The sequence below is a fragment of the Bradyrhizobium sp. CCBAU 51745 genome, from assembly GCF_028128715.1.
GTDB classification, from domain to species: Bacteria; Pseudomonadota; Alphaproteobacteria; order Rhizobiales; family Xanthobacteraceae; genus Bradyrhizobium; species Bradyrhizobium manausense.
Genome location: NZ_LBJP01000003.1, coordinates 1 through 55,188 on the forward strand (window position 1 = coordinate 1; position 55,188 = coordinate 55,188).

Below are 55,188 nucleotides of genomic sequence, written 5' to 3' on the forward strand. Positions count from 1 at the left end.
CGCGCTGCGCGGCCTCGGATTCGACCTTGCGGACGGCCTCTTCCAGCGACAGGCGTTCGCGGGTGATCTCGGATTCGGACAGCGGCGGCTGCACGCTGCGCAGCTGCGCGATCAGCGCCGTGCGCGCCCGTTCATACAGCGCGCGCCGGCTTTCGCCGGGAGCGTTGGGGTCCAGGGCGGCAATAGCGCGGGCGATCAGCGGATAGTAATCAGCCATTTCAACTCAACTATACCCGCGTCCTGGTAAGAGATCGTTAAGCCTCAAACGGGTTTTGCACGAGGATAGTATCCTCGCGTTCGGGGCTGGTGGAAAGCAGTGCGACCGGGCACCCCACCAATTCCTCGATCCGGCGGACATATTTGATGGCCTGGGCCGGCAGGTCGGCCCAGGACCGCGCATTGGCGGTCGGCTCCTTCCAGCCCTCGATGGTCTCATAGATCGGCTCGACCCGGGCCTGCGCGCCTTCACCGGCCGGAAAATAGTCGATCTCCTTGCCGTCGAGCTTGTAACCGACGCAGACATCGATCGTGTCGAAGCCGTCGAGAATGTCGAGTTTTGTGAGCGCCAGCCCGTTGATGCCGCAGGTGCGGACGGCTTGACGGACGAGGACCGCGTCGAACCAGCCGCAGCGGCGCGGACGGCCGGTGTTGGTGCCGAACTCGCGGCCGCGCTCGCCGATCTTGCGGCCGATCGCGTTGTCCTGCTCGGTCGGGAACGGGCCCTGACCGACGCGGGTCGTGTAGGCCTTGCAGAGACCCAGCACATAGCCGACCGCGCCCGGTCCAAGGCCAGCGCCGGTCGCGGCCTGCGCTGCGACGGTGTTGGACGAGGTGACATAAGGATACGTGCCGTGGTCGACGTCGAGCAACGCGCCTTGCGCGCCCTCGAACAGCATGCGCTTGCCGGCGCGCCGCTCGATGTCGAGCAGGCGCCACACCGTCTCTGCATAGGGCAGCAGTTGCGGCGCCAGCGCGCTCAGCTCTTTCAGGATCTCCTTGCCGTCGAACTCAGGCAGGTTGAGCCCTCGGCGCAAGGCATTGTGGTGCGCCAGCAGCCGGTCAATCTTGTGCGGCAGGGTGTTGAGGTCGGCAAGATCCATCAGGCGGATGGCGCGACGGCCGACCTTGTCCTCGTAGGCCGGGCCGATGCCACGGCGCGTGGTGCCGATCGCGGTCGCCGCGTTGGAGGATTCGCGCAGCGCATCGAGCTCGCGATGCAGCGGCAGGATCAGGGTGACGTTCTCGGCGACGCGCAGATTGTCCGGGCTGACAGCCACGCCCTGCGCCCTGAGCTTGGTGATCTCGTCGAGGAAGGCGGCGGGATCGAACACCACGCCGTTGCCGATGACCGACAGCTTGCCCTCTCGCAGCACGCCGGAGGGCAGCAGCGCGAGCTTGTAGGTCGCGCCGTTGATGACCAGCGTATGCCCGGCGTTATGGCCGCCCTGGAAGCGGACGACGATATCCGCCTGCTCCGACAACCAGTCGACGATCTTGCCCTTTCCTTCGTCGCCCCACTGGGCGCCGACGACGACAACATTGGCCATTCGCGGGTAATCCTTCGAGAATTTTAGATGCGCCCAGCCCAATTCCCGGCCGAAGGCCGTTCGCACGCGAGGCAGCTCCACCGGATAAAGGAAGCGGCCCCTCTAGGCAAGCAAGAACGGGGCTTTTTTCGGGCCCAAGGCGTGTCCCAAGCCTTTGATATCCCCTTAAAATCCAGCAACCTTCACGGCCGTATCGGGCGGCCCGCGCGGGCGACGGATTGACCGGTATCAATCATGCCGGCGCCTGGTCGTGCCAAGGGGACTGATGTCACCTCCGCAGCTTACCTTCCCCGGTCAGCAGGCCCCTTTTTCAGACACGCCGTGACCCAGCCATCAAGCAACCAGGCCAGCCATTTCTGGCGCCTCTCGGCCGAGGCGCTCAGCGCGCAGCTCGGCTGCTCCTTGCACGGTCTGTCCGCGGCGGCGGCCGACGAACGCCTCGACCGTTTCGGACCGAACACCGACGCACCGCCGCGGATCGAGGGCGCGGCGCGCGCGATCCTGCGCCGGTTGCTCGAACCGTTGTCGCTGATCCTTCTGGTGGCCGGCATCATCTCGATGCTGACCGGCGACGAGATCGGCGGGCTCATCATCGTCCTGATCCTCGCGCTCTCGATCGGCCTCGATACCATCCAGGAGGGACACGCGGTCCGCGCCGCCGAGATTCTCCGGCGCTCGGTGGCCCTGAAGGCCGAGGTCAGCCGCGACGGCGCATTTGTCGATATCGATGTCGAGCGCCTCGTGCCCGGCGATCTGCTGCGCGTCCGCGCCGGCGACATCATCCCGGCTGACGCGCTGATCCTTGAGAGCACCGCCTTCACCGCGGGTGAAGCCGCGCTCACCGGCGAGCCCTATCCGGTGCAGAAACGCGCCGGGCCATGCGCCGGCCCCGACGACACCTCGAACGCGCTGTTCCGCGGCGCCGTCGCCCAAACCGGCGAGGCGATCGCGCTCGTGGTCAGGACCGGCCGCGACACCGTGTTCGGCGCGGCGGCCTCCGCGCTCGCCGAGGCGCAGGCGCCCTCTCCCTTCGAACGGGACTTGCGCGAATTCGGCCTCGTGATCGCGCGCGCCACGCTGGCGCTGGTGCTGGTCGTGCTCACCATCCGCGTCGTGTTCGGCCGTCCCGTGCTCGATTCGCTGCTGTTCGCCGTCGCGCTTGCGGTCGGGCTGACGCCGGAACTGCTGCCGATGATCACGACGGTGACGCTGTCGCGCGGTGCGCTGCGCATGGCCGGCCGCAAGGTGATCGTGAAGCGGCTCGCCGCCATTCACGACCTCGGCGCCATGACCGTGCTGTGCACGGACAAGACGGGCACGCTGACATCGGCCGAGATCACGCTCGCCAGAAGCCTCGATGCCGCCGGCAAGGACGATGCGCGCGCCGCGCGGCTCGGCGCCATTGCGGCCTCGCTCGGCGGCGACCGTGGCGCGCTCGATGCCGCCCTCGTCGCCGGCCGGCCGGAGCCTTGCCAAGGCTGGACACTCGCCGGACGGCAGGCTTTCGATTTCTCGCGCCGGCTGGGATCGGTGCTCGCCACCGGCCCCGAAGGCGCGCGACTGATCGTCAAAGGCGCGCCGGAGGCCGTGCTGGAATTGTGCGCGATGGACCAACATGCGCGCGAGGCGGCAATGGCCCATGTCCACGCGCTTGCCACCGAGGGCCTGCGCACCGTGGCCATCGCGTCGCGGGCGTGGAGCGGCGCGCTGCGTGAGGTCGAGACCGACGACGAGACCGACCTCGTCTTCGAAGGTCTCTGCGCCTTCGCCGATCCGCCGAAGCCGACGGCCGCGGCCGCGATCGCCCGGCTCGCAGCGGGCGGCGTGAGGCTGAAGATCCTGTCGGGGGACGATCCCGTTGTGGTGAAGCGGCTCGCCGCCCTGGTCGGGCTCAACGCCGAGCGCGTGCTGTCGGGAGCCGACATCGCCGAGCTCAGCGACGAGGCGCTTGCCGTGCAGGTGCGCTCGGCCGATGCGTTCGGCCGGCTCGCACCGGACCAGAAATCGCGCATCGTGAAGGCGCTCCAGGCCGGCCGCGAGGTGGTCGGCTTCCTTGGCGACGGCATCAACGACGCACCGGCCCTGAAGGTTGCCGATGTCGGCCTGTCGGTCGACGGCGCCACCGGAGTGGCGCAGGCCGCTGCCGACATGATCCTGCTGGCGTCGGATCTCGAAGTCGTCGCCGACGGCGTCGAGGAAGGCCGGCGCACCTTCGCCAACATCCTCAAGTATGTCCGCATGGGCGCGAGCTCGAACTTCGGCAACATGCTGTCGATGGCGGCGGCCTCGATCGCACTGCCGTTCCTGCCGATGCTGCCGACGCAGATCCTGCTCAACAACCTGCTCTACGATCTCTCCGAGCTCGGCATTCCCTTCGACCGCGTCTCGGCGCAGGCAACCGCGAAGCCGCAGGTGTGGAGCATGTCGCGCTTGGTGCGCTTTGCCGCGATCATGGGGCCGCTGTCGTCGGTGTTCGACTTTCTCACCTTTGGCGCGCTGCTTTATTTGTTCAAGGCCTCGCCGGACGAGTTCCGCACAGCCTGGTTCGTCGAATCCATGGCGACGCAGATCCTGGTGATCTTCGTTATCCGCACCTATGGACGGCCCTGGCACAACTGGCCCGATCCGGTGCTTGCGGCCTCCTCGCTGATCGCCCTGTTCGCCGCGATAGCCCTGCCGTTCACGCCGCTCGGGACCTGGTTCGGCTTCGTCGCGCCGCCGCCGATCATGATGGCCGGCATCGCGTTTCTCGTCGTCGTCTATCTCGCCTGCGCCGAACTTTTGAAGCCATTCGCGATCCGCACGGGACCGACCGGCTGAGGTTCCTGTTGCACCGCCCTGCGCATGATGGCGATGCGCCGCGCGGCATTGATATCGGGCGCATTTCCGTGTCTTTGAGAGGTGCCGGGCGATCAGCCGGCCCGAACGCCGGGCCGGAAGCCTCGGTGCATGACGCGGGGCCATAACAATTACAATGACCGCCACCGGCCAGACCACCAGCGCCGAATCATCGGGCCATAGCTGGATCGCCAATCAGCCTTATCTCCTGCTCAGCATCACCGCGATGTGCTGGGCCGGCAATGCGGTGGTGGGGCGGCTCGCCGCCGGCCACATCCCGCCGGTGACGCTGTCGTTCCTGCGCTGGCTGTTCGCCTTCCTGCTGGTGCTGCCGTTCGCCTGGAAGCACCTCGCCCGGGATTGGCCGGCCATCCGCAGCAAGCTCGGCCTGATGATCACGTTGTCGATCACCGGCATCGGCGCCTTCAATACCCTGCAATATTGGGCGCTGGAGCATACCCAGGCGCTCAATACACTTCTGCTGCAGTCGGCCGCGCCCCTGATCGTGGCGCTGTGGTCGCTGGTCATCCTCGGAATCAGGCTCACGGGCGCGCAGGCCTTCGGCGTAGCTCTCTCGATGTGCGGCGTGCTGATCATCCTGCTGCACGGCGATCTCACCACGCTGTCGAACATCGCCTTCAACAAGGGCGACCTGATCTTCATCGTCGCGCTGATCATCTTCGCGCTCTATTCGGTGCTGACGTTGAAGCGACCGCCGATCCACGGCCTGTCGTTCCTCGCCTTCACCTTCGGGGCCGGTGCCGCGTGTCTCATTCCGCTGGAGATCTGGGAAATATCGGCGCGCCCGGTCATGAAGCTCGACGGGCCGAACCTGCTCACCCTGTTCTACGTCTCGGTGTTTCCCTCGACACTCGCCTATCTCTGCTTCAACCGCGGCGTCCGCCTGATCGGCGCCAATCGCGCCGCACCGTTCTTCCATGTCGTGCCGGTGTTCGGCTCGATCATGGCCATGGTCTTCCTCGGCGAACTGCCGCAGGCCTTTCACTTCATCGGCTTCGCGCTGGTGCTGTCGGGCGTTTTCGTGGCATCGCGGAAGCAAGCGAGCTAGCTTGCCCTGAACTTGCTGTAGGCCTCGCTGGTCGCGATGATGACGTGCTCGGCGCAGCCGTTGAGGCGATGCGGGTCGGCATCGAGCTCGTAAGCCTCCGACGTCATCATGTCGAGGAAGGCTGCGACCGACGGATAGAACACCAGCGCGACGAAATCCCACGCATTGCCCTGGTGCGGGCCGAGCGCGATCGCCCTGGCCTCGCCGGTCCACAGCAGCGTGCCGCCGCGCGCCTTGATCATCGGCACGGTGATCGCGCTGTAGCGCAAATACGCATCCCAGCCGGATCCGTCGCCGTCGCGCGAACGGGCGTGGAAACGCATCAAGTTCAGCATCACCACCGGCGCATGCCGGTCGAGCCGTTCCAGGCCCTCGATGTTCAACATATTAACCGCCAATGGCACCTCCGTAAGGTTTGCCTGCATTGTAGCATTGCGGCGACGGGACTTGTGTCATGACGACCATCCGGCGCAAGGTCGTACGCAACGCCAATGACGATTGCATCGCCCGCGCCAGCGGCCTCGAATCCGGCCAGCTGGCTCAACAACCAGCCTTATCTGCTGCTCAGCCTGAGCTCGCTGTTCTGGGCCGGCAACATCGTGATCGCGCGCCATGTCGGCGCGCATGTGCCGCCACTGACGGTGACGACGATCCGCTGGTTCGGCGTGTTCCTGATCCTGCTGCCGTTCTCCTGGCCGCATCTGAAGCGCGACTGGCCGGCGTTGCGCAAAAGCCTGCCGCTGATGCTGTTCCTGTCGCTGGTGGGCTTTGCCTTCAACAACGCGATCTCGTACTGGGCGCTGCAATATACCGAGGCGCTGAACGCGCTGCTGATCCAGTCGGCGGGTCCCCTGTTCGTGGCGCTGTGGTCGCTGGTGTTGTTTGGCGTGCGGCTGACGGCCGGGCAGTTCGCCGGCATCGCGATCTCGCTGGCCGGCGTCCTCATCATCATCCTGCGCGGCGACCTGGCGGCGCTGGCGAGCATCTCGTTCAACCGGGGCGACATCATGTTCGCCTCCTCGCTGGTGGCGTTCGGACTCTACTCCGCCTTCATCCCGCGACGGCCGAAGGTTCATCAACTCTCCTTCCTGTCCTTCACCACCTGCTGCGGCGCCTTCATGCTGCTGCCGACGGCGATCTGGGAGGGATGGAGCGGCAGGGTGCTGCAGTTCGACACCGTGACGCTGCTGACGCTCGGCTGGATCCTGATCTTCCCCTCGACGCTCGCCTATCTCTTCTTCAACCGCGGCGTCGCATTGATCGGACCGAATCGCGCCGCGCCGTTCTTCCATCTGGTGCCGGTATTCGGCTCGGCGATGGCGATCCTGCTGCTCGGCGAAAGGCTCCAGCCATTTCACCTGATCGGCTACGCACTGGTGCTCGCCGGCGTCGTCATCGCCTCACGGCGGTGAAGTAATTCCGCGCCAAGAGAAGGCTCTCGCAGGGTGGGCAAAGCGACTTGTCCACCGTAGCTCGCAGAGCGAAGGCGGAAGCGTGCCCACCTGAACATCATCGTGAACTCAAAAAGAAAAGGTGGGCACGACGCTTTCGCGTCTTTGCCCACCCTACGAATTCAGCGCAAGATCTTATGCCGCGCGGACCTTGGCGAGGAAGCCGTCCACCGCGCCGCGCAGCGCGCCGGACTGGTGATCCAGCTCGCGGGCGTTGGTCAGTACGTCGCCGGCGGCGGTGCCGGTCGCTTCCGCGGCGGAAGTGACGCTGCCGATATGGGCGTTGATCTCGGCCGAGCCGGCCGCGACCGACTGGATGTTGCGGGCGATCTCGCGGGTCGCCTCGCCCTGCTGCTCGATCGAGGCCGAGATGCCGGCGGTGATCTCGCTCATCTCGGCAATCGTCTGCGTGATGCCGCCGATGGCCGCGACCGCATCGCTGGTCGAGGTCTGCATCGCCGCGACCTGGGCGGAGATTTCCTCGGTCGCCTTGGCGGTCTGGTTGGCCAGGGCCTTGACCTCGGAGGCGACGACGGCGAAGCCGCGGCCGGACTCGCCGGCACGCGCCGCCTCGATGGTGGCGTTGAGCGCGAGCAGATTGGTCTGCGCCGCGATCGAATGGATGAGCTTGACCACCTCGCCGATCTTCTCGGCGCCGGTCGATAGCTCCTGCACCGTGGCGTTGGTGCGCTCGGCATCGCTGACGGCGCGGCTCGCAACTTCGGTCGAGCGCGTCACCTGGCGGGAGATCTCCGTCACCGAGCTCGACAGCTCCTCGGCAGCCGCGGCGACCGTGCCGACATTGCCGGAGGCTTTTTGCGAGGCGGCGCCGACGGTCGCTGCGCGCGAAGAGGCGTCGCTGGCGGTCGCAGTCATCGACTGCGCCGTCGACTGCATGCCGGCCGCGGCCGAGGAGACCGAGCGGACGATGCCGTTGACGCTGCGCTCGAAGTCGTTGGCGATATCTTCCATCGCGCGGCGACGATCCACCGCGGCGCGCTCCTTGGCGTCCGCTTCGCTCTTCTCAATCTCGCGGATGCGGACCGCGTTGTCCTTGAAGATCTGGACGGTCGAGGCCATCGCGCCGACCTCATCGCCGCGACCAACGCCGGGGATGTCGCCGTCAAGTTTGCCGTCGGCGAGATCCTTCATGCGGGCACCGAGCAGCGCGAGCGGGCGGCTGATGCTGCGGCCGAGCAGCCAGGCGACGCTGCCGGCGACGATGAGGATGCCAAGCATGGCAAGGCCGAGCATCCAGTAGACCGGGCCCATCTTGGCGTCGATGTCGTCGAGATAGGCGCCGGTGCCGAGATACATGTCGAAGCCGGGAATGGCGACCGCATAACCGATCTTGCGGATCGGCGTTTCCTGACCGGGCTTCACATATTCATAGTAGAGCAGGATCGAGCCGTTGGCCTTGACGCCATCCATCAACTCCTGCGACAGCCTGCGGCCTTCACGACGTCCATGCGGTTCAGCCCGATCTGCTTCGGATCGGGCGCGAGCTGGGTGATGCCGTCATAGGTCGTGCCGAACAGATAGCCCGCACCGTTGTCGTAGGTCATCGCATTGCCGTAGCGGCGAAGCTCGGCCATGGCGGCATCCTTCGTCAGCTCGCCGGCATCGACGCGCTTCTTCAGCGCGGCTGCATAGTTGCGCCCCAAATCGACGATCGCCTTGGCCTGGTCGATGCGCGCATTCACCATCTCGTACTTCATCAGATAGCCGGCGAGAAACCCGGCGATGCAAAGGCCGAACAAGGTGACGCCGACAAGGATGCCAAGCTTGGGGGCGATCTTCAGATTGCTTAACTTCACGGGATAGGCTCCGGAAAAAGGGATGCACGCGAGTCGATCGTTCGAAATTGAATTAACTGTTAGTGGGGGACCCCTTAGCAAGTTCCTTACAGGTCTCCGTAGAAGCCCGGACGCTGCCGCGGAAAACGCCAAATAATCGCCGCAGCGACAACCGGGAATTGTACGCACTCACGCCGATTTCGCGTAAAAGACGTAAAGGCCCGTCCGACGGCGGGTCGCAACAAGAACCGACAAACAAAATCGGAGCTGGAAATGCCGAAATACAGGGTGGTGACGCCGAAGGGCGCGAGCTTCACGGTCGCCGGCAGCGACTATTCGTACGAGCGCGAGGCGCTCGATCCGATCGATGCCGAGATCGTCGAGGCGCCGGCCAATGAGGCCGAGTTCATCGCCGCCGCGAAGAATGCCGACGCGATCTACGCCAAGGGCATCCCGATCACCAAAAACATCATCGACAGCTTGCAGAACTGCAAGGTCATCACGCTCGGCTCGGTCGGCGTCGACAGCGTCGATGTGAAGGCAGCAACTGCACGCGGCATTCCCGTCACCAACATTCCCGACACCTTCATCGAGGAAGTCGCCGACCACGCCATGATGCTATTGCTGTCAGGCTTCCGCCGCCTGGTCGAGCAGGACAAGATGGTGCGCTCAGGGCGATGGACCGAGGGGCGGCCGGCGCTGCTGAAGATTCCGCGGCTGATGGGCCAGACGCTCGGCTTCATCTCGTTCGGACGCGTCGCGCGTGCGGTCGCCAAGCGCGCAGCTCCATTCGGCCTGCGCATGATGGCCTACGATCCCTTCATCCAGGAAACCCTGATGTGGGACCACGGCGTCATCCCGGCGACGCTGAACGAGGTGCTGTCGCAATCCGACTTCGTCTCGATGCACGCCCCCGCCCGGCCCGAAGTGCATCACATGCTGACCGAGAAGCATTTTCGGCAGATGAAGAAGAGCGCGATCTTCATCAACACCGGGCGCGGTGCCACAGTCGACGAGGAAAGCCTGATCAAGGCGCTGCAGGAGGGCTGGATCGCCCATGCCGCGCTCGACGTGCTGGAGAAGGAACCGCCCTCGCACAACAACCCGATCCTGGGCATGGAGAACGTGACGCTGACCGCCCATGTCGCCTCGGCCTCGGCACGGTTCGACGAGGCGCGCAAGCGCCGGGTGGGCTACGAATTGTCACTGGTGCTGCAGGGCATGTGGCCGGTAAGCTGTGTCAACCCGTCGGTGCTGCAAGACACCGCGCTCCGCCGCTGGCAGCCCGTCAGCATGGACCGCGGCCCGAACAGCTAAGGCGGTCCCGCGCGGCAAACGCGCAGGGAAACCGAACGGCCCTTCACCGGCGATCAACGCCGGGAAGGGAGACATCATAGGGAGGAACTGATGAGGAACGACATCACACGTCGTGATGCCTTGGCGCTGGGCCTGTCCGCTGCGACGTTCGCCGCCACCGGTGCTGCGGCGCAAACGTCAAATATCAAGGCCGCCGACGTTGCGGCGCCCAAGCGCGAGATCGAGAAGGGCGCAAGCTTGCGCATGCTGCGGCCGGTGCGTTTCGTGCAGGCCGACGAGGACGTGTTCCGCGCCAATGCGGCCAAGTTCACCAAGGACACCGGGGTCGAGGTCAAGGTCGATTTCGTCGGCTGGGAGGACATCAACCAGCAGACCGCGGTCACGGCCAATTCCGGCGCCGGCCCCGACGTCATCATGGGCTTCTCCGATGCACCGCACATCTATATCGACAAGCTGATCGAACTGACCGACGTCGCCGATTATCTCGGCAAGAAGTATGGCGGCTGGCAGAACCTGGCGAAGATCTACGGCAAGAAGGCCAAGAGCGATTCCTGGATTGGACTCCCCTTTGGAGCCTCCGGCGGGCCGCTGATCTATCGCAAGTCCGTTCTCAAATCCGTCGGATTCGACAAGGCACCGGACGACCTTCCCGGATTCCTGGACCTCTGCAAGAAGCTGCAGAAGGCCGGCAAGCCCGCCGGCTTTGCGCTGGGCAATGCCGTCGGCGACGGCAACGGTTTTGCGGACTGGATGATGTGGGCGCACAACGCCGCACTGCTGGACGAAGAGGGCAACGTCACCATCAACAGCAAGGAAACCATCGCGGCGCTGAACTACGTGAAGGAGCTCTATTCAACCTTCATCGCGGGCACATCGTCCTGGAATGACGTCAGTAACAACCGCGCGTATTCTTCGCAGGAAATCGCGCTGACTTCCAACGGCGTCTCGCTGTACTTCTCGCTGAAGAACGATCCGGCGACCGCGGCCATCGCCGAGGACTCCGAACATCAGCCGCTGCCGAAGGGGCTTGCACCGGTCTCGCCGATGTCCGGACTGACGCTGAATGCCATGGTGTTCAAGCACAGCCCGTATCCCAACGCCGCCAAGGCCTTCCTGCAATACATGCTGGAAAAGGACCAGTACGAACCGTGGCTCAACGCCAACAGCGGCTACTGGTCGCAGCCGCTGGCAGCCTATGCCGATGCGGCGGTGTGGAAGGGCGACCCCAAGGTCGCGATCTTCAAGGAGACGATGAACAGCAACTATTACGCCGGCTATAAGGGTCCGATTTCGACCGCCACCGGTGCTGTTCGCGCGGACTATGTCACAGTGCAGATGTTCGCCTCGGTCGCAACCGGCGCTGCGACGCCTGAAGCCGCGGCTGCGGAGGCGGAGCAGCGTTGCAAGCGCTACTTCCGGCGGCAGAAATGACGGCCGATAGGCCGTCATTGCGAGGAGCACTTGCGACGATGCAAGTCAGACTTCACCGCAGCGATAGACTGGATTGCTTCGCTTCGCTCGCAATGACGGATGTGGTGACCTTCACAGACAGGACAACACACTGATGTCCGTGACCACCCTCTCCTCTCCCGCGCTGGTGCACCGGCAGCCGAACTGGCTCGTCCGGCTGTTCGACTACAAGCCGTTCCTGATCGTGATGTGCCTCGCGCCCGCGATCGGGCTGCTTGCGGTGTTCCTGACCTATCCGCTTGGGCTCGGCATCTGGCTCGCCTTTACCGACACCACGATCGGCCGCAAGGGCGAGTTCATCGGCCTGGAGAACTTCCAGTATCTGTTCACCGATCCCCTGTGGTGGAACGCGGTGTTCTACAGCGTGCTCTATACGGGGATAGCGACATTCGGGAAGTTCGCGCTCGGCTTCTGGCTCGCGCTGCTGCTCAACAATCATTTTCCGTTTAAGAGCCTGTTGCGCGCCATCGTGCTACTGCCCTGGATCGTGCCGACAGTGCTCTCGGCGCTGGCGTTCTGGTGGATCTACGATCCGCAATTCTCGATCATCTCCTATCTGCTGGTCGACGTGCTGCACTGGCGCACGAGCAATGTCGACTTCCTCGGCTCGCCCTGGCCGGCGCGGTTCTCGCTGATCGCCGCCAATATCTGGCGCGGCATTCCCTTTGTCGCGATCTCGCTGCTGGCGGGCCTGCAGACCATCTCGCCATCGCTCTATGAGGCCGCGATGCTCGACGGCGCCAGTTCATGGCAGCGCTTCCGCTACATCACCTTCCCGATGATGATGCCGATTCTCGCCATCGTCATGACCTTCTCGATCATCTTCACCTTTACGGATTTCCAGCTGGTCTACGCCATCACCCGCGGCGGACCGGTCAACTCGACCCACCTGCTGGCGACGCTGGCGTTCCAGCGCGGCATCGCCGGCGGCGAGCTCGGCGAAGGAGCGGCGATCGCGGTGTCGATGATCCCGTTCCTGGTGTTCGCGACGCTGTTTTCCTATTTCGGCCTGGCGCGGCGCAAATGGCAGCAGGGAGAGGCCAATGACTGACGCTGTCGCACAAGCCTCCGTCGCCCAAACAGCGCCCGACACCATGGCCTGGGATTCCGGGCTGCGGCGGCTGATGATGATCTATCTGCCGCTCGGCTGCTTCGTGCTGATCCTGCTGTTTCCGTTCTACTGGATGGCGATCACCTCGTTCAAGCCGAACGCGGAGCTGATGAACTACCGGGAGCACAACCCGTTCTGGATCTCCTCGCCGACATTGGCGCACATCAAGCATCTTTTGTTCGACACCGCCTATCCGCGCTGGCTGTGGACGACGATGCTGGTCGCGATCGGCTCGACCACGCTGTCGCTGGTCGCGAGCACACTTGCCGCCTACGCGATCGAGCGCCTGCGCTTCCGCGGCAGCCCCTATGTCGGCCTTGGCATTTACCTCGCCTATCTCGTCCCGCCGTCGATCCTGTTCATCCCGCTCGCAACCGTGGTGGTGCAATTCGGTCTGTTCGATTCCCCGCTCGCGCTGATCCTGGTCTATCCGACCTTCCTGGTGCCGTTCTGCACCTGGCTTTTGATCGGCTATTTCAAGTCGATCCCGTACGAGCTCGAGGAGTGCGCGCTGGTCGACGGTGCGACGCGGCTGCAGATCCTGCGCCGGATCACGCTGCCGCTCGCGGTGCCCGGCCTGATCTCGGCCGGCATCTTCTCCTTCACGCTGTCCTGGAACGAGTTCATCTACGCGCTTGCCTTCATCCAGAGCGGAGCCAACAAGACCGTGCCGGTCGCGATCCTGACCGAGCTCGTCACCGGCGACGTCTATCAATGGGGCGCGCTGATGGCGGGCTCGCTGCTCGGCTCGCTGCCGGTTGCGATCTTCTACTCGCTGTTCGTGGATTATTACGTCTCGTCGCTGACCGGCGCGGTGAAGGAATAATTTTTCCTCTCCTCGGTCCTCTCCCTCCCCCGCAAGCGGGAGAGGGAGCACATCTCCTTCGTGGCGCGGCCGCTAGCCCGACGGCACGATCACCATGGTCTTGTCCTTCGGCCAGCGGACGCGCCAGGCGAAGTTGATGTCCCTGATCTCGCCGGACTTGGCGTCGAACGACCATTCCAACACGCCGCGCTTGTCACGGATGTCTTTCGCGGTGGGCGGCGTGGTCGTGGGCAGCATCTCGACCAAGATCTCGTCATTCTCGCTGACCGGCAGCTGATCCTCGATCGCGACATGGATCGGGAAGTCGTGACCGTTGCGGATGGTGGTCTTGAAGGCGCGCTCGTCGGTCTTCGAGGTCGTCACGATCAAGCCGGCTGAGCCTTCGTTGCGCTTGAGCACGGCGCGCTCGATCTTGACCTTGTCGTCCGCGCCGAAGCCGAGCCGGACGATGTCGTCCTTGGCCGAGGCTGCGAGCTTGCCGCGGCCGACGAAGATGCCGTCACGGTAGATCGCAACCTTGCCAGGCAGCAGCGTCGTATCGTCGGTCTGCTTGAAGCTGGCTTCGAGGAAGGCGGTGGGGTCCTGCACCGGCGCGGCGCGTACCGCGAGGTCGGCCGCCACGCTCATCGAGGCGATGCGCAGGCTCTTGGCGCCCTCGGCAGCACCGAGACTGACGCGGCCGGGGATCTTGAAGGTGGCCTGGAAATCGCCGATCTCGGCGACTGCCTGTTGCTCGTCGACCCGCTCGCGCGGTTCGGCCGCCTCTGCAACCTTGCTCGCGAAGGATGGAGACTGCATCTGACGCGCCATTGGGGCCGGCCGCGCTAGATCGGAGACCGAACCCGCCGCCAGCGGCTTCGGCACCTGCGGATATTGCGCCACCAGCGAACCCAGCTCCGGCGCGCTGCCGCCGCGGGCGATCCGGACCGTGGAAACGCCGAGCGCGACATTCGACCAGTCTTCACCGGTCGACTGCGTGACCTCGGCACGGCGGACCAGCTCGAGTTGCGGCTTGCGATCCTTGGCGCCGGTGTCGAGCCGGGCGTCATAGAGCGGGAGCCAGCGCGCATTGCGCACAGTATAGGCCACGCGCAGCGTCGCTTTCGTCGCGGCGGCCGAGGCGACGTCGATGCGCACCTCGAGCTTGCCCGGCGGCTTGGCAGACCGGTCGGCCTCGAGCTGCGCGATCTGGCGATCGATCTCGCGCTGTTTTCGCGTGGCATCGCGGATCGCCGTTTCGGCGGCCGCGACTTCCTCGGCGACCGCGGTGAAGGCCGCGCGCCATTCAGTGATCGGGCGCGCCTCGCCTTTCTCGCCAAGGCCGGCGGGAGAGGCTTCGGCAAAGCGCTGCGCGAATTTGCGCCGGGCGGCCGCCGCATCGATTGTGCCTTGCAGATCGGCGCGCTCGTCCTTGAGCGCCTCGATGCGCTTGTCGAGTTCGGGCAGATTCACCGGTGGTGCCGCCCGCGGCGGCCGCGCATCGATCGTGCCGATCGTGAGCTTGGCACCCGCCTCGCCCTCGACGCGGAGCGAAGACGGATCGAGCGAGAGCGGGAAGTCCTTGACGACCAGCGTCGAATCCCCTGAGGCGAGGTCGAGCGCGATCACGCGCGTGACGGTGGCGCCATCAGGATAGACGGTGACGGTGTCGATGGCCGATGTGGCGTCCACATCGGCGGCCCATGAGGGCGAGGCGAGCGCTGTGGTCACCAGGACCAGTCTCGTCGTCGCCAAACATCTTGCGGTGATGCGCATCACAATTCTCCCTGCCGATATCGCCGCGTCGCCAGCCGGACGCGCGATCAAATGCCACGCCAACATGGTTGGACGCGGCAGGGAAGGAACCGGTTCGATTGGGGTTTCCGTGGGGCGCCGCCGCGGCGGCACCATGGCCGCGGAGCGCGTCACCACGCAGCGGCACAAATTCGTCCGAAAGGCGAACCTCGCCCGTCAGACCTGGCTGGGCGAACCTTGGCCGAAGATGCGGCGAAGCAGGTCCGTCACGTTGCGGGCGGCCGCCTTCTTCAAAATGTTGGCCCGATAGCCCTCGACCGTACGCGCGCTCAGATGCATACGGCGGGCGATCTCCTTGTTGGTGAGGCCGGCGGCAAGATGCGTGAGCACGTCGTTCTCACGCGCGGTCAGAGCTTCGCAACCCGGCAACCAGCGATGTCTGGCCGATTCCGGCTGGGCAAATTCGTCGATCGCGGCGTCGATCCTGCCGACGATATCGTGGGTGCGGAACGGTTTTTCGATGAAATCGGCCGCGCCGCTCTTGATGGCATCGACCGCCATGGCGATGCTGCCGTTCGCCGCGGTCACCAGCACCGGCGCCATGCAGTTTTCTTCGCGCAGACGCTTGAGCACGTCGAGGGCGGAGCGATCGGCTGGCATCTCCAGCAGCACGCAGGCCGGCATCCGCGCCTTGGCCTCCGACAGCAGCGATGCGCCATCGGCGAAGCAGATCACGTCATAGGCGCTCTGCTGAAGCGCGTTGGACAATTGTTCGCGAGAGGCAGCGTCGGTTTCAATGACGAATACTTCACCCTTGGAAAACATGTTCCCCGGCATAGTCCCGATCCAGCAATGTCTTGGTCAAATGGCCAGCGACGCCAAGGGGCTCGTCGCGCCCGGCCGTCATCAGCACGGCATTCGCGCCGGTGCTTGGCTTTCCCCTTATGTATGGTGCACCCGGTTCCCGGATTTGACGGATCGGGACAGAAACTTTACATTTGGGGACATCCGCGGAATGGCTGACAGGACATGGTCGCATGACCGACCTCATTCGCAGCGCAGGTTTGAGCTGTTACCCGGACGTGGCCCGGTCGGTCGGGCTCGACCCCTGGCAGATGATGCGCAAGGTCAGGTTGCCGCTGGCCATCCTGGACGAGCCCGATACACCCATTGCGGTCCCGGCCCTGCGTCGCCTGCTCGAGATATCGGCAGCGGAATCCGGTGCTGAAGATTTTGGCTTGCGGCTGGCCGAGCGCGGCGGCCTGACCAATTTCGGCGCGGTCGGCCTGATCGTGCGCGAACAGGCGACAGTCGGCGAGGCGATCGAGGCTCTCTCCCGCTTCATTCCTATCCATCACGACGGCATGAAGCTCGAAATCGTCAAGGACAAGCAGACCGTGACGATCATCTTGCATCTGCGTGGGCGGCAGCCGACCGCGCCGCGCCAATCGATCGACATGGCGCTCGGCAGCATCCACCGCATCATCCAGTCGCTGTTCGGCAGCGATTGGCGGCCGCAGGAAGTGCATCTGCACTACCCGCCGCCGCAGGACCGCAAGCGCTACCGCGACTTCTTCGGCTGCCGCGTGATCTTCAACGCGGACGAGGACGCGATCGTGATGTCGGCGCACGACATGGAGCGCCGGATCCCGAGCGCGCATCCCCTCATCGCCAGCTACTTGCGCAAGCGAATCGAGGCGATGGAAAGCCGGCCCGCAGGCTGGGAGGAGAAAGTCGACGAGGTCGTACGCGGCCTGCTCGCGAGCGGCGACTGCACGGTCGAACGCGTCGCCGAGCATCTGGCCTGCACCCGCCGCACCATCCACCGCCACCTCGCCGCATCAGGCACCAGCTTCTCGGCCATCCTCGATGCGCAACGCGCCGACCTCGTGATCAAGCTGATCGAGGACTCCGGCCGGCCGCTGGCGGATATCGCCGCGCAACTGGGCTTCTCCGCGCAGAGCGCCATGGCACGCTGGTTTCGCGGCCGCTTCGGCTGCACCATCACGGAGTGGCGCAAGGGCGTGCGGCCACTCCCAAAAGCGGCCGACGCCACATCGGCGTCAGCAAGCTAGATCTCAGCGTGCCGGGGCGGCCGCGCCCATGATGGCGAGTGCCCGCCGAGGACTGCCTGTCAGCAGCGGGCCGAACGCGACGGCAAAGCCGAGGAAGGCGACGATCCAGCCGCAGGCCGCGAGGTGCAGCAACACATCGCCATGTGCGGGCAGCACCACGGCAGCAATCCGCGTCAGTGCCGCGACGATGATGGCAATATAGATGATTTGTGTTGCCGGCGACGCCGTCAGTGCCTGCCCGGTATGGCCGAGGCTCGCGCGCGTCATCACTGCGAGTGTCATGATTCCGGCCGCCCCCACCATCCAGGCGTGAATGCCGGCGCTCGGCGGCAGCACGCCGAAGCCGGCCAGGGCGTTGAGGATGAAGCCAAGCGGAACGAAGGCGTAGCCGACATGCAGGATCACAAGCAGCCGCTCACGCGTGGTGCGATCACCCGCCCAGCGCGCAAGCCGTATCAGATGCAGCATGCCGACAAGCGCCAGCGCGACACCAGTGACCGCATTCAGTGGTGCCGCGATCCAGGCGATCAGCGCCAGCGCGCTCAATCCGATCACCACGCCGTCGAACCGTCCGAACGGCACCGGCACGCGGCCGGGATTGAACTTGACCAGCCAGTTTCGGGTGAAGCTCGGAATGATGCGACCGCCGATCAGCGAGATCAACAGCACGACCACACCGACACCGATCCGGATGCTGGTATCCGCCGCGCCATTGAAATGCGCTTCGAGATGGAAGGCGACGTTGCCTGACAGCAGCACCAGCACGAGCCCCACGACAGGCAGATTGCGCCAATTACCGCCCGCGATGATCTCACGCGTTGCAGCCGCAACGACCAGCGCCAGAAAGGCCGCATCGACGGCCAGCGCAAACCGCCAGCCCATCTCGGCCGATAGTACCACCGCGGCACGCCCCGCGAGCCAGACCACCAGCAACGCGCCCAGCGACGCGCCCTGGATCGGCAGCCGCCCGGTCCAGTTCGGGATCGCGGTGAACAGGAAGCCGGTGATGACGGCCGGCAGGAAGCCGTAGAGCATCTCATGGACGTGCCAGTCGCGCGGCGCGAAGGCTGACGTCACCGACAGCTCGCCATAGAACATCGGCAGCCAGAGCAGGATCGATAGCGCGGCCTGAATGGCGGCGAGCAGGAAGAAGGGCCGAAAGCTATTTGCAAACAGCGGAATGCCCTGAAAATGACGGGATCGGGCGCCAGCCATCGGAACAACTCCAGCAGATTGAGACCGTGTATATTGAAAAAATACTGCTGCGCAGCTGGTGCGTTTTTGCGCTATCGCAAACTGCCAGATGATTGCAGGTGCCATCACACTCCCGATGTCAAGGAGGCAGAATGGCCAAGGTCGACACGTCACTGGTTGCTCATTTGCCGCTGTTTGCCGGTGTCAAGCCTGATGATCTCGACGAGATCCTGCGCGAGGCCCACTCCGTGCGTTATCCCAGGAACACCGCCGTCTTCGAGCAGGGCGCAGACGCACAGTCGTTCTTCCTGCTGCTGCACGGCCATGTCCGTGCGGCCAAGACGACGCCAACCGGCGAGCAGATCGTGGTGCGCTATGTGGCGCCCGGCGAGACGTTTGGGCTGGCGATGGCGATCGGAGCTGCGCACTATCCGGCAACCGCGCTCGCGGTCGAGGACAGCGTCGTCCTGATCTGGCCCAATTCTGCCTGGCCGCGTCTGGTCGCGCGGTTTCCTGCACTTGCCGCCAACACGATGCAGACCGTCGGCAAGCGGCTGCAGGAGAGCCACACCCGCATCCTGGAAATGTCGACCCAGCAGGTCGAGCAGCGCGTCGCGCATGCGCTGCTGCGGCTCGCCAACCAGTCCGGCAAGAAGCTCGACCACGGCATCGAGATCGACTTCCCGATCAGTCGCCAGGACATTGCACAGATGACCGGCACCACGCTACACACGGTCAGCCGCATCCTCAGCGGCTGGGAGAGCCAGGGTCTGGTCGAGAGCAGTCGGCAACGCATCATCCTGCGCGATCCGCACAAGATCGTCGTGCTGGCGGAGCGGAGCCCGGACAGCGGCGCGGCTTGACGTGCGCCCCGGCGCAGATTTCGACCCAGCTCAGGCCGGCACACAATCGCTCAGCGCGGCCAGGAATTTGTCGCGGTCGATGCCATGCTCGCGGCAGGCGTCGTCCACGGTGTGGAAGGTCGCGATCGGACAGCCGACACAGGCCATCCTGAAGGCGAGGAACACGCGGATCGTGCGCGGCGCGTTGCGCATGATGTCATCGACCAGATCGTCGGATCGGAAAGGCATGAACAACTCCATTCCGAACAGACGATAGCGGGGCGGGGCTCAGTTTCTTTGTGGAAGCGCAAGCTGTCGCCAGTTCCTCAACTCGTCATTCCGGGGCGCGCCACTTGGCGCGAGCCCGGAATCCATTCCCCTACGTCACGCGCGGCACGATGGATTCCGGGTTCGCGCGGCGCGCGCCCCCGGAATGACGGGGCTACACCGCCCGGCTGTGCAGCTGCCTGCCCGGATCCAGGTAGGCATCGAATGCGGCGGCGACGCTGCGGACCAGAAAGCGCGAATCGTTCGCGACCGCGAGACGGTCGCCATCCATTCTCACCACGCCGTCCGAGATCAGCGACTTCAACCGCGACGCCGATCGCAGCATCGCCTTTGGCTCAGCGCCATGGCGCGCGCAGATGTCGCCGAGATCGGCGCCGAACTCGCACATGATGCGCTCGATGATGTCAGCACGCAGCCGGTCGTCGTCGTTGAGTCCATAGCCCTTCGCGGTGGCGAGGCGACCGCTGGCGATGCTCTGCTGATAGGCGCCGATCTGCACCTCGTTCTGGACGTAACCCTGTGGCAGATGTCCGATGGCGCTGGCGCCGAAGCCGAGCAGCACCTCGCCCTGGTCGGTGGTATAGCCTTGGAAGTTGCGCCGCAGCGTCCCCTGCTCGTAGGCCACGGCCATGGCATCGCCAGGTTTCGCGAAATGGTCGAGGCCGATCTGCACATAGCCGGCCTCGTTCAGCGCGTTGGCGATGGCGCAGGCCTGGTCGTGGCGTGCGAGGCCGTCAGGCAAATGGGTCTCGTTGATCATGCGCTGGTGTCTCTTGAAGCCCGGCACATGTGCATAGCCGAACACCGAAAAGCGGTCGGGGGCGAGCGCGAGCGCGCGACGCACCGTATCCAGGCAGGATGCGATGGTCTGGTGCGGCAGGCCGTAGATCAGATCGAAATTGATTCCCCCGATACCGGCCTGCCGGAGCATGTTGACGACGGAGGCGGTCTGCTCATAACTCTGCACACGGTTGATCGCGCGCTGCACGACGGGATCGAAACTCTGCACGCCGAGGCTGACGCGGTTGACGCCGGAGAGCCGCATGGCCTCGACCATCTCTGACGTCAGCGTCCGCGGGTCGATCTCGACCGCGATCTCGGCCGAGGGCAGCACGAAGAAGGCGTGGCGCATCGCCGCCATCAATTCCGCGAAGGCCTCCGGTGCCATGATCGTCGGCGTACCACCGCCGAAATGAATGTGCTCAACCTTGATGCGGCGGCCGATGGTATCGGCGACCAGGGCGACCTCGCCGAGGAGTGTCCGTTGATAGGCCGCGACGAGCTCGTCGCGGCGGACGATCTGGGTATGGCAACCGCAGTACCAGCACATCTCGCGGCAGAACGGCACGTGCAGATACAGCGATGCACTGGCGCCCGAGGGAAGCTCGGACAGCCATCGCGCGTAGGTGTCGGCACCGATCTCCGCCGAGAAGTGCGGCGCGGTCGGGTAGCTCGTGTAGCGCGGCAATCGCTCTTCGCCATAGCTCGCCGCGAGGTCGGTCCTCATGTCTTACCCATCGGTAAATTGATGCTGCACGCGGTCGCGGCAAAGCTGGATGGTAAAGAATGACCCGTTTTCCACGAGACCACCTTGCGCTCGCTCAAAGTCACGGCGCTGGATCGCAGTCATTGTGGCATTTGATCATCACTCCTGGGAGACTGGCCATGGCGTCGTTTGCGCTCGATCTCGTTCTCTGGCTCGCCGGTATCCGCGGCCACATCCCGCGCTTCGACGATTTCCGTCCCGTCCCCGTCGCGCCCGCCGCTGGCGCAAATCGTCTCGTGCCCATGCTGGTCATCATAGCTGCCGTGCTCGCCGCGCTGTCGCTCGCAGTCTGGGGCACCGTCTGGATCGCAATCGAGCTTCTCTAATCCATGCCTCCGGCTACGCGGTTCGGCTCCGTTAAGGGATTCACAGGAGCCGAATCCGGCAAAAGCTTGTCGCAGCACAAACACGCTTGCCGCAACAGGCGCACACTGCATCCGTCATCAAACGCTTTTCAGATGAAGGATGCTTCCGATGTTTACCCGCAGAGCCGCATTGATCAGCGCCGCCGCGACCGCCCTGATGCTGGCAACTCCCGCCTTCGCCGCCAGCGATCTCAACCTGCCCCGGCAGAAGGTAGAGCTGGTTGCCCCGCCCTTCGTGCATGCGCACGAGCAGGCGACCAGGCAGAGCCCCAAGATCATGGAGTTCACCCTCACCATCGAGGAGAAGAAGGTCGTCATCGACGAGAAGGGCACCACCTTCCAGGCCATGACATTCAACGGCTCGATGCCGGGCCCACTGATGGTGGTGCATGAGGGCGACTATGTCGAAGTGACGCTGGTCAATCCCGCCACCAACTCCATGCCGCACAATATCGACTTCCACTCCGCCACCGGCGCGCTCGGCGGCGCCGCGCTCACTTTGATCAATCCCGGCGAGCAGGTCGTGTTGCGCTGGAAGGCCACGCGGACCGGCGTGTTCGTCTATCACTGCGCGCCGGGCGGCCCGATGATTCCCTGGCACGTCGTCTCCGGCATGAACGGCGCCGTGATGGTGCTGCCGCGCGACGGACTCAACGACGGCAAGGGTCACGCACTGAAATACGACAAGGTCTACTATGTCGGCGAGCAGGACCTGTACGTGCCGCGTGACGAGAAGGGCAATTTCAAGTCCTACGACTCGCCGGGTGAAGCCTTCACCGACACCGAAGAAGTGATGAAGAAGCTCATCCCCTCGCACGTCGTGTTCAACGGCAAGGTCGGCGCGCTCACTGGCAAGAACGCGCTGACGGCGAATGTCGGCGAGAACGTCCTGATCGTGCATTCGCAGGCCAACCGCGACAGCCGTCCGCACCTGATCGGCGGCCACGGCGACTATGTCTGGGAGACCGGAAAATTCTCCAACCCGCCGGAGACCGGACTCGAGACCTGGTTCATCCGCGGCGGCTCGGCGGGAGCTGCGATGTACAAGTTCCTGCAACCCGGCATCTACGCCTATGTCACGCACAATCTGATCGAAGCCGCTGACCTCGGTGCCACCGCGCACTTCAAGATCGAGGGCAAGTGGAACGATGACCTGATGACCCAGGTGAAGGCACCTGCGGACATACCGGCCGCCAACACCAACTAGAGGCGACCAGGGGCCGGTCGTCACCGGCCCCTCCTCTTCGGGGAACGACCATGCTGATTGCATTCAAGCTCAAATTGCTGCTCGCCTGCGCCGCCGGCTTCGCAGGACCGCTGGCCGTTGCGCCAATCGTTTCCGAAATGACGATGCGCGACGCGCAGGGCGAGCCTGCGATCGTCGAGATTGCCGCGGGCAGCTTCGCCTATCGCGAGGCCGGCGATTTCACCCGCGCCGGGCAGCAGGCCGAGGCGCCGCTGCGCATACTGCAATTCACGCGGCCGCTTCACATCATGCGCGAGCAGGTCTCCTCCGCCGACTACCAGCTTTGCGTGCAGCATGGCGAATGCCGCGCGCTCGATCGCGGCGTCGCGATTGCGCCCGACCGGCCTGCGGTGCAGGTGAGCTGGCACGATGCGCAGGCCTATGCGAGCTGGCTGTCGCGCAAAACCGGCCACCATTACCGCCTGCCGAGCGACGCCGAATGGGCTTTTGCGGCAGGCTCCCGCTTCAGGGACGACGGCGCGCCTGCGGACGCGGACAATCCGGCAAAGCGCTGGATCAGCCGCTACGAGCGCGAATCCGAACGCGATCTTTCCGACACCACAGCCTATCCGTTCGGCAAGTTCGGCCTCAACGAGCGTGGCGTGTCCGATGTCGCCGGCAATGTCTGGGAGTGGACCTCAACCTGCTTCGTGCGCTCGCGCGTCGATGCATCAGACAACGCCGGCAGATCGACGGTGAATTGCGGCGTACGCGTCGCCGAAGGCGCGCACCGCGCCTATGTCACCGACTTCATCCGCGACGCCCGCGCCGGCGGCTGCGCCCAGGGGGTGCCGCCCGCCAATCTCGGTTTTCGTTTGGTGCGCGAGGAGCGGTCGTGGGTGGCGAACGTTTCGACGAGATGGAGCAAGGTGTGGGCGGCGCGGTCGTAGCCGGATACTCCGTCATTGCGAGCGCAGCGATGCAATCCAGAATCTTTACGCAGAAACAGTCTGGATTGCTTCGTCGCAAGGGCTCCTCGCAATGACGAGATTGAGGCGCGCGCCCGGCCCTCAAGCCGCACGGCACGCGCGGCTTGCTCAAATCATCCGCGCGAACATCCGAAAGCCCGGCGCACCAATGATCGCCTCGAAAGCGGGATCGCGCTTCTCGTCCGCGAACGCAAAGCCTGCCTTGGTGTAAGCGCGCTCGGCCGGTTCATTGCCGATCAGGAACGATATCGTCGCGCGGCGGAAGCCGGCTGCCCTTCCCTTTGCCAGCGCGGATTCGATCAATGCCTGCACGAGGCCGCGGCCGCGATAGGCGGGATCGGTCGCGACGTGCTCGACCATCCAATCGCCTTCGCCGCCCTGGACCCAGCAATTGCGGATATAGGCGCCGCGTCGGCGGATCGCCTCCAGCTCCGGCGCGGTTAGCCCGGTCGCCGCGCCGACCTCCTCGATCGCAGCCCACGCCGCGGGGCCGGTGCCTACCGCAGGCATGGCACAGAGCGCAGCGGCAGCTTGGCCATCGCACTCAGCGACGAGGAAATTTGAATAGTGCCACATTGACACGGCCTGCGCGGTCGCGATGCGCGCGATGAAGTCGCGACACTGCTGCTCCGGCCAACCCAGCGCAACATCGAACCAGCCGCGCGGCCGGTAGCCGCGCTGCGATAGCAGGATAGTTCTGGCGATGAAATCGGCGTCCTCGGGACGCGCAGACCGGATCGTCATGCGCGCCCCCTTCGCGAAGACCTTACGTGTTCGTCAGCGCGACGCGGAATTCGGCTTCGGTCTTGGCCTTGACCTCGTCGAGCGTGACGCCGTCGGCGAGCTCGATCAGGGCCATGCCGCCGTCACCGTGCTTGTCGATTGTGAAGACGGCCAAGTCAGTCACCACCATGTCGACGACGCGCTCGCCGGTCAGCGGCAGATTGCATTTCTTCAAGAGCTTCGGGCCATCCTTGGCGGAATGCTCCATCACCACGACGACGCGCTTGACGCCGGCGACGAGGTCCATCGCGCCGCCCATGCCCTTGACCATCTTGCCGGGGATCATCCAGTTGGCGAGATCGCCGTTCTGGGCCACCTGCATGGCGCCGAGGATCGACAGATCCATGTGGCCGCCGCGGATCATGCCGAAGGAATCCGCGCTCGAGAAATACGAGGTCGACGGCAGCTCGCTCACGGTCTGCTTGCCGGCATTGATCAGATCGGCGTCCACCTCGTCCTCATAGGGGAACGGGCCCATGCCGAGCATGCCGTTCTCACTCTGCAGGCTGACGTCGACGCCATCAGGAATGTAGTTCGAGACCAGCGTCGGGATGCCGATGCCGAGATTGACGTAATAACCGTCGCGCAACTCCTTGGCGGCACGAGCGGCCAGCTGTTCACGGGTCCAGGCCATATGACTCTCCTAAGGGGTTGCGAGTTAAGCCGCGGGCCGCGGACGGGTGTTGCGGAATTCGATGCGCTTCTTGGCCGTGCCGACCTCGACGATGCGCTTCACGAAAATGCCGGGCGTGTGGATATGATCGGGGTTGAGTTCACCGGCGGGAACCAGGTGCTCGACCTCGGCCACGGTGATCTTCGCGGCGGTCGCCATCATCGGGTTAAAATTGCGCGCGGTCTTGCGATAGATCAGGTTGCCGGCGGTGTCGCCCTTCCAGGCGTGCACGATGGCGAGGTCGGCGAACAGGCCGCGCTCCATCAGATACTTTTCGCCGTCGAACTCCTTTACTTCCTTGCCTTCGGCGATCAGCGTGCCGACGCCGGTCTTGGTGTAGAACGCGGGGATGCCGGCGCCGCCGGCGCGGATGCGCTCGGCCAGCGTGCCCTGCGGGTTGAATTCGAGTTCCAGCTCGCCGGCGAGGAATTGCTGGGCGAACAGCTTGTTCTCGCCGACATAGGACGAGATCATCTTCTTGATCTGGCGGGTCTCCAGCAGACGAGAGAGTCCGATGCCGTCGACGCCGGCATTGTTCGAGACGACCGTCAGACCCTTCACGCCGGAGTCGCGGATCGCATCCGACAGCGATTCGGCGATGCCGCAGAGGCCGAAGCCGCCGGACATGATCATCATGTTGTCCTTGAGAACGCCCTCAAGCGCCGACTTAGCGTCGGGATAGACCTTGTTCATGCAAAACCCTCGACTTAAACCTGAGAGGCGTCGCGCCCGCCCTTGTTGGTGGCGATTATTAGGCGAAATCGTCCGAAGCCGTCAATGATACGGGGTTCTCCGTTCTGAGAGGCGGTGCTAGAAGCTGCCCACGCCGTGGGCAGAACCGTCCGCGGCCTTGAAAGCGACAAGAAAACCCATCAAGTTGCGGCACTTAACATAACAGGACTTGGACAGGATCTTGGGCGCGGGGCGCGCAGGTTTCCCGGCCCGCCTTAGCTAGCTCAAACGACCAACCCGATCAGGACATGCCATTGACCATGGCCCAAGGAATGAAGCGCCTCGGGACGCCGATTGCGGCGCTGCTCGGCGTCGTGCTGGTCGCCCTGATCGCGACCTCCTGGCTCATCAACCGCGACGCGCTGCGCAAGGCGGTCGAAGCGCAGATCCGCGACGTCACCGGGCTCGAGCTCAGTGTGGCGGGTAACATCGACATTTCCGTGCTGCCGGCGAGCTACATCTCCTTCCATGACGTCGGCCTCAAGGGCGGCGGCACCGCCGATCCCGCGCTCCATGTCGACGTGCTCACCGCCAACCTTCGGCTGCTGCCGCTGCTGCTGCAACGGTTCGAGATCGCCGACTTGACGCTGCTGCGGCCGCATATCCATGTCAGCCTGAAGCCGGACGGCGAGAGCAACTGGACACCGTTCATCCAGACCATTGCGCGGACGATGAAGCCCGGCGCCGACAACCAGGTCTCATTTTCCGAGATCAGGATCCAGGATGGCCTGCTCGACTATCTGGACGTCGCCACCAATGCCACCGAGAAGTTTGAGGACATCGACCTGTCGCTGGCCTGGCCCTCGATCTCGCGCTCCTTCGCCGCAACCGGGCAGTTCGACTGGCGCGGCGAACGCGTCGACGGCTCGATCAGCTTTGCCGATTTCGTCGCGGCGCTCTCGGGCGAGCGCTCCGGCCTGAGGGCGCGGATCGCAAGTAGCCCGCTCAAGCTCGCCTTTGACGGCAGCGTCGCCAATCGCACCAGCCCGATGATGGAGGGCACGCTCACCATCGACAGCCCGTCCTTGCGCAACGCGCTGCGCTGGACCGGCCAGCCGCAGCCCGGCAGCGGGGGCTTCGGCCGCTTCGCGCTGAAGGCCCGCGCCAATGTCGTTGGCGCCTCAATCGCGCTGACCAACGTCAATGTCGAGCTCGACGGCAACGCCGCCGAAGGCGTCATGACCTATGTCAATAACGGCCGGCAGACTCTGCAGGCGACGCTCGCTGCCGACGCGCTCGACTTCACGCCTTATATCTCCACCTTCCGCCTGCTCGCGAGCGGCGCGCGCGATTGGAACAGGCAGCTGTTCGATCTCAACGGATTGTCGAGCACCGACCTCGACATGCGCCTCTCGGCGGCGAAGCTGACGGTCGGCCCGACCAAGCTCGGCCGCACCGCGATCGGTGCCAATTTGCGCAACGGCACGCTGGCGCTCTCGGTCGGCGAGGCCCAGGTCTATGGCGGCATCGCCAAGGGCTCGTTCGGCATCTCGCGCGCTGACACGGTTGCCGACATCAAGGCGCAATTCCAGTTCACCGACGTCGACCTTCAGGCCTGCGCTACCGAACTGTTCGGCCTCAACAAGCTGTCCGGCCGCGGCAACATCAACGTGTCTCTCGTCGCCTCCGGCTCGAGCCCGTTTGGCCTCGTGCAGTCGCTCGACGGCACCGCCAGCGTGACCGGGCACGACGGCGCCATCTCCGGCTTCAATGCCGAGCAGCTCCTGAAGCGGCTCGAGCGCCGGCCGCTGTCCGGCGGCGGCAATTTCCGCAACGGCTCGACGCCTTACGACAACCTCACCATTGCAGTGAAATTCGCCGACGGGATCGCCACGGCCGAGGACATCCGCATCGAGGGACCTGCGGCGAAGATCACGCTGACCGGCACCGCGTCGGTGCCGACGCGCGAATACGATATGAAGGGTGTGGCGAGCCTGAACACGACATCAGGCTTTCAACTGCCCTTCATGGTGCAGGGTCCGTGGGACGATCCGCTGATCTTCCCCGACCCCGAAGCCCTGATCCGGCAGTCGCCAGCGGCATCTCCGTTCCTCGACCTTCTGAAGCAACGCATCACCGGCGGCAAGCGGCAGGCGCCGGAGGGATCGCCGACGGCGGAGAACGCGAAGGAAAACGCGAAGTCCAACTAAAGCGCGATGCGATCAGGATGAATCGTGATCGCGCTTTACGCCGCCGGGCTGCCTAGAGCATGATCCGGAAAAGTGTGAAGCGGTTTTCCCTCGCGACATCAGCGGAACGCGTTTGCGCGGAGATCATGCTCGAACAAAGAGCTAAAGCGCGATGAAGATTCAACCCAATCTCATCGCGTTTCAGAACAGGACGACCGGTTCATCCGAGACGGCATCAAGCGGCGGATTTCGCCGTCGAAATCCAGCTCTCGTTCTCCTGTATCGCTTTTGCTCCCCCCATCGCGGAGCCGACCGCGACGTCGAGAGTGCCGCGCTGCCCGAGTTCACGGGCCAACACCTCACGATCACAGGCGTTTTCCCACAGCGAGACGGTGATGGCCGCGACGCAGTTGCTGATCATGCTTGTCAGTGCCCGCGCCTCCGACATGAAGCGGTCGATGCCGACGAGCAGCGCTACGCCGGTCACGGGCAAATCCGGCATGACGGTGAGAGTTGCGACAAGCGCGACGAAGCCGCTGCCGGTGACGCCGGCCGCCCCTTTGGACGTCAGCAGCATCAGTCCGAGCATCGCCGCAATCTGTCCCCAGGACAGATGGATGTCGCAGGCCTGCGCGATGAAGATCGACGCGAGGGTGAGATAAATGGCGCTGCCGTCCAGATTGAAGGAGTAGCCCATCGGCAGCACAAGCCCCGACACCCCTTTCCGGCACCCGAGCTGCTCCAGCTTGCGCAACGCGCCAGGCAGCGCTGGCTCCGACGATGACGTGCCGAGCACGATCAGCAGCTCTTCCTTGAAGTAGCGGATGGTCTTCCACAGGCTGAAGCCGTTGAGCCGCGCCAGCGTCCCGAGCACGACGACCACGAAGACGGAGCAGGCGACATAGAATGTCAGGATCAGCAGCCCAAGTGAGCCGATCGAGCGGATGCCATAGCGCCCAACCGTGAACGCCATGGCGCCAAAAGCGCCGAGCGGAGCGAGCTTCATGATGAAGCCGAACGAGACAAACAGAACCTGTGAGAACGATTCAATCGCCTTCGTCACGACGGCACCGCCGTCGCCGGCACGGCTCAGGCCAAAGGCGATCAGGATGGAGACCAGCAGGACCGGCAGCACTTCGCCGTCGGCGAAGGCGCCAAAGAACGAATGCGGGATGATGTGCAGCATGAAATCGGCGAACCCGGTCGCGGTTGCCTGCTTGGTGAATTTCGCAGCCACCGACGGATCCAGCGTATTGACGGACACATGCATGCCCGTGCCAGGCTGGATCAGCAACACCGCGATCAGCCCTGCGAGCAAGGCGAGCACGGTCAGCAGGTAGAACAGCGCCATGGATTTCACCAGGGTGCGGCCGACCTCCCGGGAATCGCTGATGCTGTTGATGCCGCTCACGATGGTGCAGAACACGATCGGCGCGATCATCATCTTGACGAGCTTGACGAAGCCGTCTCCGAGGGGCTTCAGCGCGGCACCAAATTCAGGCCAGAGATGGCCCGTGAGCACACCCAGCGTCAGGCCGATCAGCACCTGGACATAGAGAATCCGGTAGAATGGCTTTCGCGGCTCGGCGTTCGCGGGCTCAGCCAGCGCTTGCATCTGCATTCTCGTTTCTCCCTTGGTCTGATTCTTGAAATTCTAAGAGCAGTCCGGCGTCAGGCCGCCAGCACCGACTGGGGCAGGTGCGCTCGGCGGGCGAAGACGTGCCCTTCGAAAATTCGCCGGGCCGTCCGCTGCACCCGCGCCACCGGTCCGGGCTCCAGCCGAACCACGAGTTGGCCGGAAGGATGGGCCAGCGTGATCGGCACCGGCGGCGCGAGCGATCCCACCATGTCTGCGGCGACCGTTCCGGGCGTGACACAGGCCGTCGCGATCGCGACGGCGCCGGTCACCGCCAGCGCGCTATGGCAGTCGTGCGGCATGAAGTACCTGACGTTCAACGTCGCCTCGCTTGCGGGCGCGATCAGGACAGGTTTCGGAATCACCATTGCCGCCGGATTTGGAAAACCCATCAGGCGACCGGCCTCGATGCGCAAGTTCTCGAGACGTGCGCGGAAGCGGCTGTCGGTGAAATCCGAGGGTGCCTCCCGGCCGCTGCAGCCGAGATCCGCCGCGCGGACCAGCATGACCGGCATGGCCGCATCGATGCAGGTCACGTCGATGCCGTCGATGCGATCGACCGTTCGTCCCGTCGGGAGGAGGCGACCGGTGCGTGCGCCGGCCGCGTTCGGGAATGACAATTCGATGGGCGCAGCCGTTCCCGGTACACCGTCGATCCGCGCCTCGCCCTCGTAGGTCACCTGCCCTCGGGGCGTGGCAACCGTCGCATCAATCAACTTGCCGGTGTTGACATTGTGGATACGCACATGGGTGCGCTCTGCGGCGGCGGTCACCAGGCCCGCTTCAATCGCGAACGGTCCCACCGCAGCCAGCATGTTTCCGCAATTGGGTGAGGTATCGACGATCCCCTCGCGAACCCGCACCTGGGCGAACAAATAATCGACGTCGGCGCCGGGCACCGACCCCGGCCCGATGATCGCGACCTTGTTGATGACGGCATTGCCGCCGCCGATCCCATCGATTCCAAGATCGTGCCCGCCCCCCATGACCGACAACAGGACCGCATCTCGCGCCCTCGGATCGGCGGGGAGATCCCTCGCCAGAAAGAACGGCCCGCGCGAGGTGCCGCCGCGCATGACCACACAGGGGATGGCAATCTGATCATTCATGAAGCTGTTCCGTTCGACGACGTCTTTGCCGCGCACCGAACATCCTCCTTTGCAACTCTTCTGTAAAATGCAAATATATGAAGAATTAATGCGTTAATCGGTATAATAGGAGACCAGCCATGAATGCGGAGCTGCTCGACCTCAAGGCGTTCATCACCGTCGCCGAGACGGGAAGCTTCGTGCGGACTGCCAAGGCGCTGAACCTGTCTCAGCCGGCGCTCAGCCGACGCATTCAGAAGCTGGAAGAAAGCCTCGGTGCGCCCTTGCTCGAACGCTCGACACGTCACGTCAATCTCACCATGACCGGCCGCGACCTCCTTCCGAAGGTTCGCCGCCTCATCGACGAGTTCGAGACCTCCGTACTCGCCATCCATGATATCGGCGCACGAAGTTCGGGCCTGGTCTCGGTGGCTGCGGTGCCGACGGCCGTGTTCTACTTCCTGCCACGTGCGATCGGCCGGTTTGCCGAAGCGTATCCGCGCATTCGCATCCGGATTCTGGACATCGGTGCCAATGAGGGATTGGAGGCGGTCGCGCGCGGGGAAGTCGACTTCGGCATCAATTTCATCGGTGCTTCGCATGCCGAAATCGAATTTGAGAAACTCGTCGAGGATCCTTTCGTCCTGGCCTGCCGTCATGACCATCCGCTGGCATCACGCAAACAGGTCAGCTGGTCGGAGATTGTTTCGCACCGGGTCATCACCGTCGGTCGCAACAGCGGCAATCGCGCATTGATCGACAATGCGCTGGCGCGACAGGGTCTGCAGCTGAATTGGTCCTATGAGGTCGCTCACCTCTCCGGTTCGCTCGGCCTCGTCGAAGAGGGACTGGGTATCGCCGTGTTGCCGAGGCTCGCGACACCCGCCGCCGGTCATCCGATCATTCGCACCATCAGGCTGATCGAGCCGGAGGTGTCGCGGACGATCGGTATTGTGCGCAGGCGCGGCGCGACGCTGTCACCTCATGCCAGCCAATTTCTCAAGATGCTCCTCGAGGCGTGGCGCTCACCGTCCCGGACGAGTGGACACGACAAGCCCCGCTCCACCGAGGCAAGCTCGAATGCCGCTTCGATCGGCCCGAAAGGAAAACGCTGAGAACTCCCCGCGCAGCGACGCATGATCGGCCCCTCGGACCAGGTTTCGCGATCCATTCCCTGTTCTTGACCTCCCTCGGCGTGGTGCGCCGGCCGGCCGTCGCGTTGCGCCGAGTGCTGACAGCGAATACAAGCCGTCAGGTCTTTCCTGGGCAGCTTCTGTGTCGCGCGCGGATGGTCAGTCGAGGCCGGAACGCATCATGCGAATTGATCGGGGCAAATTGATGCAGCGATTGGATCGATGCGCGCGTTAAGCATCTCCGAGCGCCCGGCACCCCTCGACCTAGGTCTGACAACATGCCGCTAGATCGGATAGCGGCCATGGGCTAGTGTTTTATCCGACCGGTTAAAACACCGGCCGTTTGAGGGAGAAAAACGTGAGATCCAAGGTTATTGGCGCAGTGTCACTAGCGGTCGCTGCAGTTGGGCTGTTTGCAGCCGCCGCGCCCGCCTTTGCGCAGCAAAAGGCGATTACGGTTTGGTGGGTCAAGGGCTTTTACAAGTCCGAGGACGAAGCGCTCGCCGAGACGATCAAGAAATTCGAAGCAAAGACCGGCATCAAGGTCGAATTGTCGCAGTACGCGATCCAGGACATGATTCCGAAGACCGTCGCGGCGCTCGATGCCGGCACCGTGCCCGACGTCGCCTATTCCGACAGCTACGACGTGCAGGTACAGGGCAAGTGGGCCTATGAGGGCAAGCTCGAGGACCTCACCGACGTCATGGAGCCGATCAAGGATCGGTTCGTGCAGAATACGCTGGATGCGTCGATCCTCTATAACGACGTCGCCAAGAAGAAGGCCTATTACGGCTTCCCGCTGAAGCAGCAGAGCATGCACGTCCAGATCTGGAACGACATGCTGGAGAAGGCCGGCTTCAAGCAGAGCGACATTCCGAATGACTGGGAAGGCTATTGGAGCTTCTGGTGCGACAAGGTGCAGCCGGCGATCCGCAAGGCTACCGGCCAGCGCATCTATGCCGTCGGCCAGCCGATGGGCGTTGAATCCACCGACGCTTTCCAGTCGTTCTACACCTTCATGGACGCCTATCACGTCAAGCTGGTCGACGATGACGGCAAGCTCACCGTCGATGATCCCAAGGTTCGCGAGAACCTGATCAAGGCGATGAAGGACTACACCGACACCTACATCAAGGGCTGCACGCCGCCGTCCTCGACGACCTGGAAGGATCCGGACAACAACGTCGCCTTCCACAACAAGACCATCGTGATGACCCATAACTTCACGATCTCGATCGCGGCGAAATGGTACGAGGATTCGCAGAATCAGGCTCTCACTCAGGAGCAGCGCGACGCCGGCAAGAAGGCCTATGAGCAGGACATCATCACGGCGTCCTTCCCGAAGGCGCCTGACGGTTCGACCATCCGCTACCGCTCCGACGTCAAGACCGGGCTGGTCTTCACCGCGGCCAAGAACAAGGCCGAGGCCAAGCAGTTCATCAGCTTCCTGCTCCAGGAAGAGAACGTCCGTCCGTATATCGAGGGTGCTCTGGGCCGCTGGTTCCCGGTCACCAAGGCGAGCCAGGAAAGCCCGTTCTGGCAGGCTGACAAGCACCGCAAGGCCGTGCACGCGCAGTTCACCGGCGGCACGGCGCCGTTCGACTTCACCAAAAACTGGAAGTTCACGATCCTCAACAACGAGAACGTGTGGGCCAAGGCGATGAACCGGGTGGTCAGCGAGAAGGTGCCGGTCGACAAGGCGGTCGACGAACTGATCGCCCGCATCAAGCAGGTCGCGGGTTAGTCCTGCAGGTCCCTCTCCCCGCTTTGCGGGGAGAGGTGTAAGAACAACACCGGTCGCGTTTCGCGGCCGGCTTCTCTTTGAAGAGTCCGAAAAGAATGGCGATTACGCTCTCTGGCGATCAGGCGATCCCCGCCCCACCCCTGACGTCGCGGCTGACCACGGCGCAGGTCTGGGGCATCGTGCTGCTCGCGCCCTATCTGCTCGTCTTCCTCGCCTTCGTCGTCTATCCCGTCTGCTACGGGCTGTGGCTGGCGCGGGCGCCGTCGAATTATGTCGCGCTCTACAACGATCCGATCTTCGCGCGCGCTGCGGTCAACACGCTGATCTTCCTGGTCATCGGCATTAACATCAAGATGCTGATCGCGCTGTTCCTGTCCGGCTTCTTCGCGCAGCAGCGCACCTGGATCAAATGGCTCTCGGTGATCTTCATCCTGCCCTGGGCGGTGCCGTCGATTCCGACCATCCTGTCGGTGCGCTTCATGCTCAACCCCGAATGGGGCATCATCAATCACTACATCTTCGCCTTCACCGGCGATGACGGCCCGAACTGGCTGAACGACCCGACCGTGGCGCTGACCATGGCGATCGGCGTGCACATCTGGAAGTCGCTGCCGTTCTGGACGCTGATCCTCATCACCGGGCGCCTTGCGATCGCGCAGGACCTGTTCGAGGCCGCCGAAGTCGACGGCGCGAACTGGTGGCAGAAATTCCGCTTCATCACCTGGCCGTCGATGCAGACGCTCTACGTCACCTGCACGCTGCTCTCGATGATCTGGACGCTGGGCGATTTCAACAGCGTCTATCTGCTCACCGGCGGTGGTCCGGCCGACCTCACGCACGTGCTGTCGACGCTCGGTATCCGCTATCTCCGGCTCGACCAGCTCTCGCTCGCGATGGCCTCCATCGTCTGCGCGATGCCGTTCGTCCTGCCGCTCGTGTACTTCATGATGAAACGGTTGTCGCGATGAAGCTTCCCTCCCTCCGTGACGTCGCGACGGAAGCGCGGCTGCTGCTGATCGGCATTCCCGTCTTCCTCTGGACGATGATTCCGATCTATCACATGTTCCTGTTCGCGATCTCGCCGAAGGAAGACGCGTTCTCGGGCAAGCTGTGGCCGGATCATCCGACGCTGCACAATTTCGAAATCGTGTTCAGGCAGCAGCACTATTTCCTGCGCGACTTCTACGTTCAGTTCTGGAATTCGACGCTGATCGCGGCCGCCGTGGGGGTGCTGACGCTGTTCATCGCCACGTCTGCGGCATTCTCGATTTCGCGGCTGAAAGTGCCCGGCGGGCGCGTAGTGCTGAACCTTGCGCTGTTCACCTACTTCATTCCCGCGGCGTTCCTCGCCGTGCCGATGTATCGCACCATGGGCAATTACGGCCTGCTCAACAATCACTGGGCGCTGATCCTGGCGATGGTGACGATCGCCTCGCCTTACGCGATCTGGGTGCTGAAACAGGCTTCCGACAAGCTCCCGGTCGAGCTGGACGAAGCCGCGGTGATGGACGGCGCGACAACGCTGCAGATCTTCCGCCTGGTCTATCTGCCGCTGATGATGCCCTCGCTGGTCGCGATCGGCACCTATGCGGTGCTGCTGGCCTGGAACGAATATCTCTACGCGTTCCTGCTGCTCTCGAACGACCGCGAGATCACGCTCCCCGTCGCGCTCGGCAACTTCCTCGCCGCAGACGATTCGCCCTGGGAGCTGCTGATGACCACCGGCTTCATCTACGCGCTGCCGCCGGCCGCGGTCTATTACGCCTTCCGCCGCTACATGGTGGGCGGGCTGACGGCGGGTGCGGTGAAGTCCTAGACATCCTGGGCGCGCTTCCTGCGATAGGCGAGCAGCAGCGCGATCATGGAACCGAAGAAATAGCCGGCGGTCGCGCCCGAGATGGCGCGGCCGACGACGATTGCGAGCGCTCGGTCGCCTGCGTCGATGGCGGAGATCACGCTCACCGTGTATTGCAGGGTGAACACGACGAGGTTGCGAATCAGCGCGAACGCGCTGCCTGGTCGGATGATCTCTCCCGTCTTGTGATCGACATCGAACGGACGCGGTGTCAGCACGCCGAGCGGCAGCAGCACGATCGCTGCGAAGACCCACGCGACCAGCGGCCATTGACTGTCCTGATGTCCGAAACCGATCCTCGAAACACCCCAGACGATGAAGACGACGGGGACGATCAATGCACGCCAGATCGGCGCCTTGCGCGGCTGCATCGACTTGATGCCCTGCCAGACCAGATAGGCCAGCAGGATCCACACCCAAAGCGGGGTATGGACCAGGATTTGGTAGGCGAACATCATGACCAATATCCTTCTACAGAGGCGCAGCGCTCTCGCCCTGCGAGCTCGACAGTTTTGAAGCGAGCGAGGCGAGGACGATGACGACCGCGATCAGGGCGATCACCAGCGTGCAGATCGCATTGATCTCCGGTTTCACACCGAGTCGCACCTCGGAATAGATCCGGATCGGCAGCGTCGCCGAGCCGGGGCCGGTGGTGAAGCTCGCGATCACGAGGTCGTCGAGCGAGAGCGTGAAGGCGAGCATCCATCCGGCGACAATCGCAGGCGCGATCAGCGGCAGCGTCACCGACAGGAAGGCGCGCGCAGGCGCGCAACCGAGATCCATCGCCGCTTCCTCCAGCGAGCGGTCGAGCGAGCCGAGGCGCGACTGCACGACGACGGCGACGAAACACATCGTCAGCGTGGTGTGCGCGATCGTCACGGTCCAGAAGCCGCGCTCGGCGTCCAGCGCCACGAACAGCAGCAGCAGCGACAATCCCGTGATCACCTCCGGCATCACCAGCGGCGCATAGAGCATGCCGGAGAACAGCGTGCGGCCGCGAAAGCGCTCGCCGCGCGACAGCGCCACCGCGGCCAGCGTGCCGAGCAGCGTGGCGATCGTCGCCGAGGCGACCGCGACGCGCAGGCTCATCCAGGACGCCTCGATCATGGCACGGTCGGCGAAGAACTCGCGATACCAGCGCAGCGACCAGCCGCCCCACACCGTCACCAGCCGCGAGGCGTTGAAAGAATAGATGACGAGGATGAGGATCGGCAGATAAAGGAAGGCGAGCCCCAGCGCGAGCGAGGCGATATTGAAGCGGGACAGGCGGGAGAATTTGCGCATCTCACCGCTCCTCAAGCTGCCGACGCTGCAGCCGCTCATAGAGCAGAAGCGGCAGCAGCAGCACGACGAGCAGCACGATCGCCGCGGCTGAGGCCACCGGCCAATCCTTGTTGGTGAAGAATTCGAGCCACAGCGTCTGGCCGATCATCAGCGAGCTGGAGCCGGCGAGAAGATCCGGGATCACGAACTCGCCGACAACAGGGATGAAGCAGAGCAGCACGCCGGCGCCGACGCCCGGCAGCGACAGCGGGAAGGTCACGAGCCAGAACACCTGCCAGGGCGGCGCACCGAGATCCCCCGCCGCTTCCTCCAGCGCCGGCTCCATCTTGGCGAGCGTGGCATAGAGCGGCAGGATCATGAACGGCAGGTAGGAATAGACGATGCCGATATACATCGCGGTGTCGGTGGAAAGCCACACCACCGGCCGACTGACCAGGTGCAGCGCAAGCAGGATCTGATTGAGCAGGCCGTCGTGCTGAAGGATGTTGATCCAGGCATAGATGCGGATCAGGAACGAAGTCCAGAACGGCACGATCACCAGCACCATCGCCACCGCCTGCCAGCGTTTTGGCAGTCGCGCCATGCCATAGGCGATGGGATAGCCGATCAGCAGCAGCAATGCGGTCGCCGCCGCGGCAACGGTCAGGCTGCGCAAATAGGCGAACACATAGATGTCGTCGGAGGCGAGCAGCTTGAAATTGTCGATCGAGAGCGCAGCAAAGGCTGCATGAATGGCGGTCCACCCTGCCGTCAGGTCGAACACCGGCTCATAAGGCGGCTGCGCGATCGCGGTCTGCGACAGGCTGATCTTCAGCACGAAGCCGAACGGCACCAGGAAGAACAGCACCATCCAGACATAGGGCGCGATCGCGGCGAGGCGCGCCGGCCGCGCGAAAATCCGGCGCGCGCTCATGACGGCAGCACCACGCAGTCATCGGGCGTGAACCAGGCGACGATTTGCTGGTTCAGGCTATAGGCATCGACATCGAGCCGCGCACTGTTGGCGACCGAGGCCTGCAGCATTCCACCGGTATCAAGCTTCACCTTGTAGGTGGTGGTGCCGCCGAGATAGCAGATGTCGGCGATCACGCCGTCGAGCCGATTGATCGCCGTTGCGTGGCCGGTCTCGCTCACCGGGCCGCGGCGCGACAGCTTGACCTTCTCGGGACGGATCGCGACCGAGAACTTTCCTTCGTCGACCGGTTCACGCGGCTCGGCCACAACCAGCGCGCCGGCATCGCGCGTGCCGACGACGAGGCGATGTCCGTCGCGCAATTTGGACTCGGCGTCGAACAGATTGATGTCGCCGACGAACTCCGCGATCCAGCGCGAACGCGGCGCCTCGTAGAGATCGCGCGGCGCGCCGACCTGCGCAAGCTTGCCCGACTTCATCACGCCGATCCGGCTGGCCATCGTCATCGCCTCTTCCTGATCGTGGGTGACAATGATGAAGGTCATGCCGAGCCGACGCTGCAGCTCCATCAGCTCGCCTTGCGTGTTTTCGCGCAGCTTCTTGTCGAGGGCCGCGAGCGGCTCGTCGAGCAGAAGCAATTGCGGCCTTCGGGCCAGCGCCCGGGCCAGCGCGACGCGCTGGCGCTGGCCGCCGGAGAGCTGGTCCGGCTTGCGCTTCTCCAGCCCCTCGAGCTTGACCAGCGCGACCATCTCCGCGACGCGCGTTGCGATGTCGGACCGCGCCATATTGGCGCGCTTGAGACCGAAGCCGATGTTGTCGCGCACCGACAGATGCGGAAACAGCGCGTAGTTCTGGAACATCATGTTGATCGGACGCTCATGCGGCAGCGCCTGCGCGATGTCCTTGCCGCCGAGCAGGATGCGCCCTTCGTCCGGGGCCTCGAAGCCCGCCAGCATGCGCAGCAGCGTGGTCTTGCCGCAGCCGCTGGGGCCGAGCAGCGCAAAGAACTCGCCGGCCTTGATCTCGAGCGACACGCCGTCGACCGCACGGAATGTCCCGAACGTCTTGGCCACGTCCTCGATGCGCAGCAGCGGCTCGCCCGCGGCCGGATACGCATCTCCTGCCGTTTTCGCCCCGGCATCCCTTCTCGGCAATTCGTCAGTCATAGGCCCTGCCAACCCCAATGCCGCCGCACGCTAGCGGCGGATCGTCCTTTGCTCAACCGGTTCGAGACGGATCATCCCAAATCGGACTTCATGCCGGGTGCCAAAACATGTATAGTCACAGACATGACCAAGTTGCTGGATCAGGCCCTAGAAATTGCGCGCAGTCTGCCGGCGGACGCGCAGGACGACATTGCTCGGATCGTGCTGCAGCTCACCGGCGCAGAAGCAGCCTCTCCCGTCACCCTCTCCGAGGATGAGAGGGCGGCGATTGCTGCGTCGAAGGAATCCGCAGCGCGAGGCGAATTCGCGACCGAGGCGCAGGTCCGCGCGACTTGGGCCAAACACGGCCTGTGAAGATCCGCTACACGCTTCCGGCGCTAGCCGATCTCGATTCTATTCTGACCTACATTTCCGCGACGTCTCCGAAGGGAGCTGCACGCGTCCAGAAGCGCATCCGGGACGTCATCAGCCTACTGCTGACGCATCCCGAGATCGGCCTCCGGACTGACGATCCAGATATCCGGAGGTTGACCACAACGCCCTACCCGTTTCTCGTCTTCTACGAGATTGGGCATCAGGAGATCATCATCCATGCGATCCGCCATGGCGCCCGCGATCCGGGCGGGATGCCAGGAAAACGTGATTTCGCTTAGGTGACCCCCGCCATGAACGCAGCCAGCGCGTCGCGGTCCGCGGCAGGCATGGTCAGGCCGAGCTTGGAGCGGCGCCACAGGATGTCCTCGGGAAAGCGCGCCCATTCCCTGCTCATGAGATAGCGCACCTCGGCGCCGGTCAGGTCGGGGCCGAAGCTTGGGCCGAGCTCTTCGCGTGTCTTCGCCTCGCCCAGCACATCAGGCAATCGCGAGCCGTAGGCGGCAACCATGCGCCGGGCTTGCGGCTCCTTCAGAAGGCGCCAGCGATGGCACGCGAGATCGACCTCGGTCTCGAAACGATCCCAGGCGAAATCGCCGCCCGGCAAGGCCGCGCCGGACGTCCAGGGCCGCGACATCGGATAGAACGGCGTCATCAGCGTCACCGCCCGTTCGGCGCGGAAGCGCGAGGTCGTGATCGCGCCGCCGAACATCGTGAGCAGCGGTGCCTTGCGCCGGCGCGCGTGGAACAACGTCGTGCCGTCGCGTCGCCGCGCCGACGCAGGCACCAAATTGACGCCGGTGACCGTGCGCACCACGTCGGTCGGCGCGACGCGCTCGCGGAAATAGCGGTTCACGGCCTCGCAGAGATAGCTGACATCGGCGCCCGGCATCGCGACGATGGCGGGATCGCCGGTGAAATCATGGGTGACAGTGCCGACCAGCGTGAAGTCGCGCTCGAACGGGCTGGCAAAGATCAGCCGGCCATCGTTGTTCTGGAACACATAGACATTGTCGGACTCGAACAACCTGGGCACGATGATCTGGCTCATCTGCACGGCCGCCATGGCCGGCTGCGGCAGCCGCAGCACGGTCTCCGCGACCATCGACGTCCAGGCGCCGCTGGTGTTGGCCAGCGCGCGGGCCGTGATCGTGCGGCGATGACCGCGATCGACGACAGCGAGCCGCCAAGTATCGGTCCTGTCGGCCCGCACACAACGCGCCCCGGTCCGGATCGCGGCGCCACGTTCGGCGGCATCCAGTGCCGTGAGCACCACCAGGCGCGAATCGTCGACGACGCAATCGGCATATGCGAAGGCAATGCCGAACGGCCGCTTCAGCGCGTTACCGACCGGATGATGCGTGATGTCGAGCGTCGTCGATGCCGGAAGGCCGTCGCGGTTCGCCAGGGCGTCGTAAACATACAGGCCCGCCCGCAACAGCCAGGGCGGACGCTCGTCGGAATGGGCCGGGATCACAAAACTCATCGGCCGCACCAGATGCGGCGCGATCCGCAGCCAGATCCGGCGCTCGGCCAGTGCCCGGCGGACGCGCCACAAGCCGCGCCGCTCCAGCACCGACAGATCGCCATGGATCAACCGAGGGGTCGCCGACGAGGCCGCACCGCCGAGATCACCCTGCTCGATCAGGATCACCCGCAGCCCGCGGCCGGCGGCATCACGGGCAAGGCTGACACCGTTCAGGCCACCACCGATGATCGCGAGGTCGTAATCCGCCATGAAACCGTTGAAGGGAGCGAGCCAAGTACCCGCCACCACTAGCCGGTCTTGAGCGCAAGCTCCATGGCCTCGCCGCGGCCGACGAGGTCGGCATATTTTCCGATGGGCAGCGGCTTGCCGAGCAGATAACCCTGCACACCGTCGCAGCCCTCCTTGGCAAGGAAAGCGAGCTGATCGAGCGTCTCGACGCCCTCGGCGATGATTGACATTTCGAGGCCGTGGCCGAGATCGATCACGGCGCGAACGATCGCCGCCGATTGCGGGTTGCGGCCGAGATTCATGATGAAGGCGCGATCGATCTTGATCTTGTCGAACGGGAAGGCCTGGAGATAGCTCAGCGAGGAATAACCGCTGCCGAAATCGTCCATCGAGATACGAACGCCCAGCGCCTTCAGACGGCGCAGCAGCGCCAGGCCGCGATCAAAGTCCTCGATCAGCACGCCTTCGGTGATTTCCAGCTCCAGCCGGCCGGGCGCAAGCCCGGTCTCGATCAGGATCGAATGGACGAGACCGACCACGTCACCGTGCATGAACTGCGCCGGCGACAGATTGACCGCGACCTGCATTGGCTTCGGCCACGACGCCGCCTCGCGGCAGACCTCGCGCAGGATCCATTCGCCCATTTCGACGATCAGGCCGCTTTCTTCCGCGATCGGGATGAATTCGGCTGGCGAGACCTGGCCGCGTACCGGGTGCTGCCAGCGCGCCAGGGCTTCGAAGCCGATGATCTCGCTCTCGGCAACGCTGTTGCGCGCGATGCCCTGCGGCTGGAACGCCAGCGAAAGCTCGCCATTCTTGATCGCCTTCGACAGGTCCTGGTGCAGCACGCGGCGGTCGCGGATCTGCTGGTCCATCTCGGGCTGGTAGAGGCTGATCGTGCCGCGCGATTTCTGCTTGGCGCGGAACAGGGCTGCGCCGGCATTGGCGAGCAGCGAGGCACCATCGGGACCATTGTGCGGGAAGACCGACATGCCGGTGGTGATACCGGCGCGGACCGCGCGGCCGTCGATGTGGAATTCCGGCGCGAGCGCCTCGTCAAGCTGCTGCGCCAGCGCGAGGCCCGCGTCGGGCTGCTTGCCGTCGATGATCAGGCCGAACTCGTCGCCGGACAGGCGCGCCACCAGCCCGCCGCGTGCGGTGTCCTGCAGCCGCTGCGCCACCTCGATCAACAGCTTGTCGCCAAGCGCATGGCCGAACACGTCGTTGACCTCCTTGAGGCCGTCGAGATCGACGCACAGGACCGCGAATTCCTCGTCGGTGCCTTCGCAGGCTTCGATCATCTGGGTCAGCGCCTGAAGGAAGGCAGCGCGGTTCGGCAAATCGGTGAGGCCGTCGTGGTAGGCCATGTGCGCCATCCGCGACTCGGTCTGCCGGCGGTTGGTGACATCCTCGTGGGTCTTGATCAGATATTGCGGCTCACCGGAATCGTTGAGCACGGTGGCACGCCGGGTCAGGAACAGGCGCAAGCCGTCCTTGGTGGAGATCGGATGCTCCTCGGTGATCATCCCGCGTTTTTTGATGGCGGCCTCGTCGCGCGCGATGATCAGCTTGGCTTCCTTGGCATTGAAGATGTCGGAGGCGGTCAGGCCGGTGGCTTCCTCGCGCCGGCGGTTCAGGATCGTCTCGGCGCTGCGGTTGGCGAGCAGGTAGCGGCCGTCCTTGACCTGCTCCACGATCAACGCCACCGGAATGTTGTCGACCACAAGCTCGAGGAACTTCTTGGTGCTTTCCAGCTCCATCGACAGCGATTGCCGATCGGTGATGTCCTCGAACACGATCAGCAGGAACTGCGGCTTGTTGCTCTCGTTGCGGACCACGATCCGGATCGAGGCCACCTTGCGCCGGGCCGCGTCGACCTCGACCTCGAATTCGTTGCGATATTGTCCTCCCGGCGCCAGCAATGCGGCCCGATCGGTCGCCTCAATGCTGTCAGCCGATTTCGGGCCGAACAGCTCGCGCGCATTCTTGCCAACGACCTGGTCCCGCGAAAAGCCCCAGAAGTGCTCATAGGCCCGGTTGGCGAAGATATAGCGACCGTCCTCGATGTTCTTCGCGGCGACGCAAGCCGGAACGTTGTCCAGTACCGTTTCCAGGAACTGCTTGGTCGAGGCGAGCTGCTGCGAGAGTGCGCGCTGCTCGCTGACGTCGAGATGGGTCGCCACCGAGCCGCCATTGGGCAGCACGAAGTACTTAACCAGAATGGCGCGGCCATCGGACAGTTCCGTGACCAGGCCGTTAGGACTCGCCGCCTTCTCGTAGAACTCATCGTCAGAAACGCCAAGAACGCCGCGCTTGCGGCGCAACCCGAGGATGTCGTAGCCGGTCATGCCGGTCCACAGGTCCGAGCGCGCAAGGCCGTAGATCTCGAGATAGCGGTCGTTGCAGAAGATGATGCGCTGCTGCGCATCCGTCATCACCACGCCCTGGTTGAGATTGTTCATGGCGGAGGAGATGAAGGCGTTGCGCCGCAACTGCAAACGGTTGCTCCGGCGCTGGGCGGAGTGGATCCACAGCGCGATAGCAACCAGGAACGCGCAGACGACAACGCCGCCGATCAGGGCTTCCCAGACCAGAATGGGGTCGACATCGGCAAGCTGGTTGAGCGAAACGAAGCCGTTGGCATAGGCACGCGAAGGCGCGACCGCGCTGGTCAGGCACACGAGGGCCTGTACAGCAATCGGAAGCATGCTGCCTTCCTGCCAGTTCTTCTCAGCCATCAGCCACCCGCAATTTCAACTGCGGATTGTCTGGCTTCACGGGTTTGGATCGGGTAAACGCCTGTAGGCCCAACAGAAAAATGTGACGTGAAATACGGCAATTGCCCTGACATGATAAATGCTTTCTTAACGGATAACGCCCGCGCAGCGCGTTTCCCAGGCAAACCGGAACCATCGGCACCACCTTCAGCGGGACTTCTGCATCGCCATGGATAGGGTGGATTGCGTCGTCATCGGAGCCGGCGTGATCGGGCTCGCGGTGGCAAGGAGGCTCGCACAGGCCGGGCGCGAGGTGATCGTGCTCGAGGAAGCCGAGGCCATCGGCACCGTCACCTCCTCACGCAACAGCGAAGTGATCCATGCCGGGATCTATTACCGTGCCGGAAGCTGGATGGCGCGTATGTGCGTCAGCGGCAAGCATGCGCTGTATCGCTATTGCGGCGAGCGCGGCATTCCGCACAAGAACTGCGGCAAGCTGATCGTCGCGACCAATGCGAAGGAAACCGAGAAGCTGCAATCGATCAAGGCGCATGCCGAGGCCAATGGCGTGCTCGACATGCAGTTGCTGTCCGGCGAGGCCGCGCGCGCGCTGGAGCCGGCGCTGGCCTGCGACGCCGCCCTGCTGTCGCCGTCGACAGGCATCATCGACAGCCATGCCTATATGCTCTCGCTGCGGGGTGAGGCCGAGGAGGCGGGCGCGGCCTTTGCGTTTCACACGCCGCTGATCCGCGCCAAGGCGGAGGCGGGCGTGATCGAGCTCGAAGCCGGCGGCGAAGCGCCGATGACGTTGCAATGCGACCTGCTCGTCAATGCCGCGGGATTGTCGGCGACATCAGTGGCGCGCCACATCGACGGCATGCCGATCGACCGGATTCCGCCGGCCTATCTCGCCAAGGGCAATTATTTCAGCTGCAATGCGCGCGCGCCGTTCTCGCGCCTGATCTATCCGGTGCCCGAACCCGGCGGGCTTGGGGTGCATCTGACGCTGGACATGGCAGGACAGGCGCGATTCGGCCCCGATGTCGAATGGATCGAGACGATCGACTATGAGGTCGATCCGTCGCGCGCCGAGCGGTTCTATCCTGCAATCCGCAAATACTGGCCGACGCTGCCCGATGGGGCGTTGATGCCGAGTTATTCGGGCATCCGCCCCAAGATCGTACCGCCGGCGGTGGCAACGCAGGATTTTCTCATGCAGGGTCCGCGCGACCATGGTGTCGCAGGACTGATCAATCTGTTCGGCATCGAATCGCCGGGACTGACGTCGTCGCTCGCGATCGCGGACCACGTCGCAGAACTCGCGGAAATCTAGAGAGCATTGCAGCCGGAGTGAGAACCGGCTCGCGTCACAAAGCCTGCTGCGCACGATAATCGCACGGGTGCGCGCCTTACAGCAGGGACGAGCGCAAAGGCTTTCGTCCCTGCCTGAAAGGATACGATCAAACTTGACGCTGTTACGGGGGTTACTAGTGAAGCGTGTCGCCGGTCTGCTTCAGTCGTTCAATCTGGTCCTTGACCATCAATTTGCGGCGCTTCAACTCAACAATTTGCAGGTCGTCTGTTGAAAGGTGCACGAGCGCTTCGTGCAATTCGTTTTCGAGAGTTTTGTGCTTCCGTTCCAATTCAACCAGATGTGCCTGAATTGTCATTCGAAACCTCCTCGGTAGGGGTGAACCTTGGATTCGATCCGGACGCGCAAGTGTACATCAGCGATTCGTTCTGTCGATATGTATCCGTCGTCGCACGGTCATTTTTGAAAATTCATATGTAATGAAGCGTGAGTAAGGAACCGCGCGTCGAAAAATCCATGATATCAATGTGCTTGCGCTGTGCGCTTCCCGAATCGTCGAAATATCTTGCGGGAGAGGGGTGCAGGAAGGCCGCAGATCGCTTGCGATCAAGCCGCGCAAGGACGATAATTTCCATAGGGCATCCACAGCCTTGATCTCAAGCCTATCGGTTTTCGGCCACCGCAGACATGACCCATGAAGACGAGCGTGAACTCGAAGCCGAGCTCACCCGGTTGCAGCAGGAACACCGAGATCTCGACGCGGCGATCGATGCACTGCATCAATCGCCTGCCCCCGACCTGTTGCGGTTACAGCGGTTGAAGAAACGCAAGCTATTGTTGCGGGACCGTATCGCATTCATCGAAGACCAGATTACCCCTGATATCATTGCCTGATCCGTGAGCGGTCGCGGAATGCCGCCACGTGAATCCGCTTGACTCAAAAAGAACAAAAGAAGAACATAAGTCCCGCCGCCCCAAGAACACCCAGGGCTAACACCCAGGGCTAACGCCCACAGCTAATGCCCAAGGACACCCGCAAGGACACCGCCGATGTCAGTCCCAGCCCTTCTCGACCACAGCCACTATGAACAGGCCTGCGATCAGGCGATCGCGATGTGCGACGGCAACATGCGCAGCACCATCAAAGCGCTGATCATGGCCAACGAATATCTGGAAGCCGAGCTGGAAGAATTGCAGGCGGCGATTTCCGCCGGCTGCATTCCGGAGGCTTCGCGCAGCAGGAGCAGCGCCGCTTAAGACCCCACCATTGGAGCAACGCCATGTCAGATGTGACCTACTACGTTGCAATGCCCTTCCTGATCGATGCCGACGGATCGCCTGTCGCCGGCGCCGCAGAAGAATGCCAGAGCCCTACGGCCGCGCTGCGGCGCGCCGAAGTCTTGGCGCGCGGCACCGGCCATATCGGCGCAGTCGCGTTCAGTCGCAGCGGCGATCCCATGACCGGTGAATTCGGCGATGCCACGCTGCTGCGCAAATTCGGCAACGTGCCGGAAGATCTCGCAACGCTGTAGAGTCTTATTGTTTGAGCATGATCTCCGCGCAAACGCGTTCCGCTGATGTCGCGAGGGAAAACCGCTGCACACTTTGCGCTAACGCGGCCCTTCGGGTCCGGATCATGCCTAGCTGCTCACAAGCCTGACCCGCGGCTCGTGGCGCCGGTGCGCCTTGCGCACATACATGGCGGCATCGGCCTCCTCCAGCGCACGAGCAGCATCTGAGTGCGCACCGAGCAGCGCGACACCGGCGGAGGCGCCCGCGGTCACGTGCTGCCCGCGAAAGGTGAACGACAAATCGTCGATCGCCTGCTCCAGGATGGCAGCCTTCGCCTTGGCGTCGGTCTCGCTGAGATTCCACAACAGCAGAGCAAACTCATCGCCACCGCGACGGCCGACCACGTCGGACGCGCGGATCTGTCGCATCAGCGTGTTGGCAATCGCCTTGAGCACCTCGTCGCCGGCAGCATGGCCGAAGGAATCATTGATCGGCTTCAGCCGGTCGACGTCGAGCACGATCAGCGCACCGCTGGCACGGTAGCGCTTCATGTAAGCGATGGCGCGCTGGAGCTCGCGCTCGAAGCCGCGCCGGTTGGGAATGTCGAGCAGGAAATCGGTGTCCGCTGCAGCCTCGAGCTCGGCGATGCGTCGGAGCGCCTGCGTGAGCTTGGTCCGCAGGTCGCGGATGGTCGCCTTGCTGCTGTCCTTGCCGACCTCCTTGGCGCCAACGACGGTCACGCGACGCGGCGCGGCAGCCGCAGCCCGCTTGGCTGCAGCTTTCGTTCGGCGCCCGCGGGTTTTCCGGCCCTTTTTGGCCTTCGCAGCGGTCGCCCTTTTCGGTTTCTTCATGGGCATCCTGCTCAATGAAGGCTTGCGGGGATTCACCAAGACAGGATAGTGCATTCCCTTCTCCTTGCCACCGCCTTGCGAGCCGCCGGCCGGAACCGTTAATCTGGCCTATCTTTCTGTTTTCCGAGCACAATTGACGTCATGACCGCGCCGATCGCCATCATCATGGGAAGCCAGTCGGACTGGGAGACGATGCGGCATGCCGCCGACACGCTCGCAGCGCTCGGTGTCGCCTCCGACACCCGCATCGTTTCGGCTCACCGCACCCCCGACCGGCTGTTTACCTTCGCCAAGGGCGCCAAGGCTGAAGGCTTCAAGGTCATCATCGCCGGCGCCGGCGGGGCCGCGCATCTGCCCGGCATGGCCGCGGCCCTGACGGAACTGCCTGTGTTCGGCGTCCCCGTCGAGTCCAGGACGCTGAAGGGCATCGATTCGCTCTATTCGATCGTTCAGATGCCTGCCGGCATTCCGGTCGGTACGCTCGCGATCGGCAAGGCCGGCGCGATCAACGCGGCGCTGCTGGCGGCGTCCGTGCTGGCGCTGTCAGATCCCGCGCTGTCCGATCGCCTCGCGGCCTGGCGCAAGGCGCAGACCGAGGCGGTTGCCGAGCGCCCGGAGGGCAAGGCGTGACTGACGCAAAGCAGGTGAAGCTGAAGCCCGGCGACACCATCGGAATCCTCGGCGGCGGACAACTCGGTCGAATGCTGGCCATGGCCGCGGCGCGGCTCGGCCTGCGCTGCCAGGTGTTCTCGCCCGATCCGGACTCGCCGGCTTTCGACGTGGTGCTGAACGCGACCTGCGCCGAATATGCCGACGTCGAGGCGCTCGAGCTGTTCGCCCACGACGTCGACGTCATCACCTATGAATTCGAGAATGTTCCATCCGCGGCGGCCCTGGTGCTGGATTCGCGCCGTCCGGTGCTGCCCAACCGCAAGATCCTCGAGACCACCCAGGACCGGCTCGCAGAGAAGGATTTTGTCACGCGGCTCGGCATCGGCACCGCCGCCTATGCCGACGTCACCTCGGTCGCATCGTTGCGCGAGGCGATCGTCAGAATCGGCCTTCCCGCGGTGCTGAAGACCCGCCGCTTCGGCTATGACGGCAAGGGCCAGGCCATCATCCGCGAGGGCGACGACATTGCGAAAGTGTGGACCAGCCTCGCCACCAAATCGGCGATCCTGGAAGCCTTCATCCCGTACGAGCGCGAGATCTCCGTCATCGCCGCGCGCGCTGCATCGGGCGAGGTCGAATGCTTCGACGTCACCGAAAACGAGCATCGCGACCACATTCTGAAGATCTCCCGCGCACCAGCACCGATCCCGGATGCGCTCGCCGAGGAGGCGCGCAGCATTGCCGGCAAGATCGCGACCGCGCTCGACTATGTCGGTGTGCTCGCGGTGGAGATGTTCGTGCTCGCCAATGGCGGCGGATCGAAGGTGTTGGTCAACGAGATTGCCCCGCGCGTGCACAATTCCGGACATTGGACGCTCGACGGCGCCTCCGTCTCACAGTTCGAGCAGCACATCCGCGCCATCGCCGGCTGGCCGCTCGGCAAGCCGGTGCGCCACGGTGAGGTCGTCACCATGACCAACCTGATCGGCGACGAGATCAATGATTACGAGAAGTGGCTGAGCGTGCCCGGCGCGACTGTCCACATCTACGGCAAGGGCGCCCCGCGCCCCGGCCGCAAGATGGGCCACGTCACCGAGGTCAGGCCCGCGAAGGGCAAGTGAGGCGACCGCAGCCGCGATCCCACTTTTGGATCACGCCGTCTTCACGCCTGCGACGACACCCGAGGGCGCCTCGCTGAGCCAGCGATAGATCACGCCTCCCAGCGCGCCACCGATCAGCGGTGCGATCCAGAACAGCCAGAGCTGCGCCAGCGCCCAGCCGCCGACGAACAGGGCCGGGCCCGTGCTGCGCGCCGGATTCACCGACGTGTTGGTGACGGGGATGCTGACGAGATGGATCATCACCAGCGCCAGCCCGATCGCGAGCGGCGCGAAACCTGCCGGCGCGCGGCCATGGGTCGCGCCCATGATGACGAACAGGAACATCAGGGTCATCACCACCTCGGTGATGAAGCACGCGACCATGCTGTACTGGCCGGGCGAATGCGCGTCGTAACCGTTGGCGGCAAAGCCCTTGGTGACGTCGAAGCCCGGCGCACCGCTGGCTATCACGTAGAGCAGCTCGGCGGCGACGATGGCGCCGCAGACCTGCGCGATCACGTAAGGCAGGATCTGGCCTGCCGGAAAGCGCCCGCCGGCGGCAAGGCCGACCGTGACGGCCGGGTTGAGATGGCAGCCCGAGATGTGACCGATCGCATAGGCCATGGTGACGACGCTGAGGCCAAAGGCCAGGGACACGCCGACGAGGCCAATGCCGACCTGCGGAAAGCCGGCGGCGATCACCGCGCTGCCGCAGCCTGCGAATGTGAGCCAGAACGTGCCGATGGCCTCGGCAGCGTATTTCTTCATGTCCATGTGGCGTCTCCCCTGATTTCTGGTGTCCGGCGCAACCCGGCCGGGAACAGCCCGTCCTTGGCGCCAAAACCACCCAAATCGGGGCCGCACGGGAGCATTTTCGCCGTATTTAATGGCTGAACTTGGTCCGAAAACCTGCTTGGCCGGTGGACATCTCAGGTTTTGTCTGATACATCCGCGCCCTCAAGGTTAAGGGCTTGCGCTTTTTGCCATCCCTTCGTCTTACCAGAATTCAAATCCGATCCACTGAAGAGGATGCCGCGTGCAGGTTCTCGTTCGCGATAACAATGTCGACCAAGCCCTCAAGGCGCTGAAGAAGAAGATGCAGCGCGAGGGCATTTTCCGCGAGATGAAGCTCCGCGGTCACTACGAGAAGCCCTCTGAGAAGAAGGCTCGTGAAAAGGCTGAAGCCGTGCGCCGCGCGCGCAAGCTGGCCCGCAAGAAGCTGCAGCGCGAAGGCCTGCTGCCGATGAAGCCGAAGCCGGTGTTCGGCGCTGGCCCCGGTGGCGAGCGTGGTGGCCGTGGCGGCCCCGGTGCAGGTCCGCGCGGACCGCGCTGATCTTGCCCATCATGCAGAACTGAGGTTTCGATAACGCGGGCTCCGAGCCCGCGTTATTGTTTTTTGAGGGGTGCCTTTCTGGGACGGGGCACTACAGATGCGGCGCCAAAGCGCGATGAGATCGGGATTGTTTGTCATCGCGCTTTAGGTTGTTGTTTGGGCATAATCTTTTCGGAAAACCGCTGCACGCTTTTCCGAATCATGCTCTAGCGCGAGCGAACCGTAGATGGCCTTTCCTTTCCCAGAGCCCAGCTTGGCGCGGCGACGCCAGATCTGGCGCAAGCCGCTTGTGCTGGCCTTGATCGGGATCGCCCTGTGCGGCTGCTCGTTCGATCTGGGCTCGCTGGGGCCGGAGAAGGACAAGCCGCAGGAAGCGCCGAAGGCGGCCGCCGCGCCTGAAAGCGCCGTCAGCGCCGCCAATGTCGCCGAGGCCCAGACCCATACGGCAAAAGCGCAAGCCTTCGCCAAGTCGGGCGAGACGCAGGCCGCGCTGGACGAGTTCAATCGCGCCGTCGCCCTCGATCCCTATAATGCGCAGGCGCTCTACGGCCGCGCCCTGCTCTATCAGGGCAATAACGAGCACGACTTCGCGATCGCCGATTTCGGCGCCGCCAGCGGGCTCAATCCGCAGAAGGCCGAGCCGCTGCTCGGCCGCGCCGTCAGCTATCTTGCCATCGGCAAGGTCAAGGAGGCGGCGGCCGATCTCGACGAGGCCTCCGAAGCCGATCCGCACAATGCTCAGGTCTGGACGATCCGGGGACAGGCCTATGAGCGGCTGGGCGAAAAGGCCAAGGCGGCGGCGTCCTACAACAAGGCCGTCGCGCTGCGCCCACGCGATGACGCCGCCCGCAGCGGCTTGGCCCGCGTCGGCGGCTGACAGTCATTGGACGGCGTAGAGCATGATCCGGAAAAGTGTGCAGCGGTTTTCCGAAAAGATCATGCTCAAACAAAGAGCTAAAGCGCGATGACGATTCAACCCAATCTCATCGCGCTTTAGACGCCGTCCTGGTTAGTCGGGAGTGGCGCTCTTCGGCAGCACCGCGTGGAACATCGACTTCATGCCCGACAGCATGTCGTCGGCGACGTTGGTCTTGGGGCGCGGCATTGGCGCGCCGGCGTCGGCGCGCAGATCGAGCGGCGGGGCGATCACCGGGACCGGGATATCGGCCGGCGGCGTCAGCCGATTCGGAGTGTCGTTGCCGACCGAGGCCGTGTAGGGCGGATTCGCCTGCGACGCGGCGCCATTGCCATAGGCCTCGGGCGACGGCGTCGACACATTGATCGGCGGCGGCAAGGGGCGCACCGTCGTCGGCACTGTCGTCACGACACGGGGAGCCTCCGGCGTGCGGGATGCTTCCTGCACGGCAGGCTCCGGCGTCCTCTCGGCCGGCTTGGCTTCGGCAGGCTTGGCTTCGACAGGCTTGGCTTCGGTCGATTTGGCCTCGGCAGCCTTCTCGGCAGCCTTGCCCTCAGGCGACTTGCGCAGGCGTTCGATGGCGGCCCGGGCGAGATCGTTGGCGTCGGGGGTCGCGGCCGGAGCGGCCGGCGACGAACTGGCCTCGACCACCGGCGCAGCGGCGGGCGCCGCCGGACTGGACGTGACGGGGGAGGACTTGGCAACGGCCTTCTCATGCGCCGGGGTGCGGCCGCGCGAGGCAGCCTCGTCCGCAGCCTTGGTGTCGGCAGCCTTGGTGTCGGCAGCCTTGGTGTCGGCAGGCTTGGTGTCGACAGCCTTGGTGTCAGCAGGCTTGTCGGCCGCCGGCTTGTCCGATCCGCTCTTGTCGGAAATGCTCTTCTCGGAAACGCCCTTGGCTTTCACGCCGGGGCCCGGGAGGTTGGCCACGCCAGCGGGCTTCTTGCCGGCGTCGGCAGGTGCCACGACTGCGGCTGGCGTATCCGCCGCCGGCCTCGCATTGATGTAGTGGTTAACGATGTAGGCCCCGATGATCGTCGCGAGCACCGAGGGGAAAATATCCATCGAGATTTTAGCGAGGTATTTCAGCATTTCTCGGCCACTCCCCGCGCGATCTGATGCGGGAACTTTGGGGCATTGTAAGGGATCAACTGCGACGGATCGATGGCAAAGGTTACGAGCGCCTTACGCCTTCAGCTCAATCTCAAGGAACACGATGTCGGTTGAGGTTTCGTTAAGTACGTCATGTTGGACGCCGGCTTTGCGGAAGTAGGATTTTCCCGCCGCAAGCTGCGCCTTGGAACGCTCCCCGCCCGGCGCCACGATGGTCATTTCTCCGCCGACGACGGGAACAATCACATAGTCCATTCCGTGGGTGTGATGCCCGGTGGCGCTGCCCGGGGCAAGCCGCCATTCGGTCACCCGGACCTCGTCATTGTCGATCTGAACCTCGGAGCTGGCGGCAAGCATCTAGAACCTCGCTTAAGGCGAATCGGCTCAGGGCACGAAGACCATGAACGCGTAGACGGCAAATACCACCATATGGACCAGTCCGAACAGGACATTGGTCCTGCCGGTGCCGAAGGTCAGCATGCTCAGCAAGAATGTCAGGAACAGCAGCACCGAGCTCTGGGCATTGAGCCCCAGCACCAGCGGCTGCTCGATCACATAGGTGGCGAGCCCGACCGCCGGAATCGTCAGGCCGATGGTCGCCAGCGAGGATCCCAGCGCCAGGTTGATGCTTTTCTGAAGGTCGTTCTTGCGGGCGGCGGAGATCGCGGAGACGCCTTCCGGCATCAGGATCAGCAGCGCGACCAGGAGGCCCGCAAAGGCCGGCGGAGCGCCGATCCTGTCGGCGACGGCATCCACCACCAGCGAGAATTTCTTGGCCAGCAGCACGACGGCCAGGAGCGAGATCAGGAGCAGCACGATGCTCAGCGCCAGCAGCTTGCCCGGCAGATGGGTCTCGCCGCCCTCGCCCTCGGTCCGCTCATGGACGAAATAGTCCTTGTGCAGGACGGTCTGGGTGTAGAGGAACACGCCATAGAGCACGATGGTCACGAGGTCGACGAAGCCGAGCTGAAGCGTCGAATAGACCGGGCCCGGCGTCGTCAGCGTGTAGTTCGGCATGATCAGCGTCAGGGTCGCGAGCGCAATCAGCACGCTGAGATAGACGTTGGCGCCGGAGACCTGAAATCCCTGCTCGCGATAGCGCAGCCCGCCGATGAACACGCAGAGGCCGACGAGGCCATTGCAGACGATCATCACCACCGCGAACACGGTGTCGCGCGCAAGCTCCGGCGCAGGCTTGTCGCCGAGCATGATGGTGGTGATCAGCGCGACCTCGATGATGGTCACCGCAAGCGTGAGCAGCAGCGTGCCGAACGGCTCGCCGATCCGCTCCGCGATCACCTCGGAATGATGCACGGCCGCGAACACGGTGCCGAACAGGATCACCAGCAGGACGATCGCAAACACGCCGCCGCCCGTCGATAGCGTAAAGCTGTAGCCGGTCACGGTGACGACCAGGAACAGCAGTACCGCCAGCGCGGGAAAGACCCAGGACGACCGTGGCATCGGTCCGTGTGCGCTCATGCAGGCTATTCCTTGGTTGAACGCACCGATTATGCGCGAGAAGATCGCGCCCGTCAGCCCTCAAGAGCCGTTGATGAAGCCTCGTGCGATCTCGATCATGCCAAGATTGACGAGATCGTCATGCCCGCCCTCGGGGATCCGAACGAACTGCTTCGGCCACGAGGATGATGGCGATCCATTTCAGGAATGTCATCGCAGTCCCGTCATTGCTGAGTTCAGGGCTTGCGACGGCTCTTGAGCAATTGGAGGACGTCGGACCGGATGCCCAGGGGGATCTCTCGACAACCGCACGCCGCGGCATGAGCAGCGTGCCAGGCGATGCGCTGCTCGCGCGTCGCCTTCGACGGCATGCGATGGGACCGGTGCCACTCCTTGTTCAGGGCCACGGTCCCCCTCGCTGATTACATCGCCTTGACGATGTTCTCGGTGACCTTCTTGGCGTCACCGAGCAGCATCATGGTGTTGTCGCGATAGAACAGCGGATTGTCGATGCCGGCATAGCCCGACGCCAGCGAGCGCTTGATGAACATCACCGTGCCGGCTTTCCAGACCTGCAGCACCGGCATGCCGTAGATCGGCGAGGTCTTGTCCTCTTCCGCCGCCGGGTTGGTGACGTCGTTGGCGCCGATCACGAAGGCGATGTCGGCCTGCGCGAATTCGGAGTTGATGTCCTCGAGCTCGAACACCTCGTCGTAGGGCACGTTGGCCTCGGCCAGCAGCACGTTCATGTGGCCGGGCATGCGGCCCGCGACCGGGTGAATGGCGTATTTCACCTCGACGCCTTCCTTCTTCAGCATGTCGGCCATCTCGCGCAGCGCATGCTGGGCCTGCGCCACCGCCATGCCGTAGCCGGGCACGATGATGACCTTGGAGGCGTTCTTCATGATGAAGGCGGCATCGTCCGCCGAGCCGAGCTTTGCCGGCTTCTGCTCGCCGGTAGCCCCACCGGCCGCAGCGGTCTCACCGCCGAAGCCGCCGAGAATGACCGAGATGAAGGACCGATTCATCGCGTGGCACATGATGTAGGACAGGATCGCGCCCGACGAGCCGACCAGCGCGCCGGTGATGATCAGCGCCGAATTGCCGAGCGTGAAGCCGATGCCGGCCGCGGCCCAGCCGGAGTAGGAGTTCAGCATCGAAATCACGACCGGCATGTCGGCGCCGCCGATCGGGATGATCATGAGCACGCCGAGCGCCAGCGCGAGAATGACGTTGAGCCAGAAGAACACCGGGCTGCCGGTGACGACGAGCCCGACAATGCAGGCGACCAGCGCGACCGCGAGCGCGACGTTGATCACGTGCCGCGCCGGCAGGATGATCGGCGCACCGCTCATGCGGGCCGACAGCTTCAGGAACGCGATCACCGAGCCGGTG

At 64.2% G+C, this 55,188-nt stretch carries 53 protein-coding genes and 2 pseudogenes (1 of these 55 only partly in view); 27 read left to right on the top strand and 28 right to left on the bottom strand.

Translation table 11 applies throughout. The annotated features are described in order from the left end of the window. Positions 1–217 (bottom strand): annotated as a pseudogene (locus XH98_RS02745) (hypothetical protein); the annotation flags it as partial. 37 nt (positions 218–254) lie between these two features. Next, entirely contained in the window at positions 255–1,547 is a 1,293-nt protein-coding gene (locus XH98_RS02750) for an adenylosuccinate synthase (RefSeq protein ID WP_271603941.1), read from the bottom strand. 321 nt (positions 1,548–1,868) lie between these two features. On the opposite strand from XH98_RS02750, the gene mgtA reads away from it, so the two are divergent. Both mgtA and XH98_RS02760 read left to right on the top strand, forming a co-directional pair. Further along, positions 1,869–4,367 (top strand): magnesium-translocating P-type ATPase, encoded by a 2,499-nt coding sequence (gene mgtA / locus XH98_RS02755; protein WP_271617743.1) that lies wholly within the window; start codon positions 1,869–1,871, stop codon positions 4,365–4,367. A gap of 154 nt (positions 4,368–4,521) precedes the next feature. Further along, positions 4,522–5,454 carry a DMT family transporter gene (locus XH98_RS02760; RefSeq protein ID WP_271603939.1) on the top strand — a complete coding sequence of 311 codons (933 nt, stop codon included), beginning with the start codon at positions 4,522–4,524 and terminating at the stop codon, positions 5,452–5,454. On the opposite strand, the gene XH98_RS02765 is transcribed toward XH98_RS02760, so the two are convergent. Then, positions 5,451–5,840 (bottom strand): DUF1330 domain-containing protein, encoded by a 390-nt coding sequence (locus XH98_RS02765; protein WP_271603938.1) that lies wholly within the window; start codon positions 5,838–5,840, stop codon positions 5,451–5,453. The two genes, XH98_RS02760 and XH98_RS02765, sit on opposite strands and share 4 nt — an antisense overlap. 105 nt (positions 5,841–5,945) lie before the next feature. Here XH98_RS02765 and XH98_RS02770 point away from each other — a divergent pair, with 105 nt between their 5' ends. Next, positions 5,946–6,866 carry a DMT family transporter gene (locus tag XH98_RS02770; RefSeq protein WP_271603937.1) on the top strand — a complete coding sequence of 307 codons (921 nt, stop codon included), beginning with the start codon at positions 5,946–5,948 and terminating at the stop codon, positions 6,864–6,866. A 174-nt stretch (positions 6,867–7,040) separates the two neighbouring features. On the opposite strand, the pseudogene XH98_RS02775 reads toward XH98_RS02770, so the two are convergent. Next, positions 7,041–8,722: pseudogene (locus XH98_RS02775) on the bottom strand (methyl-accepting chemotaxis protein). Between the two features lie 252 nt (positions 8,723–8,974). Here XH98_RS02775 and XH98_RS02780 point away from each other — a divergent pair. The 4 genes from XH98_RS02780 to XH98_RS02795 all read left to right on the top strand — a co-directional run bounded on the left by XH98_RS02780 (position 8,975) and on the right by XH98_RS02795 (position 13,425). After that, positions 8,975–10,018, top strand: coding sequence for a C-terminal binding protein (locus XH98_RS02780; protein WP_271617744.1), 1,044 nt, complete (start codon positions 8,975–8,977; stop codon positions 10,016–10,018). Between the two features lie 90 nt (positions 10,019–10,108). Next, complete coding sequence (locus tag XH98_RS02785) at positions 10,109–11,449, top strand: ABC transporter substrate-binding protein (RefSeq protein WP_271617745.1); 1,341 nt, start codon at positions 10,109–10,111, stop codon at positions 11,447–11,449. 133 nt (positions 11,450–11,582) lie between these two features. After that, positions 11,583–12,539 (top strand): carbohydrate ABC transporter permease, encoded by a 957-nt coding sequence (locus XH98_RS02790; protein WP_271603933.1) that lies wholly within the window; start codon positions 11,583–11,585, stop codon positions 12,537–12,539. Beyond that, entirely contained in the window at positions 12,532–13,425 is an 894-nt protein-coding gene (locus tag XH98_RS02795; protein ID WP_271617746.1) for a carbohydrate ABC transporter permease, read from the top strand. Before XH98_RS02790 ends, XH98_RS02795 begins: the two co-directional genes overlap by 8 nt. 72 nt (positions 13,426–13,497) lie before the next feature. On the opposite strand, the gene XH98_RS02800 is transcribed toward XH98_RS02795, so the two are convergent. Together XH98_RS02800 and XH98_RS02805 are read right to left on the bottom strand one after the other, a co-directional pair. Beyond that, positions 13,498–15,180 carry a mucoidy inhibitor MuiA family protein gene (locus XH98_RS02800; RefSeq protein ID WP_271603931.1) on the bottom strand — a complete coding sequence of 561 codons (1,683 nt, stop codon included), beginning with the start codon at positions 15,178–15,180 and terminating at the stop codon, positions 13,498–13,500. A gap of 195 nt (positions 15,181–15,375) precedes the next feature. Then, complete coding sequence (locus tag XH98_RS02805) at positions 15,376–15,996, bottom strand: response regulator transcription factor (protein WP_271617747.1); 621 nt, start codon at positions 15,994–15,996, stop codon at positions 15,376–15,378. Between the two features lie 200 nt (positions 15,997–16,196). Between XH98_RS02805 and XH98_RS02810 the strand changes: the two genes are divergently transcribed. After that, on the top strand, positions 16,197–17,234 hold the full coding sequence (locus XH98_RS02810; RefSeq protein WP_271603929.1) for an AraC family transcriptional regulator: 1,038 nt from the start codon (positions 16,197–16,199) through the stop codon (positions 17,232–17,234). A 3-nt stretch (positions 17,235–17,237) separates the two neighbouring features. Here the strand turns inward: XH98_RS02810 and XH98_RS02815 are convergent, their stop codons facing one another. Then, positions 17,238–18,449, bottom strand: coding sequence for an NnrS family protein (locus tag XH98_RS02815; protein WP_271617748.1), 1,212 nt, complete (start codon positions 18,447–18,449; stop codon positions 17,238–17,240). 131 nt (positions 18,450–18,580) lie between these two features. On the opposite strand from XH98_RS02815, the gene XH98_RS02820 reads away from it, so the two are divergent. Next, positions 18,581–19,291, top strand: coding sequence for a Crp/Fnr family transcriptional regulator (locus tag XH98_RS02820; protein ID WP_271617749.1), 711 nt, complete (start codon positions 18,581–18,583; stop codon positions 19,289–19,291). Positions 19,292–19,321: 30 nt separating this feature from the next. Here the strand turns inward: XH98_RS02820 and XH98_RS02825 are convergent, their stop codons facing one another. Both XH98_RS02825 and hemN read right to left on the bottom strand, forming a co-directional pair. Then, positions 19,322–19,519, bottom strand: a complete 198-nt coding sequence (locus tag XH98_RS02825) for a DUF1858 domain-containing protein (protein ID WP_271617750.1) — start codon at positions 19,517–19,519, stop codon at positions 19,322–19,324. 193 nt (positions 19,520–19,712) lie between these two features. After that, entirely contained in the window at positions 19,713–21,065 is a 1,353-nt protein-coding gene (gene hemN, locus XH98_RS02830) for an oxygen-independent coproporphyrinogen III oxidase (RefSeq protein WP_271603925.1), read from the bottom strand. Between the two features lie 158 nt (positions 21,066–21,223). Here hemN and XH98_RS02835 point away from each other — a divergent pair, with 158 nt between their 5' ends. The 3 genes from XH98_RS02835 (at position 21,224) to XH98_RS02845 (ending at position 23,605) form a co-directional block, all read left to right on the top strand. Then, entirely contained in the window at positions 21,224–21,430 is a 207-nt protein-coding gene (locus tag XH98_RS02835) for a hypothetical protein (RefSeq protein WP_271603924.1), read from the top strand. 148 nt (positions 21,431–21,578) lie between these two features. Beyond that, a complete protein-coding gene (nirK, locus tag XH98_RS02840) occupies positions 21,579–22,676 on the top strand; it encodes a copper-containing nitrite reductase (protein WP_271617751.1) in 1,098 nt (365 codons plus the stop codon). Positions 22,677–22,726: 50 nt separating this feature from the next. After that, on the top strand, positions 22,727–23,605 hold the full coding sequence (locus XH98_RS02845) for an SUMF1/EgtB/PvdO family nonheme iron enzyme (protein WP_271603922.1): 879 nt from the start codon (positions 22,727–22,729) through the stop codon (positions 23,603–23,605). 147 nt (positions 23,606–23,752) lie between these two features. On the opposite strand, the gene XH98_RS02850 is transcribed toward XH98_RS02845, so the two are convergent. The 3 genes from XH98_RS02850 to XH98_RS02860 are packed head-to-tail and all read right to left on the bottom strand — an operon-like array spanning position 23,753 to position 25,793. Next, positions 23,753–24,388 (bottom strand): GNAT family N-acetyltransferase, encoded by a 636-nt coding sequence (locus XH98_RS02850; protein ID WP_271603921.1) that lies wholly within the window; start codon positions 24,386–24,388, stop codon positions 23,753–23,755. Between the two features lie 22 nt (positions 24,389–24,410). After that, positions 24,411–25,061: a 3-oxoacid CoA-transferase subunit B gene (locus XH98_RS02855; RefSeq protein WP_271617752.1), complete on the bottom strand. Its 651-nt coding sequence runs from the start codon at positions 25,059–25,061 to the stop codon at positions 24,411–24,413. Positions 25,062–25,085: 24 nt separating this feature from the next. Further along, a complete protein-coding gene (locus XH98_RS02860) occupies positions 25,086–25,793 on the bottom strand; it encodes a CoA transferase subunit A (protein WP_057757346.1) in 708 nt (235 codons plus the stop codon). Between the two features lie 299 nt (positions 25,794–26,092). On the opposite strand from XH98_RS02860, the gene XH98_RS02865 reads away from it, so the two are divergent. Continuing rightward, a complete protein-coding gene (locus XH98_RS02865; protein ID WP_271603972.1) occupies positions 26,093–27,982 on the top strand; it encodes an AsmA family protein in 1,890 nt (629 codons plus the stop codon). Between the two features lie 214 nt (positions 27,983–28,196). On the opposite strand, the gene dctA is transcribed toward XH98_RS02865, so the two are convergent. Next, complete coding sequence (gene dctA / locus XH98_RS02870; protein WP_442868545.1) at positions 28,197–29,576, bottom strand: C4-dicarboxylate transporter DctA; 1,380 nt, start codon at positions 29,574–29,576, stop codon at positions 28,197–28,199. Between the two features lie 56 nt (positions 29,577–29,632). Then, positions 29,633–30,706, bottom strand: a complete 1,074-nt coding sequence (locus XH98_RS02875; RefSeq protein WP_271617980.1) for a 4-oxalomesaconate tautomerase — start codon at positions 30,704–30,706, stop codon at positions 29,633–29,635. A gap of 119 nt (positions 30,707–30,825) precedes the next feature. On the opposite strand from XH98_RS02875, the gene XH98_RS02880 reads away from it, so the two are divergent. The 4 genes from XH98_RS02880 to XH98_RS02895 all read left to right on the top strand — a co-directional run bounded on the left by XH98_RS02880 (position 30,826) and on the right by XH98_RS02895 (position 35,378). Then, positions 30,826–31,800: a LysR family transcriptional regulator gene (locus XH98_RS02880; RefSeq protein WP_271603919.1), complete on the top strand. Its 975-nt coding sequence runs from the start codon at positions 30,826–30,828 to the stop codon at positions 31,798–31,800. A gap of 376 nt (positions 31,801–32,176) precedes the next feature. Continuing rightward, positions 32,177–33,562 (top strand): ABC transporter substrate-binding protein, encoded by a 1,386-nt coding sequence (locus tag XH98_RS02885; protein ID WP_220003274.1) that lies wholly within the window; start codon positions 32,177–32,179, stop codon positions 33,560–33,562. Between the two features lie 95 nt (positions 33,563–33,657). Then, positions 33,658–34,530, top strand: a complete 873-nt coding sequence (locus XH98_RS02890) for a carbohydrate ABC transporter permease (protein WP_220003275.1) — start codon at positions 33,658–33,660, stop codon at positions 34,528–34,530. Then, positions 34,527–35,378 (top strand): carbohydrate ABC transporter permease, encoded by an 852-nt coding sequence (locus tag XH98_RS02895; RefSeq protein ID WP_271603917.1) that lies wholly within the window; start codon positions 34,527–34,529, stop codon positions 35,376–35,378. The genes XH98_RS02890 and XH98_RS02895 overlap by 4 nt, the downstream gene beginning before the upstream one ends. Here XH98_RS02895 and XH98_RS02900 read toward each other — a convergent pair. From XH98_RS02900 to XH98_RS02915, 4 genes are read right to left on the bottom strand one after another with little or no spacing between them, the layout of a single operon-like run. Beyond that, positions 35,375–35,875, bottom strand: a complete 501-nt coding sequence (locus XH98_RS02900) for a DUF6622 family protein (RefSeq protein WP_271603916.1) — start codon at positions 35,873–35,875, stop codon at positions 35,375–35,377. The two genes, XH98_RS02895 and XH98_RS02900, sit on opposite strands and share 4 nt — an antisense overlap. Positions 35,876–35,888: 13 nt before the next feature. After that, positions 35,889–36,701, bottom strand: a complete 813-nt coding sequence (locus XH98_RS02905) for an ABC transporter permease (RefSeq protein WP_271617754.1) — start codon at positions 36,699–36,701, stop codon at positions 35,889–35,891. Between the two features lies 1 nt (position 36,702). Further along, positions 36,703–37,614 carry an ABC transporter permease gene (locus XH98_RS02910; protein ID WP_271617755.1) on the bottom strand — a complete coding sequence of 304 codons (912 nt, stop codon included), beginning with the start codon at positions 37,612–37,614 and terminating at the stop codon, positions 36,703–36,705. Beyond that, positions 37,611–38,780 carry an ABC transporter ATP-binding protein gene (locus XH98_RS02915; protein ID WP_271617756.1) on the bottom strand — a complete coding sequence of 390 codons (1,170 nt, stop codon included), beginning with the start codon at positions 38,778–38,780 and terminating at the stop codon, positions 37,611–37,613. The genes XH98_RS02910 and XH98_RS02915 overlap by 4 nt, the downstream gene beginning before the upstream one ends. 123 nt (positions 38,781–38,903) lie before the next feature. Between XH98_RS02915 and XH98_RS02920 the strand changes: the two genes are divergently transcribed. Together XH98_RS02920 and XH98_RS02925 are read left to right on the top strand one after the other, a co-directional pair. Further along, on the top strand, positions 38,904–39,134 hold the full coding sequence (locus XH98_RS02920) for a hypothetical protein (RefSeq protein WP_271603912.1): 231 nt from the start codon (positions 38,904–38,906) through the stop codon (positions 39,132–39,134). After that, complete coding sequence (locus tag XH98_RS02925; RefSeq protein ID WP_271603911.1) at positions 39,131–39,433, top strand: type II toxin-antitoxin system RelE/ParE family toxin; 303 nt, start codon at positions 39,131–39,133, stop codon at positions 39,431–39,433. Before XH98_RS02920 ends, XH98_RS02925 begins: the two co-directional genes overlap by 4 nt. On the opposite strand, the gene XH98_RS02930 is transcribed toward XH98_RS02925, so the two are convergent. Both XH98_RS02930 and XH98_RS02935 read right to left on the bottom strand, forming a co-directional pair. Further along, positions 39,430–40,890, bottom strand: coding sequence for a glycerol-3-phosphate dehydrogenase (locus XH98_RS02930; RefSeq protein ID WP_271617757.1), 1,461 nt, complete (start codon positions 40,888–40,890; stop codon positions 39,430–39,432). The genes XH98_RS02925 and XH98_RS02930 overlap by 4 nt on opposite strands. Positions 40,891–40,928: 38 nt before the next feature. Then, entirely contained in the window at positions 40,929–43,607 is a 2,679-nt protein-coding gene (locus XH98_RS02935; protein WP_271617758.1) for a sensor domain-containing protein, read from the bottom strand. Between the two features lie 208 nt (positions 43,608–43,815). Here XH98_RS02935 and XH98_RS02940 point away from each other — a divergent pair, with 208 nt between their 5' ends. Beyond that, positions 43,816–44,919 (top strand): NAD(P)/FAD-dependent oxidoreductase, encoded by a 1,104-nt coding sequence (locus XH98_RS02940; RefSeq protein ID WP_271617759.1) that lies wholly within the window; start codon positions 43,816–43,818, stop codon positions 44,917–44,919. Between the two features lie 154 nt (positions 44,920–45,073). Here the strand turns inward: XH98_RS02940 and XH98_RS02945 are convergent, their stop codons facing one another. Beyond that, positions 45,074–45,256 (bottom strand): YdcH family protein, encoded by a 183-nt coding sequence (locus XH98_RS02945; protein ID WP_057757317.1) that lies wholly within the window; start codon positions 45,254–45,256, stop codon positions 45,074–45,076. A gap of 112 nt (positions 45,257–45,368) precedes the next feature. After that, the gene (locus tag XH98_RS02950) at positions 45,369–45,533 is read right to left on the bottom strand and encodes a hypothetical protein (RefSeq protein WP_271617760.1); all 165 of its coding nucleotides are present in this window, start codon (positions 45,531–45,533) and stop codon (positions 45,369–45,371) included. A gap of 52 nt (positions 45,534–45,585) precedes the next feature. On the opposite strand from XH98_RS02950, the gene XH98_RS02955 reads away from it, so the two are divergent. The 3 genes from XH98_RS02955 to XH98_RS02965 all read left to right on the top strand — a co-directional run bounded on the left by XH98_RS02955 (position 45,586) and on the right by XH98_RS02965 (position 46,430). Next, positions 45,586–45,792 carry a YdcH family protein gene (locus XH98_RS02955; protein ID WP_018641547.1) on the top strand — a complete coding sequence of 69 codons (207 nt, stop codon included), beginning with the start codon at positions 45,586–45,588 and terminating at the stop codon, positions 45,790–45,792. Positions 45,793–45,948: 156 nt separating this feature from the next. After that, positions 45,949–46,155, top strand: coding sequence for a hypothetical protein (locus XH98_RS02960; protein WP_271617761.1), 207 nt, complete (start codon positions 45,949–45,951; stop codon positions 46,153–46,155). Between the two features lie 23 nt (positions 46,156–46,178). After that, entirely contained in the window at positions 46,179–46,430 is a 252-nt protein-coding gene (locus XH98_RS02965; protein WP_057757313.1) for a hypothetical protein, read from the top strand. 108 nt (positions 46,431–46,538) lie between these two features. Here the strand turns inward: XH98_RS02965 and XH98_RS02970 are convergent, their stop codons facing one another. Beyond that, the gene (locus XH98_RS02970) at positions 46,539–47,261 is read right to left on the bottom strand and encodes a GGDEF domain-containing protein (RefSeq protein ID WP_271617762.1); all 723 of its coding nucleotides are present in this window, start codon (positions 47,259–47,261) and stop codon (positions 46,539–46,541) included. Between the two features lie 141 nt (positions 47,262–47,402). Here XH98_RS02970 and purE point away from each other — a divergent pair, with 141 nt between their 5' ends. Then, positions 47,403–47,891, top strand: coding sequence for a 5-(carboxyamino)imidazole ribonucleotide mutase (gene purE, locus XH98_RS02975; protein WP_057757311.1), 489 nt, complete (start codon positions 47,403–47,405; stop codon positions 47,889–47,891). Further along, the gene (locus XH98_RS02980) at positions 47,888–48,994 is read left to right on the top strand and encodes a 5-(carboxyamino)imidazole ribonucleotide synthase (RefSeq protein WP_271617763.1); all 1,107 of its coding nucleotides are present in this window, start codon (positions 47,888–47,890) and stop codon (positions 48,992–48,994) included. The genes purE and XH98_RS02980 overlap by 4 nt, the downstream gene beginning before the upstream one ends. Before the next feature lie 30 nt (positions 48,995–49,024). On the opposite strand, the gene aqpZ is transcribed toward XH98_RS02980, so the two are convergent. Then, positions 49,025–49,747, bottom strand: coding sequence for an aquaporin Z (gene aqpZ, locus XH98_RS02985; RefSeq protein WP_271603906.1), 723 nt, complete (start codon positions 49,745–49,747; stop codon positions 49,025–49,027). A gap of 262 nt (positions 49,748–50,009) precedes the next feature. Between aqpZ and rpsU the strand changes: the two genes are divergently transcribed. Then, positions 50,010–50,306, top strand: a complete 297-nt coding sequence (rpsU, locus tag XH98_RS02990; RefSeq protein WP_027545547.1) for a 30S ribosomal protein S21 — start codon at positions 50,010–50,012, stop codon at positions 50,304–50,306. Positions 50,307–50,532: 226 nt separating this feature from the next. Further along, the gene (locus XH98_RS02995; RefSeq protein WP_333931527.1) at positions 50,533–51,183 is read left to right on the top strand and encodes a tetratricopeptide repeat protein; all 651 of its coding nucleotides are present in this window, start codon (positions 50,533–50,535) and stop codon (positions 51,181–51,183) included. A 132-nt stretch (positions 51,184–51,315) separates the two neighbouring features. Here XH98_RS02995 and XH98_RS03000 read toward each other — a convergent pair whose 3' ends face one another. From XH98_RS03000 to XH98_RS03015, 4 genes are all read right to left on the bottom strand, one after another. Beyond that, a complete protein-coding gene (locus XH98_RS03000; protein WP_271617765.1) occupies positions 51,316–52,311 on the bottom strand; it encodes a hypothetical protein in 996 nt (331 codons plus the stop codon). Positions 52,312–52,404: 93 nt separating this feature from the next. Then, entirely contained in the window at positions 52,405–52,689 is a 285-nt protein-coding gene (locus XH98_RS03005; protein WP_057757303.1) for a cupin domain-containing protein, read from the bottom strand. Positions 52,690–52,716: 27 nt separating this feature from the next. Continuing rightward, positions 52,717–53,814, bottom strand: a complete 1,098-nt coding sequence (locus XH98_RS03010) for a calcium:proton antiporter (RefSeq protein ID WP_271617766.1) — start codon at positions 53,812–53,814, stop codon at positions 52,717–52,719. Positions 53,815–54,215: 401 nt separating this feature from the next. Continuing rightward, a protein-coding gene (locus XH98_RS03015; RefSeq protein WP_271617767.1) for an NAD(P)(+) transhydrogenase (Re/Si-specific) subunit beta crosses the window boundary here: on the bottom strand, positions 54,216–55,188 show its 3' portion. 425 nt of this gene lie beyond the right edge of the window; only the last 973 of its 1,398 coding nucleotides appear in the window; its start codon lies off the right edge, out of view; its stop codon occupies positions 54,216–54,218.

What these genes read in the sequence shown, in the direction of transcription:
- XH98_RS02945 (WP_057757317.1), bottom strand. Translation starts at nt 45,256, where the DNA reads ATGACAATTCAGGCACATCTGGTTGAATTGGAACGGAAGCACAAAACT.
- XH98_RS02750 (WP_271603941.1), bottom strand. Translation starts at nt 1,547, where the DNA reads ATGGCCAATGTTGTCGTCGTCGGCGCCCAGTGGGGCGACGAAGGAAAG.
- XH98_RS02820 (WP_271617749.1), top strand. Translation starts at nt 18,581, where the DNA reads ATGGCCAAGGTCGACACGTCACTGGTTGCTCATTTGCCGCTGTTTGCC.
- XH98_RS03000 (WP_271617765.1), bottom strand. Translation starts at nt 52,311, where the DNA reads ATGCTGAAATACCTCGCTAAAATCTCGATGGATATTTTCCCCTCGGTG.
- XH98_RS02810 (WP_271603929.1), top strand. Translation starts at nt 16,197, where the DNA reads ATGACCGACCTCATTCGCAGCGCAGGTTTGAGCTGTTACCCGGACGTG.
- XH98_RS02785 (WP_271617745.1), top strand. Translation starts at nt 10,109, where the DNA reads ATGAGGAACGACATCACACGTCGTGATGCCTTGGCGCTGGGCCTGTCC.
- XH98_RS02880 (WP_271603919.1), top strand. Translation starts at nt 30,826, where the DNA reads ATGAATGCGGAGCTGCTCGACCTCAAGGCGTTCATCACCGTCGCCGAG.
- nirK (WP_271617751.1), top strand. Translation starts at nt 21,579, where the DNA reads ATGTTTACCCGCAGAGCCGCATTGATCAGCGCCGCCGCGACCGCCCTG.
- XH98_RS02995 (WP_333931527.1), top strand. Translation starts at nt 50,533, where the DNA reads ATGGCCTTTCCTTTCCCAGAGCCCAGCTTGGCGCGGCGACGCCAGATC.
- XH98_RS02835 (WP_271603924.1), top strand. Translation starts at nt 21,224, where the DNA reads ATGGCGTCGTTTGCGCTCGATCTCGTTCTCTGGCTCGCCGGTATCCGC.
- XH98_RS02760 (WP_271603939.1), top strand. Translation starts at nt 4,522, where the DNA reads ATGACCGCCACCGGCCAGACCACCAGCGCCGAATCATCGGGCCATAGC.
- XH98_RS02970 (WP_271617762.1), bottom strand. Translation starts at nt 47,261, where the DNA reads ATGAAGAAACCGAAAAGGGCGACCGCTGCGAAGGCCAAAAAGGGCCGG.
- XH98_RS02935 (WP_271617758.1), bottom strand. Translation starts at nt 43,607, where the DNA reads ATGGCTGAGAAGAACTGGCAGGAAGGCAGCATGCTTCCGATTGCTGTA.
- dctA (WP_442868545.1), bottom strand. Translation starts at nt 29,576, where the DNA reads ATGCAAGCGCTGGCTGAGCCCGCGAACGCCGAGCCGCGAAAGCCATTC.
- XH98_RS02765 (WP_271603938.1), bottom strand. Translation starts at nt 5,840, where the DNA reads ATGTTGAACATCGAGGGCCTGGAACGGCTCGACCGGCATGCGCCGGTG.
- XH98_RS02865 (WP_271603972.1), top strand. Translation starts at nt 26,093, where the DNA reads ATGGCCCAAGGAATGAAGCGCCTCGGGACGCCGATTGCGGCGCTGCTC.
- XH98_RS03010 (WP_271617766.1), bottom strand. Translation starts at nt 53,814, where the DNA reads ATGAGCGCACACGGACCGATGCCACGGTCGTCCTGGGTCTTTCCCGCG.
- XH98_RS02890 (WP_220003275.1), top strand. Translation starts at nt 33,658, where the DNA reads ATGGCGATTACGCTCTCTGGCGATCAGGCGATCCCCGCCCCACCCCTG.
- XH98_RS02930 (WP_271617757.1), bottom strand. Translation starts at nt 40,890, where the DNA reads ATGGCGGATTACGACCTCGCGATCATCGGTGGTGGCCTGAACGGTGTC.
- XH98_RS02850 (WP_271603921.1), bottom strand. Translation starts at nt 24,388, where the DNA reads ATGACGATCCGGTCTGCGCGTCCCGAGGACGCCGATTTCATCGCCAGA.
- XH98_RS02875 (WP_271617980.1), bottom strand. Translation starts at nt 30,706, where the DNA reads ATGAATGATCAGATTGCCATCCCCTGTGTGGTCATGCGCGGCGGCACC.
- XH98_RS02950 (WP_271617760.1), bottom strand. Translation starts at nt 45,533, where the DNA reads ATGGAAATTATCGTCCTTGCGCGGCTTGATCGCAAGCGATCTGCGGCC.
- XH98_RS02790 (WP_271603933.1), top strand. Translation starts at nt 11,583, where the DNA reads ATGTCCGTGACCACCCTCTCCTCTCCCGCGCTGGTGCACCGGCAGCCG.
- aqpZ (WP_271603906.1), bottom strand. Translation starts at nt 49,747, where the DNA reads ATGGACATGAAGAAATACGCTGCCGAGGCCATCGGCACGTTCTGGCTC.
- XH98_RS02780 (WP_271617744.1), top strand. Translation starts at nt 8,975, where the DNA reads ATGCCGAAATACAGGGTGGTGACGCCGAAGGGCGCGAGCTTCACGGTC.
- XH98_RS02920 (WP_271603912.1), top strand. Translation starts at nt 38,904, where the DNA reads ATGACCAAGTTGCTGGATCAGGCCCTAGAAATTGCGCGCAGTCTGCCG.
- XH98_RS02845 (WP_271603922.1), top strand. Translation starts at nt 22,727, where the DNA reads ATGCTGATTGCATTCAAGCTCAAATTGCTGCTCGCCTGCGCCGCCGGC.
- XH98_RS02860 (WP_057757346.1), bottom strand. Translation starts at nt 25,793, where the DNA reads ATGAACAAGGTCTATCCCGACGCTAAGTCGGCGCTTGAGGGCGTTCTC.
- XH98_RS02795 (WP_271617746.1), top strand. Translation starts at nt 12,532, where the DNA reads ATGACTGACGCTGTCGCACAAGCCTCCGTCGCCCAAACAGCGCCCGAC.
- XH98_RS02965 (WP_057757313.1), top strand. Translation starts at nt 46,179, where the DNA reads ATGTCAGATGTGACCTACTACGTTGCAATGCCCTTCCTGATCGATGCC.
- XH98_RS02940 (WP_271617759.1), top strand. Translation starts at nt 43,816, where the DNA reads ATGGATAGGGTGGATTGCGTCGTCATCGGAGCCGGCGTGATCGGGCTC.
- XH98_RS03005 (WP_057757303.1), bottom strand. Translation starts at nt 52,689, where the DNA reads ATGCTTGCCGCCAGCTCCGAGGTTCAGATCGACAATGACGAGGTCCGG.
- XH98_RS02800 (WP_271603931.1), bottom strand. Translation starts at nt 15,180, where the DNA reads ATGCGCATCACCGCAAGATGTTTGGCGACGACGAGACTGGTCCTGGTG.
- XH98_RS02915 (WP_271617756.1), bottom strand. Translation starts at nt 38,780, where the DNA reads ATGACTGACGAATTGCCGAGAAGGGATGCCGGGGCGAAAACGGCAGGA.
- XH98_RS02805 (WP_271617747.1), bottom strand. Translation starts at nt 15,996, where the DNA reads ATGCCGGGGAACATGTTTTCCAAGGGTGAAGTATTCGTCATTGAAACC.
- purE (WP_057757311.1), top strand. Translation starts at nt 47,403, where the DNA reads ATGACCGCGCCGATCGCCATCATCATGGGAAGCCAGTCGGACTGGGAG.
- XH98_RS02895 (WP_271603917.1), top strand. Translation starts at nt 34,527, where the DNA reads ATGAAGCTTCCCTCCCTCCGTGACGTCGCGACGGAAGCGCGGCTGCTG.
- XH98_RS02770 (WP_271603937.1), top strand. Translation starts at nt 5,946, where the DNA reads ATGACGATTGCATCGCCCGCGCCAGCGGCCTCGAATCCGGCCAGCTGG.
- XH98_RS02955 (WP_018641547.1), top strand. Translation starts at nt 45,586, where the DNA reads ATGACCCATGAAGACGAGCGTGAACTCGAAGCCGAGCTCACCCGGTTG.
- XH98_RS02905 (WP_271617754.1), bottom strand. Translation starts at nt 36,701, where the DNA reads ATGCGCAAATTCTCCCGCCTGTCCCGCTTCAATATCGCCTCGCTCGCG.
- XH98_RS02910 (WP_271617755.1), bottom strand. Translation starts at nt 37,614, where the DNA reads ATGAGCGCGCGCCGGATTTTCGCGCGGCCGGCGCGCCTCGCCGCGATC.
- XH98_RS02825 (WP_271617750.1), bottom strand. Translation starts at nt 19,519, where the DNA reads ATGCCTTTCCGATCCGACGATCTGGTCGATGACATCATGCGCAACGCG.
- XH98_RS02815 (WP_271617748.1), bottom strand. Translation starts at nt 18,449, where the DNA reads ATGGCTGGCGCCCGATCCCGTCATTTTCAGGGCATTCCGCTGTTTGCA.
- XH98_RS02960 (WP_271617761.1), top strand. Translation starts at nt 45,949, where the DNA reads ATGTCAGTCCCAGCCCTTCTCGACCACAGCCACTATGAACAGGCCTGC.
- hemN (WP_271603925.1), bottom strand. Translation starts at nt 21,065, where the DNA reads ATGAGGACCGACCTCGCGGCGAGCTATGGCGAAGAGCGATTGCCGCGC.
- XH98_RS02900 (WP_271603916.1), bottom strand. Translation starts at nt 35,875, where the DNA reads ATGATGTTCGCCTACCAAATCCTGGTCCATACCCCGCTTTGGGTGTGG.
- XH98_RS02855 (WP_271617752.1), bottom strand. Translation starts at nt 25,061, where the DNA reads ATGGCCTGGACCCGTGAACAGCTGGCCGCTCGTGCCGCCAAGGAGTTG.